Origin of the sequence: Corynebacterium sp. (assembly GCF_030532965.1) — a bacterium.
In the GTDB taxonomy this organism is placed as follows: Bacteria; Actinomycetota; Actinomycetes; order Mycobacteriales; family Mycobacteriaceae; genus Corynebacterium.
Genome location: NZ_JAUNKC010000018.1, coordinates 1 through 57,671 on the forward strand (window position 1 = coordinate 1; position 57,671 = coordinate 57,671).

Sequence of the window (57,671 nt, forward strand, 5' to 3'; positions counted from 1 at the left end):
CTCCTAAAAAGCCTGGTCCTGCTGTCTGTGATGATAAAGTCCGTCGTGATTTCACGCCGTGGCTGAACCTGTCGATGACACACAAATCGAGATGCTTTTAACGCACTGCTAGACATGGTTGATGAAATTTCAAGGTTTTAGGTTCAGTGATTGTAACCTTGTAATCAGATCTTCAAGAAGTTTTGCATTAACGGAACAACTGCAAGAACCGCTAGAACCGCGCCAATCACTGCTCCCAGGAGTCCGGAAATGCCTGCAACTGCGCCGGTGCTGGATTTGGATGTTGAGCTTGATGCTTGCTGTTGTTTGCATTCTTGTAATGCATTTCGGAATTTTCGATCGCCTCGTTTGTACTCTTCACTTTGATCAGAGTTGTCGGTTTTCTTATTGTATAAGTCGATTAGCTCGTCGACTTCTTTTGGTGATAAATATATAGGGTCGTAGATCCGAGTTTCCTTGGCGTCTTCAAGTGTTAGATTTATCCGGCAATCTTCGCCGACTTTTTCAACAGTCATTGCGGAAGCTGGGAATGAAAATAATGAAAAAACTGTAATTGCGCAGATCGCTGAAGCCAAAATTTTCTTCATGAGTGTGTGCATTCCTTTCATTGCAGACGTTTGAGAAGGGGTTATTCGGCACGCAGGGTCTAAGCGTGGCAAACTGCTTACAATTTTATTAAAAAATAATAAATTTTCAATTGGTGGAGCGGGGTTAAACCTGAATTTATTCAATGTAAAACCCACCTAGAACCAGTCGGACACTGATCCTAGGTGGGTTGATTGTGCCCTTAATTAGCGTGTAGTGCCGCGTTGAGCTCCACGGCTTCAGATTTCCAGGTGGTTGCTTCGACCGCACCAGAGATGGAATTGCGACGGTAGAGCACGTTGCTTGCACCGGAAAGTTCGAGGGCTTTGACCGAATCGCCGTCGGCAAGCGAAAGTGCCTCAGCCACCGCACCCCGCACCACAACCTTGGTGCCAGCGGTGACGTACAAACCAGCCTCAATCACACAGTCATCACCCAAGGAAATGCCGCAGCCAGCGTTAGCGCCTAATAAGCAGCGCTTGCCGATGGAAATCACCTGCTTGCCGCCGCCGGACAAAGTACCCATGATGGAAGCGCCGCCGCCGATATCGGAGCCATCGTCCACGACAACACCAGCGGTGATTCGGCCTTCCACCATCGACGTGCCAAGCGTGCCAGCATTGAAATTGCAGAAACCCTCATGCATCACAGTGGTGCCCTCTGCTAGGTGCGCGCCGAGCCGCACCCGGTCGGCATCCGCAATGCGAACGCCCGTCGGCATCACATAATCAACCATGCGGGGGAACTTATCGGTCGAGTACACCGCAACCGGGCCGCGTGCCATGAGCTTTGCACGAGTTAATTCGAAACCCGCTGGCAGGCATGGGCCGAAGTTCGTCCACACCACATTGGCCAGCAAACCGAAAATGCCGTCCAGATTAGCGCCGTGCGGGCGAATCAACCGGTGGGAGAGCAAATGCAGTCGCAGATACGCATCGTAGGCGTCCACAGGAGTCTCATCCAAGGAAGAAATCTGGGTGCGGATAGCAACCCGGCGAACATTACGGTCCGCATCTTCGCCCACCAAAGCAGCAAGCTCAGCGGGGGTTTCGGCGGCCGCCAGAACCTCGGTTCCGGTGGTTAGGGAGTCTGAGCTTAATTCGGGAGCGGGGAACCAAGCATCAAGAACTGTTCCGTCATTATGAATTGTGGCTACACCAGTAGCAAAACCTGAAGTCATGGATAAAAGTGTACTCATTTTCTTTCGGCTTTGCGCCCAGCACCACCTGACAAAACCGCCGTTACGCGGAGAAAACCAGTGGATTTTTCTCCATTCGTCCGTTATTCTCAAAAACCAGGCGAGGCCCTAAGCAGACGTTATTTACCCAACTTTGACATACACTACGGCTGCGCTTTTCCTCGCCGCTTAAACTTTCTAGGGGATTTAAGAAGTGTTGACATCACACCACATGATTCGCCGCGGATTCTTTGTGGGGGAGGATCAGCCCCAAAACGTTCCAATGGAACGCGTAAAAGAGGTGGCAGATGAGCTTTTCGAAGCAGGATTCGTGGTTGACCTGCATCAGCTGGGTTTTTTAACTCCCTTGCAGTTAGACGTGTTGGTTGAGCAAGTACGAATGGTGGATAGGAGCCTTCGGCCTTGGGACGAAACGCGGCCACCAGCACGTCAAGTGCGTCAAAAACTGGAATTACGCCAGATTGGTATTGAACTTGTCCAACACAGTTGGCAGCGGCCGTATAAAAACTCAGTCGCGGACTGCGAATTCGTCGTAGCAATCCTCGCTGCGTTATGCGGTGACCAGAAAAACCTGCACCCAGATGCGCCATCGTTGTCGGCAGCCATCGATAAAACAGATGCATTAAAGCTTTTCTCCGAGACTCGATTTTCCAATAACCACAATCGCCTTTACGCGATGCATGCGTTGCTTACAATTGGTGCCGATAAAACGCAGGTTATAGCTGCGGGATTGGAACAGTGTCGCAATTCCCGCGAAATGCTTAGCTGCATCCTGCTAGGTTATGCACAACCAGCACCGTTAGCAGCCTTTGCCGTCGACAGGGGCTTGTACCCATACATGTCGATGTTGAGTGTTCCTCGTCGACTACGGGGTGCGATTGTGCAGTCGGTGTCGCGGTGCACCCAAGAATGGGATGTGGGGTTGTTGCTGCGGTATCAGCGGTACTGGCGGCAGGTGTTCGCGAAAGTGCATCCCTACGATGTACAGGGGTGGGAGCAGGCGCGGTTTCAGCTGGATGTGGTGCATGGTAATTGCGAATGGACGTCGCCGGTTAGCCAGCTAGATCGGGCGGTCGCGCGCCGGGACATTTCCGGAGCACTGGCAGTTGCAGCAGGTCATCCGGGGCTATTAGTACGAAGATTACGACAATTCTTAGTAATTATCGACGATGATCCAGCCCAAACAGCCTATCTGTTGCAGCTGGTACGCGAAGTGGGAATTCATGCAGGGACACGGACACTAACGCAAGCATGGACTGCGCTTATGCTTGACGACATTTCCCTGGCCTTTCGTCGCCACCCGCGTCGAATGGTTCAGGTGGAACAGAAAGCTGAAACGGCTGAATCTACACCAAGAGTTCGTTCTGAAATTATCGACCAATTGGAAAAAATTCTAGATAGTAGAGGAAGCTGGCACGCTCAATCCCCATTGAGCGGAACGTGGGAACCACTACCAGATCCGGCACCTGGTGAGTCATTGTGGCTGCATTTATATTGGGAAGGCTGGGATATGCAGATGCTTGCTTACACCTTCACCGCCGATAAAAGTAGCATTCCTAATAGTTATGCGAAGAAAACACGCTTTTCTTCGATCCGTCCAGGCGTGTCACACGAAGCGATTGAGCTTTCACCCGACAATGATCGCACCATTCGATATATTCTCATCGAAGTTCACAATCTTTCCAATGTTCCGCTTGGCCAGATTACAAACTTTATAGCTGCGGAAGTTGCACCACATGGCCGGACACTAGATACGCAACCAGACAGCGGACGCCCGATGTCGAGTTCGACTAACACATGTGTAGCTTTTGTAATAGATATGGAAAAGGGAGCTTGTCTGTGGCTTGACGCAGAGATCGGGCATCGGACACACGAGTTTTCGATGCCAGCAGCTTCCAGTAAGCGACTCTTGGAAGCAATTTTACATATCAATCCGCTGCCCGAAACCTAAATGGCCATCACAACCAGCGGAACTGCCAAAAAGGAAGTCAATGTTTACAACACACCACATGATTCGCCGCGGATTCTTTGTGGGGGAGGATCAGCCCCAAAACGTTCCAACGGAACGGCTTGAGTGCGTTTCCACGCAACTTCACGATTGGGGATTTTGTGTGGAGTGTGAGCAGTTGACGTTCTTAACACCCGCGCAGTTAGACGTGTTGGTTGAACAGGCACACATGGTGAAAGAATCGCGGAGCGGGTATCAGGAATGGAGCCAGAACAAACCGTGTGAGGATCGGGTTTTTCAACAACTATCACGCCGCACTCTAGATTGGCAGCTGGTTCGGAGAATGTGGGAGAAACGGTTCCCGTCAAACCTGGTGGATCGGTGGTTTCTGCGTGACATCATTTCGACGTTGTGCACTGCGGCGGAATCACACACAACCGCCACCAAAGAATTCGCGCAAACCAATTTCCGTAACCACAACAACCGGCTTGCGGCGATCTGGGAATTAACATCCGTTGGAATTGACAAGGCTGATGTTCTTACGGTCGCCCTTGACCAGTGCCGAAATAGTGTGGAGATGCTCACCTGCATTCTTACCGCGTGTCACCCACGTGGAGTTATTGTTGACGCTCCTCGGCTGCGGACCTAGGACTTCCGCGTGCAGTTGGAAAGCATTCCACGGCGACTACGCGTGGTGATTGTTTTTGCTCTCTCTCGTTGCGTTGAAGACTGGGATGTCGGATTGTTGGTACGGTACCAGCGGTATTGGCGGCAGGTGTTGGTGAAGGTTCATCCCTATGACGTGCGCGGGTGGGAGCCGGCCCAGTTTCAACTCGATGTGATCCACGGGAATCGCGAGTGGGAGACACCGATTGCTCAGATAGATCGGGCTTTCGCGCGCCGGGATGCTGCTGGCGCGTTGACAGTTGCGGCAAAGCACCCAGGGCTACTGATGCGGAAACTACGGCAGCTTGTGCTCCTCATTGATGATGACCGGCAGTTGCGTGCCAAACTACGTGGAGCTGTGCAGGTCGCCGCGTGGCAGGCCAATCCGCGAACCGTGATGCAGGCGCGGGATGCGCTTTTGCTTGACGACGACCGGCTGACGTGGGTGTTAACGAAAGACTATGGGTGGGGTATGGAGTCCCAAGGGATTCCAACCCGAACACTGGTGCCGGATCATGTGAATATTGATGATTTGGTGAAGGTGCTGGACACTGTGGTCGTCGAAAAGCTTGGTTCGACCCGCCTAACTGCACCAGTAGGGATTGATGGGGTAGGGGCGGTGCTGCGGATTTTTGGGCTGTGGTGGGGCTGGGACTTTTTCATGGATGTGACGTTGCTTGATGACATGTTTCAGGAAATCACCGACCAAGTGCCGGCTAAAACGATCCAGGAGAATCTCCGGCCGGGTATAGGTATCCATTATGCAGACATTGATTCTGAGGCGGTGTCCGCACGGTACGCCGTGGTGCATTTCAGCGGGCATGTGTGCATGGGGGAGGTGTTTAACCGGGTTGGTGTGTACGCTACCGACCTTGCTACCACACCGGATTCGGAAACTGTGATGCGCATAGAAACTTCAGGGGTGATGCATAGTGCTGAAAACAACTGCTTTGCATGTGCGATTGATCTGAAAGAGCGTACCTTCATTTGGTTAGACATACCCATGGGGACGCAATGGCGCAGAAAATTCCAAGGTGAAAACAGATTAGGCATAGTGCTGAAATCGGTTTTGAATCTGGAAAGCTCGATAGAAAAAGAAAACCGTGTCAGATGGGTATCTGACACGGAAACTAGGACTACCGATTAGTCAAAGAGGTCTTTTAGCCCCGGAATCGCATTAAATATTCCGCTTAGCGCCTTGAACAGCTTAGACAACATTTCCAGAAGGCCACCCTTTTCGGAGCTGCTGGAGCTGTCGTCATTGGAACCTGGAATCTTAGGAGTGGAGGTCTTGGAGCTGCTCGTAGAAGTTGTAGGCTTCTGGCTGCTTGGCGACGACGTTGTCGATGGTTGCTGGCTAGGAGGTTGCTGCCCTGGTGGCTGTTGGCCAGGCTTGAGGCCAGCACACTGGTTCACAGCTGGAATGAGTGGATCACGGGCATCTTCGTGAATATCGACTCGGAAGTCGAACAGCTCGTGTGCGTAGCCGATGTAGTCGTTATTGTCGTCATCATCTTTCGACTCAACCAATTGCCGCTGCTGTGCAAGTGGTGCGGCGGCGGCATCGTAGGTGCCCTTCACGCTGGCAGGGGTTTGATCCTTCACAGCGTCCAGCAGGGTAGCGCCACCCGCGATGGATGGGATGGTGCGCAGTTCTTCCAGATTGGATAGACCGCTGAGTTTCTTGGCGAAGTTAGCGACCGTCAAAATCTCTTTAATCTGTTCGTCCGTGAAGTTTGGACGCTGAGCTTTGATTCCGGCAGTGAAAGCGGCATCAGCTGCTGCGTCTGCCAGCGGGGCCGCCCGCCATTTATCAAACTCGGCTGCTGGGTAGTTGTTTTCGCGCTGGAAGTCTTGCAGATCTTCATTTGCGTCTCTCACAATTTCTGCGACGAGTGCGCGGTCGCGGGCTTCGTCAGCTGCGCTCCAGGTGAAGACGCATTTTCCATCTTGGTTCAGTGTGGCATTGATTGCACGGTAGTCGTCGTACGCAAGGGCTGGGTTGGCGCCCAGGCCAATGCCAAGTGCCGCGGTGCATGCCACGGCTCCGAGAATTCGGGTTACGTTAGCCATGATGTCTCCTTTGACTTCTTTTGAAATGGACTACGTGAACAAAGCCCGATGATAACAAAACGTTATAAATTCGGAACCGTGATATGTATGCAAAACCTTTTGCTTGGGTTTTTATTATATAGTTTCGTTATTATTCTGCCCGGTAGTATGTGTGCTTGATATGCCCTCAATTAAAAAGTGAAATGAGACACAAAACCCGCCAGGGCGGTTATTGCGCGTCCTTGGCGGGCGAAAAGTTAGGTAACGGTGACCTTAAGCCTTCTTTTTGGAGAAGAAACTCAATCCCACGGTAACCGCAAAAACCACAGCTACGGCGGTGATTTGGGGGCGCGAACCGGCGTCGAAAAGCATCAGTGCAACCAAAATTCCCAACAGAATCAAGCAGAGAATCGCTGACCACGGGTGACCTGCCATGCGCACAGTCGTGATCTCATTATTGCGTACCAGCTGCGGATGAAGCTTGATCCAGCTGGCGGCGATCATCACCCACAGGACGATCAAGCAGCCGCCGACGGCGTTGAGTAGGAAGGTGAGCAGCCCCGGTGGGTTCCAGAACTGCAGCCCCACTGAAGCGAATGCGAAGAACATGGACAAAAGTACCGCATTCATGGGCACGCCCTGGTGGTTTGTTTTCGCGAAAATTTGTGGCGCGTCTTTGCGCAGCGCTAAAGAATGAACTAACCGGGAAGTGCCGTAAATTTGCGCGTTAAACGCCGACAACAGGGCCAGGACGATAACTGCCTCCATGAATCCCACGACACCTGGGATATTAGCCATCCCCAAAATAACGGCGAATGGCGACTCTGCGGCGGTCTTAGCGCCGCCGATGGCCTCGTAAGGAAGCAGCAAAATAATGATCAGAACAGAACCCAGGTAGAACAGGGAAATGCGCCAGATCACTGAGCGCACGGCGGTGGCGATGGCCGAGGCTGGATTCTCCGATTCCGCTGCGGCGATGGTTACAAGCTCAATTCCGCCGAATGCGAAAGCCACCGCGAGCAAACCGGCCGCAATGCCGGAAACTCCGTTGGGCATAAACCCGTGTGCAAGGAAGTTTTTGGTGCCCACGAACTCAGTTCCAGGCAAGAGGCCGAAAACCAAAAGCACGCCGATAATCAAGAAAGCTACAATCACGGCGACCTTGACGAAGGCAAACCAGAATTCAAATTCGCCGAAGCCGCGCACCTGGGCCAGGTTGACAATGGCAAAACCCACCACACAGACGAAGGCAGGAATCCAGGGGTCGACCCCGAACCACTGGCCCATAATCGCGGCGGCACCGGTCATCTCGGCACCCATAACCATGGTTAGTAAGAACCAATACAGCCAACCGATGGAAAAACCGGCCCAATGGCCAAAAGCCTGTTCCGCATAAACGGAGAAGGAGCCCGAATTGGGGCGTGCAGCGGCAAGCTCTCCGAGCATCTGCATCAAAAGCACTACGACTAAACCTGCGAAAATATAGCCGAGGATGACGGCCGGGCCAGCAGCTTGAATGCCGACACCGGTGCCGAGGAATAATCCGGCACCGATTGCGGAGCCGAGTCCCATCATGGTGAGGTGGCGGGTTTTAAGCCCTTTGCCCAGGCTCGTGCTGTGATCTGATTGTGTCATAAAGATGACTTTAGCCTGGCTAACACCAAAACTATGCATCGGGTGGAATAAAGTCGGTTATTATGTGGTGGGCGTCAGCACAGTTTTATCGAATTAAGGTGGGGAAATAGCGGTTTTACCCACCGGGTACCCCACTAAATAATTCTACGCGCAACCGGCTCCGTGGAATCGGCCTCCATGTGAATCGACCAGTGAGATTGACCAACAATTTGGTTTGCTGTGCCGATCGTGTCGGAATCGGCAAACCGGATTAACGTCGTCGGGTCTAGCACAATGTTATGGCCCACGTGGACGTTATCGCCCAAGCTCAAACCAATGATCGTTGAGGAAACACCAAAGGAACAATTGTCACCGATCGTCATAGGGTTGGGCTTAGCCGAAATGAGGGAGGCGGAAATACCCAGATCCACTCCGGTGCCGATAACCGTTCCGGAAGAAATGCGGCCCTCCACCCGGCAGGGCCCAAGAGTACCAGCGTTGTGGGAGACAAAACCTTCCCGCATGACCCGGGTGCCGGGTGCTAAATACGCGCCTAACCGCACCCGTTCGGCTTCTGTAATCTGAACCCCGCTGGGAACCACGTAATCGACCATTCGGGGAAGCGGGTCGATGCCGTAGACGTGGATTAAGCCCCGGGAGCGCAAAGCGGTGCGCATATGCTCAAAGTTATCCGGCAAACACGGCCCTTTATTCGTCCACACCACAATGGAGAGTTTTTTGATTGCGTGCTCCATATTTAATTGGCATGGCTGCACCATGCGGTGCGACAGCAAGTGCAGCCGCAAGTAAACGTCATGAGCATCGGTGGGTGGGGAATCAAGATCTTGGATCGTCGTGCGCACCGCCACTTGCTCGACCATCCGATCCTCATCCAGATTGATCATACTCAGCAATCGCGGCGGTAAATCCTGGGCACCGAGTCGCACCGTGCCGGATGGGGACGTGATGTTTTTGAATAGCTTTGGCGTTGGAAACCACGTGTCCAATACACTGCCGTTGCTGGCTATGTTGGCAATACCGATTGCCTGTGCACCGATGATGCTCATGGTTGTAACGATACTAAACCTGCGGGCAAAACCATTACTTCGCTGCCCACATTCTGCAATGACGTATCTGGTGTCTTCTGCGTCGCGGTCGTGATGGCTAAAGGTGTGAGTGAGCACAGCCAGGAAATGAATGCACCTGAAACAAAGGCCACGCCATTACCTTTGCCCATAACCACGCGAATGCGGGATTGAGCTGAAACCAGAAACTATCGCGATGGCGGTCGGATATACATTCCGGTTCGTGTTCGGGTGGGCAGGTATGGTGTAGGACATGGTGAATCTTAATGCTGACCCGATTGAGCTGACCGCTGATTTAGTGAATATTTATTCTGTTTCCCACGCCGAAAAAGACATCGCGGATACGTTGGAAACAGCCCTGAAAGAAATCCCCAATATTGAGGTACTGCGCCACCAGAATTCGTTGGTGGCGCGCACCAATCGGGGATTTTCACATCGGGTGATTCTGGCCGGCCATGTTGACACGGTGCCGACGGCGGACAATATCCCAGTCACGCGGGGGCTTGACAGTAACGGCAACGACACCTTATTCGGGTGCGGAACCGTCGACATGAAGTCCGGCTTGGCGGTCTATGCCCACGTGTTCGCGACGCTCGCCAACGATCCCCGGCTGCAATTCGATCTGACCCTCATCTGCTACGAAGGCGAAGAAGTAGCCAGTGAATACAACGGGCTCGGGCTGATCCACGAGGCACACCCGGATTGGTTAGCAGGCGACGTGGCGTTACTGGGGGAACCGTCCGGTGCGGTGATTGAGGCTGGGTGCCAGGGCTCGATCCGGTTGCGGGTCACTGCTCACGGTGTGCGAGCCCACTCGGCGCGAGCCTGGCTTGGGGATAACGCCATGCATAAGTTGGCACCGGTGATAACAAACATCGCACAGTACCAAGCCCAGGAGATATTGGTCGATGGGTGCCTGTACCACGAAGGCATAAACATCGTGCATTGCGAGTCCGGGGTGGCAACCAATACCATCCCCGATGAGGCCTGGTTATTTGTGAATTTCCGCTTCGCTCCACACCGCAACATCGACGAGGCGCTTACTCACCTGCTTGAAGTGTTGGACGTGCCGGATGGCGTTGATTATGTCATCGACGATGCAGTAGCTGCGGCGCGTCCCGGACTGGATCAGGAAGCCGTCGCTAAGCTTATCGACGCCACCGGTGGCACGTTTCGGGCGAAATACGGCTGGACCGACGTTGCCCGATTTAGCGAATTGGGCATCCCAGCGGTGAACTTCGGGCCGGGCGACCCGTCGTTCTGTCACAAGAAGGACGAACAATGCCCGACCTATATGATTACGGAAGTGGCAGAAACCCTCATGGCGTATCTCACCGCTTAAAAATAGCAACTTGATTGGATAAAATATGACTCCTCGAATTACACCTTCTGACGTAAAAAAGCGGTTCCTACGCGGACCGGTCTTAGTGCGGGAATCCGGCGAAAGCGGCGGATCAACCTACGACCAACGCCTCCTGGAACTGGGGGCGGATCACGATTGGATGCACGCCGACCCGTGGCGGGTGCTTCGCATCCAATCGGAATTCGTCTCAGGTTTCGACGCTCTTAGCGAATTACCACGCGCAGTCACCGTTTTCGGATCAGCACGCATCAAACCAGACCACCCCTACTACGAATTAGCTCAAGAAACTGGCAAGAAGCTCGTCGAGGCGGGTTACGCGGTTATCACCGGTGGTGGGCCAGGCCTGATGGAAGCCGGAAACAAAGGCGCATTTGAGGCCGATGGCTTCTCGGTGGGCTTAGGGATCGAACTTCCCCACGAGCAGGGGCTTAATGAATACGTCGACATCGGAATCAACTTCCGGTATTTCTTCGCCCGGAAAACGATGTTCCTGAAATACTCCCAAGCATTCGTCTGTTTACCAGGTGGTTTCGGCACCTTGGACGAACTCTTCGAAGTTCTCTGCATGGTGCAAACCGGCAAAGTGACCAATTTCCCCATCGTGCTCATCGGCGTTAGGTTCTGGGAACCCATGGTCCAGTGGCTCAAAGACCGGTTGGTCGATGAAGGCATGATCGGCGAGAACGACCTCGACCTCTTCTTAGTCACCGATTCGGTTGATGAAGCGGTCGACCATATCGTCGCCACGCACACCGTCATGCGGGAAAACGGCAATCACAAACTGTAAACAATGACCATTCGTAGCGCATTTATCGGCGACGACGGGTTGGCCGTCGTCATGGCGATTATCAACCGCACCCCTGATTCCTTCTACGACAAAGGAGCCACCCAGCTTTTCGACGACGCCCTCGCCCGCGCCGAAAAAGTCATCGCGGAAGGCGCGACAATCGTGGATATCGGCGGTGTTAAAGCAGGCCCAGGCGACTTTGTTAGCAGCGCAGAGGAAATCGACCGGGTGGTGCCGCTTATCGCCGCAGTACATCGCAAATACCCAGATATCGCCATCTCGGTGGATACCTGGCGTTCCGACGTCGCCGAACCGGCAATCAAAGCCGGTGCCAGTTTGGTCAACGACACCTGGGCCGGACACGACCCGGAACTCGCGCAGGTGGCGGGACACTACCAGGTCGGGTACGTCTGCTCCCACACCGGGGGAGTGATCCCTCGCACCAGGCCATACCGGGTGCATTTCGACGACGTGGTAGAAAGCGTTATCAAGGAAACCACCGAACAGGCCGAACGTGCCGTTAACTTCGGTGTCCCCGAAGACAAAATCTTCATCGATCCCACCCACGACTTTGGCAAAAACACCCACCACGGCTTGCTCCTGCTCCGGCGAATTTCGGAGATAGTGGCCACCGGCTGGCCGGTGCTCATGGCGTTAAGCAATAAAGACTTCATTGGCGAAACGCTCGACCGAACCGTCGACAAGCGAGTATCCGGCACGCTCGCAGCCACCGCTTGGTCCGCCCAGCACGGCGTCGCAGCGTTTCGCTCCCACCAAGTAGTCGAAACCGTCGACGTTATCCGCATGACCGCGGCGATCGCCGGAACCGTCCCACCGCTTGTCGCAACCAGGGGACTAGCATGAGCTCGTCGATCTCCGTCGTCATCCCGGCGCTGAACGAAGAAGCAACCATCGCGGAGGTCGTCACCGCCATCCGTGCCGATGCCCCCGAGAGCCTCATCGAAATCCTGGTTATCGACGCGGACTCACGCGATGACACCGCCCAGCGTGCCAAAGCTGCAGGCGCAACCGTGTATAACTGGCGTGAGATACTGCCCACCATCGACGTGCGCCCCGGCAAAGGCGAATCACTCTGGCGAGGGGTCGCTGCGGCACGCGGAGAGATCATCGTATTCATCGACGCGGACCTTAACCACGTGCCGCCCAGGATCGTCGAAAAGCTCACCGCGCCTTACACAAACCCCGACATCGCCCTGGTTAAAGCGGACTACTCCCGCAGCTTCGCCGGTGCCCCCACCGGCGGCGGCCGGGTCACCGAATTATGCGCCAAACCCCTGCTACGTGCACTCTTCCCGGAATTGAGCGTTATCAACCAACCACTCGGCGGCGAATACGCAATACGGCGCAGCGTCGCGTCCGACCTGCCGTTCGTCGGTGGCTACGGGGTGGAAATCGGACTGCTTATCGACGTCGCACACACCCACGGCACCCACTCGATCACCCAAGTTCCGCTCGGGGTGCGCAGCCACAGAAACCGCCCCCTAGAACAACTCAGCCCAATGGCCGACATAGTGGCGACAACCATCCTTACACGCGCCGGGTGTGATACCCAATCCTCAGTTTTTCAACGTCCTGCACTAAAGTCACTACCGACTGATAGTTAGGAGAAGATAAGAATGATTGTGGTTTCGTGGATCGTGCTTTTCGTCTTGGTGATCGTATGCGCCATCGTGTTTTTCTTTATCTTCGCCAACGTTTTTACCAGCGGAGAAAAACTGGAGCCAATGGAGTCAACCCCAGATGTCATAGCCAATAATCGGGCAGCCGTCGCCGCGGGCGATACGGAGGCGATCCGGTTTGATACCGTCAAACGCGGTTACCAGCCGGAGCAGGTTGATGCCTTGATCGTTGATTTGCTGGCCACCATCGACGAACTTCGGGCGAAAACTCCAGGTTATAGCCATCTTCGCCCGTCCCGTGCCGCCGAGCCGACCCGGGCGGAATTCCCTGATATTTAACCCGAGTACATACAGTGATTAAGCGCACCATTTCGCTGACCAAACAAAAGACTGACAAAACAGTTAAGATATGTAGTAATGCTGTGTTTTGCTTTCAGTGGGAAGGCAAGCAAAAACAAGTTGGGAATGGTGAAGAATAAATGGCTGCTATGAAGCCTCGCACCGGGAATGGTCCAATGGAAGCGGTCATCGAAAGTCGAAAAATCGTCATGCGGATTCCAACCGATGGCGGGGGACGACTGGTGATTGAACTTAATAAAGAGGAAGCCGCCGAGCTTGGCAGCTTGCTCACCGCGGTGGCTGAATCTTAACCCACTTGAACCTTGGGTTCGTCGATGTTTATAGGCGAATCCTTTTTTCATGTCGTAAAACTTCAAGGAGTAACCCGCAGTGCTTGCCGATATCATCGACCTTCTCGCCGACCCCATCGATGGCACCCCGTTAACCGGGGTCGATGGTTTCAGCCGGTTAGTATCCGAATCAGGACACTCATTTGATGTGGCAAAACAAGGCTATGTCACCCTCGCTGGCGGTGCCGGCCTGCGGTACAGCGGTGACGATCTCTCCATGATCCAAGCGCGGGAGACCTTCCTATCCTCCGGACATTTCGCGCCTTTCGTCGAGGCGGTGTCGACCACGGTTGCCCAGGTTTTCGATGAATCCGGCATGCCTGACGATGCCGAACCCGCAATCGTCGAGATCGGGGCCGGAACCGGCTATTACTTGTCCCATATTCTCGACTCCATCCATAATTCGCGCGGAATTGGCATTGACGTCTCGGTTCCAGCGGCCAAGATTTTAGCGAAGTGTCACCCCCGGGTTGGTGCAGTGGTTGCGGACGCCTGGGCGCGCCTGCCAATTAAAGACGAAAGCGTGGACGCCATCGCGGTGGTCTTCGCCCCGCGCAATGCCTCCGAATTTGCCCGGATTCTCAAACCCGAAGGCGAAGTCATCGTCATGACCCCGCAGGCTGGGCATCTGGCGGAGCTGCGGGAACCGCTAGGAATTATCGACGTGGAAAAGGGCAAAATCGACCGGATGCTTGAGCAAGCTTCAGGCCATTTGGTGCCGGTGACAGAACCGGAAACCATCGAGTTTGTCATGCAGCTAGACCAAGACTCCATCGCCACCCAGATTGGGATGAGCCCATCGGCCCGACACATCCACCCCGATATCCTCGCCGAGCGCATCGCCACCTTACCCGCCACCATGGCTGTGACCGCGCGTGCGATGATTACCAGATTGGGCAAGGGGTCATAGTTGACAGGATGAATAAAATCATCGTCGCTGGGGTTTCCGGCGCTGGTAAGAGCACTTTATGTAAAAAGATTGCTGCATTAACCGGGATTGACTACACAGAGCTCGATAGTTTGTATCACGGTCCGCATTGGACAGTGCGGGAGAGTTTCATGGCAGATGTGGCTGAAATGGTACGTCGCCCTAGCTTTGTCTGTGAGTGGCAGTATCCGCACGCACGAGAATTACTTGCCGCCAATGCCGACGTATTGATTTGGCTTGATTTCCCATATTGGCGGGTGGTATTCCCGCAATTGATGTATCGGACAATACTTCGAAGGCTTACCGGTGAACCATTATGGTCAGGAAACCATGAACCACCACTATGGCGAGTTTTTGTGGATTCCGATCATGTAATTCGGTGGTCCATTAAAACCCGACACGACTTGGGACACCTTATCAAAACAACAATAAATAAGTACCCGCAACTGAAAGTCGTTCGGCTTAAAAACCATTTTGAGACACAGCGCTGGTTGGATTCGGTTATCATGAAGCGATGAAAACGCCGATTGACCTTTACCAACTAGGACACAAGATTCTTCAGTCAGAAAGCGACAATAGCGTTGTCAGCCCGGTCGGGGCGGCGGTGGCACACGCTGCCATCGAAACTGAATGCAATCTGATTGATTACCTTTCTGTGTGGCGGCGGTGGTCAGGCACACCAACCACGCAGCCGGGGGAGACGCCGGTGGTGGCAATAGCAACCAGGATTCTCCACATACCTGAGATTAAGGCTCCCGATGGTGTATCTTCACCCGAGGTTGAGGTGACGGCAGGGGAAATTACCCAGGAAGAATTAGACCGGTGGGTGCAGAAAGCCTCCGCAGGATTGATTACGCGGTCAGCGATAAAACCCGGCCCGGATGTGGAGAAAGTCGTGCAGAACGCGGTGGTGTTTGCAGCCACGTGGCAGTACCCATTCCACGCGGCTGATACTTTCCCAGAAGAATTCACTACCGCTAACGGTAGCGTGGTTCGCGTGCCCATGATGCGGCGCGATTACGCGTTAATCCCGGCGCTGAAAACTCCACGGTGGCAGTCGGTTCGGCTAGATTACACCGACGCCGGGTTGGCCGCCTTTATCCTCATGCCGCAAACCTGTGAGACGGTGTCGGCAGAAGACCTTCTCCACGCGGTAATGGAAGTGAATGCCGCCGAGGAAATACGCGTAGATTTGCGTCTACCTCAGGTCGAGCTGGAAAGTACCACTGATTGCAGCGTGCTTTTCGACGACCCCACCGCCCGCGTCGATCAGGCAATGCAACAGGCCATGCTGCGGGTGGATGAAGAGGGGACTGTCGCTGGGGTAGTCACCGAAGTGGCGATTGCCGCCATGCTGCGCGACCCGGTGGAACGTTTCAGTTTCGACCGGCCGTTTTACGTGGTAATAGCCGAAACCAGCGGCCTTCATCCGCTGGTCATCGGTTACGTGGCTAATCCGGCTGCTTAGCGGATTACTCCTTCATCGATTGCATCAAGATAGTCATTCATGAGGGACATTGTTGGGGTAATCACATCGTAGTGCTCTACCTCAACACCCTTGGTGTGGTGAATGATGAAGTCCTCGCAGGTCCCGGTGAAATACACCCGGCTAGCCAATGCGACCTGACCGCCATCGGCGAACACCTCCACCGTGGAACCGTCGGTGACAATGGTGATCGCGTCAGTATCACCCTCGCCTAAGGGGGCTACCGCCACCGCGTCGCCTGAGTGATGGGAATTCATGGAGCGATCTAATTCCAGATGGTCGCCGAAATGCGTGATGGTCGCGGCAACCTGGCCGATGGAATCAATCAGCTCCACTGTGAGCGATTCGCCAGCTGGGGCTTCAAAAACGATGGTGAAAACCTTTGCGTGGTCGGATTCTTTGACGGCGTGAATCAACCCGGATGCGGGCGTTTGATACAACACCCCATCCTGTAGTGTCACCCGGCGAGGCAGCGACAAACAATTAGCCCATTCTTCCCGAAGATAACTTTCATGCTGGTGTCCGTCATCAAGCCGCCCCACCCCATTCATCAAACCAAAGAGATGGGCGTGGTTGTAGCATGTTGTGGGATCTGGGGTACGGCAATACTGGTTGGTATTCCGAGGTCGTGTGAAGTCATGTCCGTGATCGATTCGGCTAAAAGGCTCGACCACGGTGAAAGTAGTTCCGGAAAGAGTACCCACCAAGTAGCCAGAAACGTCGACTCCATTGTGCTCAATGGTGACGATGAGGACGTCGAAAAGCTCGTTTCGAACCTCATCGCGCAACCTGATAATCCGGGGCGCGACGATACAGGCATCGTCAATTCCGGTGTCACCTTCGAAAGTCAGTGGGCCTTCCAATTGCCACACCACGCCATCGCAGGAACGAAGAATCACCAGCGTTGGGTCTTCCGCGCTGCCAGTGACCGCCAGCATGAGCCAATCTTGATGTCCACATTCCCGGTCAGAATTATCCTGCCAATCTGGAACAACACAAGGGGAGCGGAACCTGCTTAAGCCCGCCTGGTCACCCACGACTTCGCCCAACCGCTGCACATTGGGGTCAATTTCCCACGGAATGTCACTGACCGTCTCAGTGGTGGCTACGATGTCACCAATCTTTGCGGCATGAATGCTGCGACCGGAGTCAGTGACTGCCGTGAAATACAACATGACATCGTCACCAATCGTGACGACTGAACCTGCTCGGAGATCAACCTCCCCAGCATCGGGGGCAAGCACGTCATCGCATTCTTCAAAGACAAAGGGTTCATCCTCAGCGAATTGGTGTGCCCAGCGCGCCCCTTCGGTGTCGCGCGGCCGGAATTGGTGGAAGATGTGCCAACTGTCGCCGTCGAAAAGCGCACCCGCAGGCGCATCCAAGATTCCAGTTCCGGGCGTTACGTGTAATTCAGGGCGGTGTGTCATCTGGGGGATCTCTCCTTGTACAGAAATGAGAACAGCACGTCAGCCCCGAGGGTAGTAGCAAACTGAAAATCATGCAGAAGGCCGGGGGCGACCACCGTAAAAAACCACACCTTCGGTGGTCGCCGACGTGGGAAAACTACATCAACGATCGGTAAATATCAACCGTTTGCTGTGCGATCGTTTCCCACGAAAAGTCCGCGACGGCACGATCCCGGCCAGCCACCCCGAATTTCTTTGCGCGTTCCCGATCCGCCACCATTGCATTGACCGCTGCAGCGAGATCGCGTTCGAAACTTGTTGCGTCCGTTTCGTCGTAGTGAACCAACGTTCCTGTCTCACCGTCAACGACAACCTCAGGGATCCCACCTACGTCGGAGGCAACAACTGCAGTACCGCAAGCCATAGCCTCCAGATTGACGATGCCCAACGGTTCATAGATCGACGGGCAAACGAAGCAATCCGCAGCGGTGAGGATCTCTTGGATCTTCTCCTTCGGCAACATTTCCTGCACCCACACGATGCCGTCACGTTCCGCCTGCAATTCAGCAACCAACGACGCCGTCTGCTCCGCGATCTCCGGGGTATCGGGCGCCCCCGCACACAGCACGAGCTGTACACCATCATCAAAATGCCGGGCGGCTTTAACCAGGTGATTCACGCCTTTCTGTCGCGTGATACGACCCACGAAAGCCACGATCGGCCGATCTGGATCTATCCCCAATTCCCGCAGAATTGAATCCTCAGCAGCATCAAACGTGGGGCGCGGTTGCCACAGCTTCGTATCAATACCATTGAGCACCACATGAACTTTGTCAGCATCCACCCGCGGATAGGCACGAAGCAAAGCTTCCTTCATGCCCTGAGAAACCGCGATCACCGCATCCGCGTACTCCATCGCGTTTCGTTCCGACCAAGAAGAAACCTCATATCCGCCACCTAATTGTTCCCGCTTCCACGGGCGATCCGGCTCCAAGGAATGCGCCGTGGCAACATGGGGGATGCCGTGTAACAATCCGGCTAAATGCCCACCTAAACCTGTGTACCAGGTATGGGTATGAACAACATCGGCGTTTTTTGCAGCCTCGGCCATTCGTAGCCCCGTCGACAGCGTCTGGATTGCAGGATTAGCAGAGGCTAGCGCATCATCCACGCCATGTACATAAACGTCTTTCTCGTCCCGGACAGCGCCCATGCAGTGGACGTCGACATCCACGATGTTTCGCATGTATCGGGTGAGTTCTGTGACGTGAACTCCCGCGCCACCGTAGATCTCTGGCGGGTACTCTTTGGTCATCATTGCAACTCTCATAACTTAAAACTTAGCCCGGTTGCGCAACAATTGTTGGTGTTATTAATCGCATTTCCGCAATCATCAAGCAAAGTTCGGAAAACCCATATAGATTGGGCAGAGTGAGGAGTCAAAACAACGTTCTAGCAATCGTTCTCGCTGGCGGCGAAGGAAAGCGCTTATTTCCACTCACAGAGGATCGCGCAAAGCCAGCGGTGCCTTTCGGCGGCACGTATCGTCTCATCGATTTCGTGCTTTCCAACCTGGTTAACGCCGGTTATTTGAAAATCTGTGTGCTTACCCAGTACAAATCGCATTCGTTAGACCGGCACATTTCCCAATCTTGGCAATTCACCGGACCGACCGCCCAATACATCGCTTCGGTTCCGGCTCAGCAACGCCTCGGAAAGCACTGGTATTTGGGTTCAGCGGACGCGATCCTGCAATCGCTTAACCTCATTTACGACGAAAAACCTGACTACGTGATCGTGTTTGGTGCCGATCACGTCTACCGGATGGACCCGGAGCAGATGGTCGCAGAGCATATCGCCTCCGGCAAAGCAGTATCGGTGGCAGGTATTCGTATTCCACGTTCGGAGGCCAAAGCATTTGGTTGCTTGCAGGCTGACGACGAGGGAAATATCACCGAATTCCTGGAAAAGCCAGAAAATCCTCCTGGAACCCCAGACGATCCGGACATGACCTACGCCTCCATGGGCAACTACGTTTTCACCACAAAAGACCTGGTGGAGGCACTCAAAGCTGATGAGGTTAATCCTGATTCCACCCATGATATGGGTGGCGATATCATCCCGTATTTCGTGGCCAAGGGCGACGCCCACGTCTACGATTTCTCCAACAACCATGTACCGGGCTCTACCGACCGGGATCGGGGATACTGGCGCGACGTGGGTACCATCGACGCATTCTACGAAGCCCACATGGATCTGATTTCGGTACACCCGATCTTCAACCTTTATAACCAGCAATGGCCAATTCGCTCCACTGACTTGGGTGAATTACCACCGGCGAAATTCGTTCAAGGTGGTATCGCGCAATCCTCAATGGTGGCTCAAGGGTCTATCATTTCCGCCGCTACGGTTCGCAATTCGGTGCTGTCTACCGACGTCATGGTGGAAGAAGGAGCAACCGTGGAAGGCTCGGTGCTGATGCCAGGCGTTCGAATTGGTAAAGGCGCAGTGGTGCGTCACGCCATTCTGGATAAAAACGTGGTGGTGTCTGATGGCACCTTGATCGGTGTTGACCATCAACGGGATGCTGAACGCTTTGCCATCAGCCCTGGCGGGGTGGTTGTGGTAGGCAAGAACACCGTCGTTTAAACCGCTAGACGTTTCCGTGGCTCCCACGTAACCGGCTGGGCTAGAAGTACATTCCTCTAGCCCAGCCGGTTTTGCATTAGCAATCCCACATTTCGGGTAGGGTTTCGGCGAAGGTGGCGATGTGGCGGTAGTGTTGTGCCCATAAAAATTTTGCTTCGCCGTGGTCGATGTAGCGGTCGCAGGTGAGGTCGACGATGTCTTCTGCTTCTTTTCGCATTTTTTCTGGGTTTCCGGCCCAGCTATTGGGCCAGTGGCAGATGTAGGGTTCGCCGTTTTTCATGCGGACGATAGACACGGTGCTGCCGTAGCTTCCGACGGGGGATAGGGTGACGAGGTGTTGCTCATTGGTGATTTCGATTGGGTGTGGAACATTAAAGACGAACCCGTTTGAGTTCAGGTAACAATTGATGATCCCTGAGGCGGTTAGACGAAGTGATCCGTCTATTCGCGCCTTTGGTCCGACTCTCAGGTCACCGCCCAGCCGTACGTTGTCAGTAACGTGACCACCAGCAACAAGAACGGTGCCGCCAATTTCCGCCGATCCGTCAACGAGGGCGAAATCTGTCAATCTGGCCTCCCCAGTCAAGGTAGCATCTGCTCCGAGCCACGAATCTCCGCTGATTCGCGGCGAACCATCAGCTAGGTGCGTGCTTGTTACCCAACCACCACTATCACCCATGCGGACACCGAATGCAGGAATATCTCGAACCGCCCGGATACGATAAACGGTTTCACCGCGATATATGCGGCTTTCTGTTGTTAGCTCACATGATGATTCCTTAGTCGGCACGGTGGTTTCCTCTTCGGGTACCTCCCAGCCAACTATTACAGACTGGAATTCGGCGATTACCTCGTCGATGACATCGTCAGTTTCGGTTCCAGATAGGTGCGATGCTAACTCGTCGATGGTGCTTGTCCACGATTCCATCTGAATCTGGTGACCAGCGGTGGTGCGAACGAGGAATATTTCCGCAACGGACGTATCGAAACTGGACACGTGATCATAGCGGAAAATATCAGCATCATCGCCCACGATGAGCCCATCATCGGAAACAACGCCGTCACCGTGTACTCGAGCAGTCCCCGTTACTGCAACGTTCCACCCCACCAGGGCCGATCCAAATACAGCGGCGGAACCTGATACCTTAGCCTGCTCACGAATCTCGGCGTTATCAGTTATCACAGCCATGCCACACACTTCGGCGCTTCCTACTACCACCGCATTTCCACTGATTGTCGCGTTTTCGTACACTTTGGCGTAGCTTTTGATCCGCGCCCTACCTGTTGCGGTCGCATTGCCGAAAAGCTCCGCTTCAAACGAAACCCAGGCCTCGTCGCTAAGGCGTGCCCTGCCGTCTGGTGCATAAGCAGATTCCAGCCAACCACCCAGATCGCCCGCTTTGACTCGCTGCCTGGGAAGATCACGGGTGGCGCGGATACGGAATAACCGAACGCCGTGGGAATTGATCTTTGATTCGTCGGTTAGCTCGTAATGCAGCATTAAATCTCCGTTAGAAAAACACGACATAAATGAGTTTTAAGTAGGCACATTAGTTGTTTGTGGCATTCCACATTTCGGGTAGGGTTTCGGCGAAGGTGGCGATGTAGCGGTAGTGTTGTGCCCATAAAATTTTGCTTCGCCGTGGTCGATGTAGCGGTCGCAGGTGAGGTCGACGATGTCTTCTGCTTCTTTTCGCATTTTTTCTGGGTTTCCGGCCCAGCTATTGGGCCAGTGGCAGATGTAGGGTTCGCCGTTTTTCATGCGGACGATAGACACGGTGCTACCGTAGCTTCCTACTGGTGACATTGTGACGAGGTGTTGCTCATTGGTGATTTCGATTGGGTGAGGAACATTAAAGACGAATCCGTTTGAGTTCAGGTAGCAATCGATGATCCCTGAGGCGGTTAGACGAAGTGACCCGTGTATGCGTGCTTTTGGTCCGATGGTCAGGTCACCAGCCAGCCACACGTTATCAGTAACGTGACCACCTGCAACATGAACGGCATTACGAATCTCGGCAGTCCCAGATACAGCGGCGGTACCGGTGACCAGGGACGTCCCGTTGATTACTGCCTTTCCATGAACTGTTGCGTGATCCTTGATACGAGCCTGGCCGATTGCGGAAGCACGGCCAAATAATTCTGCTTCATCAGACACCCAAGCGGCATCGCGCAGGCGAGGTTTGCGGCCACTAGGAGGCTCTAACCAACCACCCAGATCACCCGCTTTTACTCGCTGCCTGGGAAGATCACGGGTGGCGCGGATACGGAATAACCGAACGCCGTGGGAATTGATCTTTGATTCGTCGGTTAGCTCGTAATGCAGCATTAAATCTCCGCGAAATAGTCACAGTTGCTCAGCAGCATGCGCGTGTCTGTGTTGTTATTCCACGTATAGCCGATGTTAAAGGCACTAAACGTTGGCCGCAGAATCTCGTTAGCGAGCCTGATGCAGGCATCGCGATAGGCGGCTTGGCGCTCAGATTGGGTGAAGGTGGTTAATTCTGCTTCCGGGTACCAACTACCCATGCGAATGTCGAAGCCGATATAGGTTTGGTTGGTGTCGATAAGGCTTTCGGTGTCCTGGTTATGGAAATACACAAAACCCCGCCAGTGCGGCTCCGCGGACATAATATCCCAGGCTTCCGCCGTGGCGCAGGTGCCACAGCAGGTGAAATTCTGCAAAGCCAGTATGTCTTGTTCGCGCAGTTTATCGAAGGCCGCGCTAAGCCTCGATGGTTGAAGTTGGCCGGTGGCGCGCAGCCGCCCAATCTGAAGCCGACGCGCCTTAACCAGATAATTCGCGGCTTCGACGGCTTGATCGGCGGATGGCGCGTCCGTGAAATTACGAGTCCCGTAGGCGATGTCGTCGATAAGCGTGTCGATGCTTGTGCCCAAGGTAATCAGCCGCCAACAGTGATCGATTGCCCCCTGCGCTTGCTCCGGACTGCACCCTAAAATGGTGGCGACATCCGCCGCTGTGACGGATTCGGGAATTTCGGTATGCGCAGACATTTGAGGGGAATCCGTTCCTGCAGTTAGTTTTCTTTGGTAACGATGGTCAATCCCGCACCGAGCGGAAGCCGGGTGACGTGGACGTCGTCGAGGGAGCGAATATACTCGTCGGTTTCCCGGGCGGCGATGGTTTCCCGATCTTTGCGGCTAGTGTCGGACAAGGTGCCGTCGAAAAGCGTGTCAGCGAGTATCACGGAGCCGCCTGGCGTGAGCAACGGTAACGCCGCATTCACGAAAGCACGCATGTCGATGGGGGAGACCTCGCCGAAGATCAACTGGTAGGATTCCGTGGCGAGCCGACTCATCACATCGAGCGGTCGGGAGGGCAAAAACCGGATGCGCGATGGGCTGTAACCTGCGCTGCGGAACGTTTCCTTGGAAAGCTTTTGGTGCTCCGGCTCAGGATCGATGCAGGTAAGAATGCCGGAATCGGCAAGCCCCGCCAACAAATACAAACCCACCACGTTTGCGGCGGGGGTCACCGCGATGGCGCCTTGAGCTTGGCAGCTGGCGGCGAGGGTGGTGAGTAATTGTCCAGTCATGACATCGGGCACCACAAGCCCAAATTCCGCGGCGGCTTCCCGGGCGGCGGTCAAATGGACGCTGGAACTCGACGTATTTTCGATATAGGCGCGTAATTCGGCAGTCACGAAGCCTAGTTTAACCCGCAAACCAAATCCTAAGGAATCCAGACGCGCACGAAACAACATTAGGGTGGGAATAGTAGTCGCAGCGCGGGTAGCGATGCCTAACTAGCGTGTACCGGCAGCGCAGCGTTGACAGTTAACTCACAGACTTTTGGGTGGTTTTCCCAAGTTCAGTAGGGCAGAATATGTGACATGACAAACGTGCATCCAGTTTCGCTTAACTCTGAATCCGCTGGAGGCTTCGACGCCGACCACGTGGAAGAAATCCAGCTGACTGGGACAGCCGCGTTTGATGCTGGGGTAGGGGAAATGCCAAGTTGGGGTGAACTGGTTGAACAGCACGCCGACAGCGTTTATCGGCTTGCGTTCCGTCTTTCTGGTAACCAACACGACGCGGAGGACCTCACCCAAGAAACCTTCATGCGGGTGTTCCGTTCGATTAAAAATTACCAACCAGGCACCTTTGAAGGGTGGCTGCATCGAATCACCACTAATCTGTTCTTAGATATGGTTCGGCACCGGTCCAAGATTTTTATGGAGGCGCTACCGGAAGACTATGAACGGGTGCCGGGCACTGATATGACCCCGGAACAGGCGTACTCGGTTGCCAATCTGGACCCGGCGTTGCAGGAGGCACTCGATGCGCTCGCCCCGGATTTCCGTGTTGCAGTCGTGCTTTGCGACGTCGTGGGTATGAGCTACGACGAGATCGCAGATACCCTCGGCGTGAAAATGGGCACAGTACGATCCCGTATTCACCGTGGTAGGTCGCAACTCCGAGCTAGCCTAGAGGCGAAAGCCGAGGTAGATAGCGAAGCAAAGCTTTTGCTGCCTCTGAAAAACTAATTCGTTCCTACGGCTAAAAACACCGCACCCCGCCTCGTGTACGGCGGGGTTTTCTTGTTGGGGGAACTTATCACAGTTATCAGACGTTTAATTCTTAAGAAAACACCAATATCCGATAATAAATGCTGAATGCGAGGTGAATGTGCAGCAATGACTGATCGCACATCAAGCAACCCGACGGGCCGCGATCGCCGCGCACAGCCAACGGGTCGCAATATCTCCGCATTCATTCAGATTTCTGCCACTACCAATCGTATTTTTGCCAGCACCGACCATTTACACCCCGAAGCTGTGGCTGCCTTTGTCGACAATGAATTAAGCGACATCGCCACCCACCGAGCCCAGGTCCATTTGGTGCATTGCCCAGAATGCCGACAAGAAGTAGAACGGCAACGTCGGGCGGCGAAGTTGCTGCGCGAATCCTGCGCAGCGGAAATGAAAGTTGCGCCGGAATTTATGCAACGGCTCATGGGAATAGCACATTCCTGCCCAGATGGTCCGTGTGCTGAGGAGACATTTCGGCAGCCGGAGACCATTCTTGACAAGATCGACCTGATAGCCCGTGCGGTTCGACGGAGCCATCACGGGAAATAGCCTGGATCGTGGATTTACCGTCCGATTAGGTAAGGTGGATGTGTGTTTGATTCCATTGGCTGGTTTGAGATCCTCTTCATCCTCATTATTGGCTTAATAATCATTGGCCCGGAGAAAATGCCCGGGGTGATTGAGGATGTCCGCGCAGCAATTTTTGCCGCTCGGCGTGCGATCGATAACGCCAAGAAAGAACTCAACGGGGAGTTAGGGGATTTGGGCAGCGAATTCGACGACATTCGCAAACCCATCAGCCAGATTGCGTCCATGCGGGCAATGGGGCCGAAGGCGGCGCTTACCAAGGCGCTTTTCGACGGCGATGAGCGCTACCTCGATGACTTCGACCCGAAGAAAGCACTAAGCGAAGAAAACCTCACCGGTAAGAACCATTCCCGGCCACGCAGCCAATCAACCCCATCTGTTCAACCGGAGCCCCGGCCGCAACCACAGTCGCAGCCACAGCCGGAAACGAACCCCCGCCAGGGTGGTAGTTTTTCCTTCGACGATATTACTTAGGCATCAGCGCGGCTGACGCCTAAGTTCAGGCTTTTACCCAACAGCGAGTTCTTCCGAACCACTAGCTTATCCACGATCGACATGATCGCCTGCGCGGTGGGTGAATCTGGAGCACCGGCGACGATCGGGGTGCCGGAATCGCCACCTTCCCGTAGCTTCGGGTCCAGTGGAATAGAGCCTAAAAGGGGCACATTTGTGCCGGTGAGCGTACTGATCCGCTCCGCGACGGCGGCACCACCGCCGGAGCCGAATACATCCATAACACTGCCGTCCGGCAAAACCATGGCGGCCATGTTCTCGATAACACCGGCGACCTTCTGCCGGGTCTGCAAACTAATCGTGCCAGCGCGTTCGGCAACCTCGGCCGCGGCAGCCTGCGGGGTGGTAACGATGAGTAATTCGGCGGTCGGAACCAATTGCGCTACCGAGATGGCAATATCGCCGGTGCCGGGCGGCAAGTCAAGCAACAGGATGTCCAAGTCGCCCCAAAATACGTCGCCTAAAAATTGCTGGATCGCACGGTGCAGCATCGGACCACGCCACACAACAGGGGAATTATCCTCAACGAAATGCGCGATCGAAATGTGTTTAATGCCGTGTGCCTGCGGCGGCATGATCATATCGTCAACCGGGGTGGGGCGTTCCACACAACCGAGCATTCCCGGTACCGAATGGCCGTAAATATCCGCATCTAAGATGCCGACCTTCAGGCCGCGAGCTGCGAAACCAACCGCCAGATTCACCGTTACTGAGGATTTACCCACCCCGCCCTTGCCGGAGGAAACCGCGAAAACCCGGGTGGTGGAATCCGGTTGGGCGAACGGAATAACCGGTTCCGCTTGGCCACCACGCAACGATTCACGTAGCTTTCGACGCTGCTCGTCACTCATAACATCGGTGGTGACGGTGACCTCGCCGACCCCCGGGATTTCTTTAATCGCGGCGGTGGAATTATCCACCAGCGTGGTCTTTAACGGGCACGCCGCGATGGTGAGATAGATTTCTGCGGCGACATCGTTACCAGTAATGGTTATGGATTTCACCATTCCCAGTTCGGTTAATGGTTTGCCTATCTCGGGGTCTTCCACCCGTGATAGTGCCTGGCGGACTTGTGATTCAGTAATCGTTGTACTCATAACAGCAACTAACCTTACTACGGTCGATCAGTGCGACCAGAACGGCCTTGGATTGGATCGTTGAGATCCTCGTGTGCGGCTTCGCCGGCGTGGTGACGGGCGGCGGTGCGGGCGGCGGCTTCGTCGTCAAGTTTGGCCTCGATGCGTTCTAGCATGTTGTGCAAATCTTCCAACTCGTGACGTAGGTAATCCCGGGTAACCATGTCGCCTATAGCCAGCCGTAAGCCAGCCAGCTCGCGGGTGATGTACTCGGTATTCGATTTCGTCTCGAATGCACGTCGCCGGTCCTCGTTCAATGCGATGCGGTCCCGGTCCTCTTGCCGGTTTTGTGCCAGAAGAATCAACGGCGCGGCATAGGCGGCCTGGGTAGAAAATGCCAGGTTAAGCAAAATGAACGGATACGGGTCCCACTGCCACCAGAAGGCGCCTAGATTGAGGATGACCCAAATAACCACGAACACGGTTTGCCACATGAGGTAGCGGCCGGTGCCAAAGAATCGGGCGACTTTTTCGGCATAGGCCCCGACGGTGTCGTCGTCAAGCTTAAAAATGCTCTTTTTGCCGCTTAACCGGGGAGTATCTAAATCTGCCATGAAGCTTAACCCTCCTTCACTTCTGGGCGGATACCCGTATCGCGCCAGTCATCGGGAAGCAAGTGGTCGATCAAGTCGTCCACAGCTACCGCCCCAAGCAAATGCCCATTGCTATCAATCACCGGCCCGCATACCAAGTTATACATGGCGAAATACCGGGCGGCGGTTTCCTGGGAGTCGTCGGCATATAGCGGCGGTAGATCCGGGTCAAGGCAGCCCGACACCAGGGTCGACGGTGGTTCCCGAAGCAGCTTCTGCAAGTGCACACAACCAAGATACTTCCCCGTGGGGGTGGCGGTAGGCGGGCGCACCACAAACACCATTGACGCTAATGACGTCGGCAAATCCGGATTGCAGGCATGCGCTAGGGCCTCAGCAACCGTGGTCTGTGGAGTGAGAATCAGCGGCTCCGGGGTCATCAACGCACCCACCGTGTCGGGATTAAAACTCATCAACCGGCGCACTGGGGCGGATTCCTCCGGATCCATCAATTCCAGCAGCACGTCAGCCTTTTCGTCGTCCAATTCGGACAGCAAGTCGGCGGCATCGTCTGGGTCCATCTCTTCCAAGACGTCTGCCGCACGCTCGATGTCGAGCGTTTCTAACAGCTCCGCCTGACGATCCTCGCTCATCTCCTGCAAGATGTCAGCTAATCGCTCGTCGTCGAATTCGCTGGCCACCGTGTGCCGTTGATTTTCCGGCAAGTCGTACAGTGCGGAAGCCACGTCGGCAGGGCGCATGTCTTCAAACTCCGCAATCAGCTCAGCGGCGGCGTCGGAGATGCCCACACCGGCGGCGGTGATCCCGTGTACGTGTTTCCACGGCACAATGACGACTTCTGGGCGTCTGCCGAAACTCGGGCGGCTTCCAATTACCGCCACGGCGGATATGGCCCAATCCCTGGTTCTGGTTCGCTCCAATTCGATGTCGGCGACCTCCACCGGTTTGCCGTGGAATTTTTCTAATTCCGGATCATCGACGTGCACCTTCGAGCCGATAATATCGTGGATGATGGTCACTTCACCGGAGCGGGCTTTAAACGCCCGCAGGGAAACCGAACCCGAAACCAGCATGATTTCATGCGGATCGATAGAGGCGACCCGCAACATGGGAAGGAAGATACGACGTTTATTGGTCATTTCTACGACCAGCCCGAGCACCCGGGAGGTATGGCCCTGCGGCCGAACGTTGACAACCACATCTCGCACCCGGCCGATAACATCTGTTTCTGGGCCGCGCACAACCATACCTGCCAATCGGCCAGCATAGACACGTGTAACTTCACTCATGTCACCCTAGTGTAGTTCAGTACTCCAAGAAGCAATAAGAGCCGGTTTGCTGGGAACTTTTCCGCAGGTTGCGGCGTTTAAACTTTCGAAAAGCAAAAGTAAGGACCCCATAGTGTTTCCTCATTCTGAGCAACAAAACTCCCCAAACCCGGACGCCAATCCGTTTAACCCCAACCGGCGCGCCCGCCCCGAAGGCTGGCCCGTGGGTAGCTTCAGCAGCTATGAACGCGCCCAAGCGGCCGTGGATATGCTGTCGGACCGGCAGTTTAATGTAGCCGATCTGACTATCGTCGGTGTCGATCTCATGGAAGTGGAAAAGGTCATCGGGCGGCTCACCTGGCCGCGAGTAATCCTTAACGGGATCGCCTCCGGAGCCTGGCTGGGCCTGTTCTTCGGAATGCTCCTTGGCATCATGAATAACCAGTGGGCGATGTCGCTTCTCATCGGTATTTTCATGGGCATGGTGTTTTCCACCGTCACGGCCTCGGTGCAGTACGCGATGCAGCGCGGGCGGCGTGACTTCGCTTCCGCCACCCAGATTGTTGCTGGCCGCTACGACATCCTGTGCGCTCCGAATTCTGCCCGCCAGGCGCGGGATATGATTAGTGAGTTCGTGAATCGAGGCGGCGCACAATAACCGCTAAACTTATACACGCACATCACCTCAACCGATAACAACTGTGGAGCCCCATGACAGCGCCGAAAACTTACTCCTTGTCCGCTTTGGTTTTAAGCTGCGCGGTGCTGTTGGGCGGATGCGCGAATCTGGAACGGTTTGAACCCGACGCCGATCCGATACCGGATAGCGAAAAAGTAGTAGAGATCGCAGTGCGATCCAATTCGGTTGAGCAATTAGTGTTGGGGGAGCTGTATAAGCAAGGCTTAGAGCGCCTGGGGCGTCCCGCCACGTTGAATATGGGGCGGTTGGGTCTTGAGCACAGCTTCGACCGGGTTCCGAACGGTGCGGCGGACGTGGCGATCGTGTGCGCGGGGCGGATGCTCGGTCAGGTGCAGCCGGAAAAAGCCAAAGAATTGGAAATGGAATTCTCCACCGCCGAGAAAGACGTCAATTCCGGCGATCAGCGGGAAAAAGTCTATCAGGCGGTCATGGGGGCGTTGGGGGATAACGTTAATGCGACCGATCCGTCGAACGCGCTCGGGTGCAGCGATGAAGTTTCGGCAATCCCGCAGCACATCATTCCGATCTATCGGGTGCCAACCCTGAACCGTGAGGAGCGCGGCGCGCTGAATATTATCTCGGGCACGATCAGCACCGAGGACCTCGCGGATTTGGTGGAAGAGAGTAAAAAACTACGGAACACCAGCGAAGTGGTCACCAAATACCTCGACGATAACGGCATTTTCTTCCACTAGCGCTGCCGCTTGTCGACGCCACCAAGGCCGTGGCGCTTGGGGTGTGTTCTCACGGACAAGCAAGTGGTGGCTTATGGTGAAAAATAGTGCGCTAGCGATTTGTGATTCGCTAGCGCACTATTTTTATGCCCTGTTAGTCGGCAAATGCCTCGTTAAGCAGAGCCTCTTGCTCCACAGCGTGAACCTTGGAAAGGCCAGTTGCGGTGGAAGCCTGGGCGCGGCGCGAGACGCGCTTCATCGGCAGCATTCCTGGGATCAAGTCGCGCAGGTGCTCGTTGAAGAACGGCCACGGGCCCTGGTTGGCGGGCTCGTCCTGGCAGAAGCGGATTTCCTCGGCGTTCGGGTAGCAGTCGAATGCGTCCTTCAACCGGTTGAACGGAATCGGGTGCAGCATTTCGATACGTACGATCGCAACGTCGATGCGGTTGTCCTTTTCGGCGCGCTTTGCCAATTCGTAGTACAGCTTGCCGGACACCAGCATGATCTTCTTGACAGTGGAGCAGTCGCCCACCTTGTTGCCGTCGCGGTCAACGAACCGTGGGTCGTTGATGACAGACTGGAACTTCTTAACCTCGGTGAAGTCTTCAACGGAGGACGTCGCTGCCTTCATACGCAACATCGACTTCGGGGTGAAGACCACCAGTGGACGCTTGAGATCGCTCAGCGCGTGACGACGCAACAGGTGGAAATAGTTCGCAGGGGTGGTCGGCTGAGCCACCGTCATGGTGCCTTCCGCGCACAGCTGCAGGTACCGCTCAATGCGGGCGGAGGAGTGGTCTGGGCCTTGGCCCTCATAGCCGTGCGGCAGGAGCAGAATGACCGAGGACGTCTGGCCCCACTTGGTTTCACCAGAGGAGACGTATTCGTCAATGATGGTCTGCGCACCGTTGGCAAAATCGCCGAACTGTGCTTCCCATGCGACCACAGCATCGGGGTTACCCACCGAGTAGCCGTACTCAAAGCCCATGCCCGCAAATTCGGTCAATGCGGAGTTATAGACCAGGAATTTTCCGCCATTGCCCTTCTGCTCGGCCAGCTCGTTGAGTCCATTGAACTCAGCTCCGGTGTTCGGGTCGATGACAACCGCGTGGCGCTGGGTGAAGGTACCGCGACGGGAATCTTCACCGGCGAGGCGCACCAATTTACCGGTGTTGGCGAGGGAGGAGAAGGCGATCAATTCGCCCCAGCCCCAGTCGATGCCGCCTTCGGTTGCGGATTCCAACCGCTTCTGGGCAACCGGCTTGACACGTGGGTGGAATTCGAAGCCTTCCGGCTTTGCCGAATACGCTTCCGCGATCTCATGCAATTCGCCGCGCGAGATATTCGTTTCCAAGCCGTGTGGCAGGTTCTGGGAGGCGGTGATGCCTTCTTGCTGGGTGAAGGCCTTCTTCTCTGCTTCCTTAACTTCGATGAAGACGGATTCCATCTGGTCGTGGAAGTCTTGGGTAACCTTCTCGGCGTCTTCCTTGGAAAGCTCGCCACGTCCGAGCAAGTCGTCAATGTATTGGTCACGAACGGTCTTGCGGCCTTCGATCAATTCGTACATCTTTGGCTGCGTCATTGACGGATCGTCGGCTTCGTTGTGGCCGCGGCGTCGATACGCAATCAGGTCGATGAAGACGTCCTTGCCGAACCGGCGGCGGTATTCGGTGGCCAACTGACCAACCCACACGACGGCTTCTGGGTCGTCGCCGTTGACGTGGAACACTGGGCAACCAAATGCCTTAGCCAAGTCGGTGGCGTAGTGGCTGGAGCGAGACGAATCCGGCGTGGTGGTGAAACCAATCTGGTTGTTCACCACGATGTGGACGGTGCCGCCCACGGTGTAGCCACGCAATTGCGCGAGGTTGATGGTTTCCGGAACGATACCCAAACCAGCGAATGCTGCGTCGCCGTGCAGCAATAGCGGCATGACGGTGTAACCGCCCGGGCCCTTATCCAACAGGTCCTGCTTGGCGCGTGCGATACCTTCCATGACCGGGTTGACTGCCTCAAGATGCGATGGGTTGGCGGTCAAGGAAACCTTGATTTCGCCGTCACCGAACATTTGCAGGTGGGTGCCCTCGGCACCGAGGTGGTACTTCACGTCGCCGGAACCACCAGCGGTCTTGGCCTCGATATGGCCTTCGAATTCGGTGAAGATGGTTTCCAGTGGCTTGCCCACGATGTTGAACAGAACGTTCAACCGGCCCCGGTGCGGCATACCGATGACCACTTCATCCAGGCCCTGGCCTGCGGCAGTATCGATGGCGGAATCCATCAATGGGATAAGGGATTCCGCGCCCTCCAGGGAGAAGCGCTTCTGGCCGACGTACTTGGTTTGCAAGAAGTTCTCGAATGCTTCAGCTGCATTGAGCTGCTGCATGATGTATTTCTGCTCGGCGTGGGTTGGCTTCGGCATGCCCGCTTCCAGGCGATCCTGCAGCCAGGTGCGCTCGTCGCGGTCGAGGATGTGGGTGTATTCGCTACCGACCTTGTGGGTGTAGGCGTTCCGCAGCCGGGTGAGAACCTCACGCAAGGTCATGGTTTCCTTGCCACAGAAGCCACCCACGTTGAAGGTACGATCCAGATCCCACAGGGTAAGCCCGTGGGTTTCGATCTCAAGGTCGCGGTGATCCGGCACCGGCATGCCTGGTTGAACCCACCGCAGCGGATTCACGTCGGCGATCAGGTGACCACGGGAACGATACGCCTCGATCAGCTGCATGACCCGAGTGTTCTTATCCAAACCGGTGTTCGGCAGATCCTGGGACCACCGCATTGGGGTGTACGGGATCTCCATCGCTTCGAAGATGTCGTCCCAGAACGCATCGTCGACGAATAGCTGGCTCATGGTACGCAGGAATTCACCAGATTCCGCGCCCTGAATGATGCGGTGATCGTAGGTGGAAGTGATGGTCACCAGCTTGCCTACACCAAGCTCTGCCAGGCGGTCCTGGGAAGCACCTGCGAATTCAGCCGGATAATCCATGGAACCAACGCCGATAATGGTGCCCTGCCCCTTGGTCAGGCGTGGGACGGAGTGGCGGGTGCCAATACCACCCGGGTTGGTCAGTGATACGGTAACACCAGCGTAATCGTCCATGGTCAACTTGCCGTCGCGGCCCCGGTTGACGATGTCTTCATATTTTTCCAGGAACTGCGAGAAGCCTAAGGTCTCGCATTCCTTAATGGCGGCTACTACCAGCGCTCGGGTGCCGTCTTTTTGCGGCAAGTCGATTGCTAACCCAAGGTTAATATGCTCCGGGGTGATAACGGTGGGCTTGCCGTCGATCACATCGTAGCTATTATTCATGTCTGGGTGGGCCATGAGGGCCTTGACCAGGGCATAGCCAATAATGTGGGTGAAGGAGACCTTGCCACCGTGGGTGCGCTGCATATGTTCGTTGATGATCGCTCGGTTCTCGAACATCAACTTAACGGGCATATCCCGAACCGAGGTTGCGGTCGGTACCTCAAGCGATTCGTCCATGTTCTTGGCAATCGCCTTGAAAATGCCTTTAAGCGCCTTCTCACCAGCATCCGGCAGTGCGCCAGCGCGGCCGAGCGGGGATTTCTCCAGCTTCTTTGCTGCTGCTGCTTTCTTGGCTTCTTTAGCTGCCTCGTCGGTGAGGTGCTGATCTGCCTTGATAGCTACCGCCTCGACAGGGGTGGTGTCGACTGCTGGTGCAGGTGCTGCCGCATCGGTGGAGGGGCTAACAGATGACGCCGCTGGTTGTGGGGCGGTGGGGGCTGGTGCAGTGGGGGCACCGGAAGTTTCAAATAGTTCCCGCCACGAAGGATCAACAGATTCTGGATCGTTCTGGAACTGCTGGAACATTTCGTCTACCAGCCACTGATTTTGGCCGAAAGTACTAGCGCTGCTCACGGCAGGTGCTCGCCTCATTTCTTTGTGAGAGTATATGTCTGTTCACACTTTAGTTGCTGAATACAGGCTAGTGGTTTCACACTCTCAGTTGTAATCATTTTCCAAGGAAATCCGGCAATAATTGTGCGCGGATTCACAGATTGCCCCTGAACTGCACGTTTATTGGGTGCTGTTGCGCCACATAGTGGCATAAATACCCCCAAAAGTAAGTAGTGATTCGTGGGTGCCGTCCTCGACGATTTTCCCGTCGGCGAACACCAGAATCCGATCCGCCCGAGCAGCGGTCGCTAGCCGGTGGGCTACCACCACTGTGGTGCGGCCAGCGGCTACGCGCCGTGTGGCTGCCAGGATCGCAGATTCGGTCGCGGGATCGACGGTGGCTGTGGCTTCGTCGAAAAGCAAAATCTTCGGTGTTATCAGTTCCGCGCGAGCGAGGGCAACTAATTGCCGTTGGCCGGAGGATAACCCGCGTCCGCCTTCGCCGACTGGTGCGGTGAACCCACCCGGAATCGCGGCGATGGTTCCAAGCGCACCCACACGGCGCGCAGCCTCGGTTATCTCTGCTTGGCTGGCATGAGGATTACCGTATGCGATATTGCTCGCGATGGTTCCGCTAAAAAGGTGGGCTTCTTGCGGAACGTACCCAATCTGGCGGCGCCACAAGCCGAGCGGGATGTGGCGAATGTTGGTGTCCCCGGCGCGAATTGTCCCAGATACGGGGTCGTAGAACCGTTCCAGAAGCTTAACCAAGGTGGATTTTCCGGCACCGGTCGCGCCGACGATTGCTACGGTGCGTCCTGCCGCCAGGGTTACTGAAACGTCCGAAAGCACCGGTCGGTCGGATTGCCCGTAGCTGAAGGAGACGTTGGACACCGCGATATCCGATTCGGCGAGCTTTTCGACGTCTACAGCTTGCGGTAGATCAGTGTCGCTGGTTTCGGCAACATCTATGACGTCTTCTTTGGTGGCGAGCAGGTCGGTGATTCGGTTAAACCCAACCTGGGCTTGTTGGTAGGAATCGAAGACTTGGCTGAGGTTTTGGATCGGGGGATAAAGGCGTTCTAGGTACAGCAGGAAGGCGACGAGGACACCGATGGCTAGGGTTCCGTCGGAGACCATCGCGGCACCTATCCCCAACACCACAGCCTGCAGAATTTCTGATACTGCGCTGATGCCAGGGAAGTAGAGTGCGACCGCGGCTTGGGCGGCGATACGGGTGGTGGTGTATTTCTGGGACTTGTCGTTGAAGTGGTTAAGTACGGTGTTTTCGGAGCGCAGCATCTGGGCGGTCCGTAACCCGGCTATGGCTTGATGAAAGCTTGCGTTGACGATGCTGATTTCCTCGCGCGCCCGTGCGTACAGTCGGGTGGAGATTCTTCTGAATACCACGGTTGCTATGACAATGATCGGGACCCCCGTCAGCGCAACGGCCGCGAGGGGGATGCTGGTGAGGATAAGTAGCGCCGTGATGCCCGCCAGGGTGGTGATCGCTACCAATGCGGTGGTGAATCCGGTCTGGAGAAACCCATTGAGGGCGTCAATGTCGGTGGTCATTCGGGTGATGATGGCGCCCGACATGGTGGTTTCGTAAAACCGGAGCGAAAGCCGCTGGAGATGGGCGTAGCACCTGATGCGGAGCTCGTAGAGAAGCCGCTCGCCGGTAAGCGCGGTGACGATGGTGGTGGCGCAGGAAACCAGCCAGCTCAGCAAAACGATGGCGAGACCAGCCAGGGACACCTGCCACAGGACGGACGCATTTCCTGCGGTTACTCCGCTGTCTAAGGCGATCCGAACCAGGGAGGGGATGGCCAAACCTGCAGCAACACCGACGACATACAGTAGGATGGCCGCGGCAAGAAGCCAACGCACAGAATGGAATAACCGGCTGGCTGATACTGTTGTTAAGCGCTGTTGGAAACCGTCGAGTCCGCCGGGCGGGGGAGTATCGCGTACCAGTGGTAGCTCTGCCACGCGGTCGAGTAGTTCTGCGGTTGCTGGCACCTGCGCTGCGAAACGGAGGCCGGTTCCTCGCTGGAGAGATGGTGCGGAAGCCATCTGCATCGTTGGCTTCGCGGTCTCAGAACTCGGCTGATCGGTCGGCCATAGCTGCTGCGCCTCGGGGGTTAGGGCATCATGATCAAGGATCACCGGGTGGGGCGATGCGGCTTGGGTACCGATGTCGCCTGCCCCGGTCATAAGCGTTGTGAACCGAGAGTCGGTAATGATCTCCGGCTTTGGGCCGATGGCTGTGATGCGTCCGGCATCAACCACGGCAACAGTATCGGCGATGCCCACCGTTGACATGCGGTGGGCAACCGCGATGATCGTGGTGCCGGATAGATGGGTGCGCAGGTTGTCGAAGATTTTTGCCTCGGTGGCAGCATCGATAGCGGAAGTGGCGTCGTCGAGTATGAGGATGCGGGGCTGCTCGGCTATGGCGCGGGCGAGGGCGATGCGTTGGCGCTGACCGCCAGATAGTGTTAAACCGCGTTCCCCAATCTGAGTGTCGAAACCGTTATCAAGACCGCTGATGAAATCGTAGATTTCTGCGTGGCGAGCGGCGGCGATGATGTCGTCTTTGCTTAACTCCCGGCCAGCGTCGATATTGTCATAGATACTTGTGGAGAACAGGAAGGGGTCTTCAAACACACAGCCCATAGCCCCTCGCACCGCGTCCCGGGAAAGGTCCGCGTAATCGACCGCGGCGCCGGTGGCGTCGACAAGCGAAATGCTGCCGGAATCTGGTTGGTAGAAACCCGTGATGAGTTGCACCGCCATCGTTTTTCCGGCACCCGGCGGGCCCACCATAACGACAGTGTCGCCGGGCGGGGCGTAGAGGGAAAAATCGGCGAGCGCCTCGCCAAAACTGACGTGGTTCATGCGCAGCCCCAACGGCCCGGTTGGTGCTGGGGTTTGGGAAACTGGGTCGGAATTGGTCGGACGCAGATCGAGCACGTCAAAAACCCGCTGTGCCGAAGCCACTCCTAACTGTTGTTGCACGATCATCCCAGCCAGCATGGAAACCACGGAGGTCAATTGCGACATATAGACGCTAAACGCCACGAAGGTACCAATGGAGATAACCCCAGTCAGGGCAAGATAGCCACCGACGCCGATGCACAGAACCAAAGACACATTCGGCAATTGTTGCAGCAGGGGTTTAAAACGAGCCGTTAATCTGGCCGCCCGCATCATCTCGCCGTAGATGTTTCCCGCAACCGTGACAAACTTCCGAATTTCTCGCTGCTCTTGATGAAACGCCTTGACTACCCGAATTCCCGTGACAGTTTCTTCCACCTGGGTGGCCAGGTCGGCGATTTTCTGCTGCGCCGACCACGTGGCACTAAATAACGTGGCGCGCGAACGCACACTCAACCACATGAGAACCGGCAGCATGGCGGTAGCGGTGACAAATAAAACCGGTGATAGCCACAGCATAACCCCTAATATGGTTATCACAGTGAGCAGATGCCCGGTGACCAATGGGAACATGGCGGCCATGGTGTACACCAGATTGAGATCCGAGATAGACCGCGATACCAATTGGCCGGTGCGTAATTGATCCTGGGCGGGGCCGTCCAATTGATACATGGTGGACAGCAGGCCAACCCGCAGGCGATGCTGCATCTTATTGGCAAGGATTCCGGCCGTAAACCGTCTACCAAATTGACACGCGTAACGCCCAAGCGCCACTGCGATCAACAGCCACATGAACGAACGAATATCGCCCGAAATGTCGGATGTGGCAATATCCACCGCCGAAGCAGTTACCAGCGGGATGGCCGCATTAAAGATGGTGACTAACACCGTGGAAACAAGCGCTGCGGTCAAGGCAACCGGAAACCGCAACGCAACGGCAGCTAACCGAACGATCGTCGTGCGGCTAGCTGCCGGATGCGCGCCAGAAGAGGTCATGGTGCCCTTTCGCAGGTGGGAATGTGATTGGTTGCGTGGCACCTATGGTAGACCCGTAGCGGAACAATCTTTAGGCAGGCCCCATTGCGCTGTGTACGTGCTCGATAACCTTTTGCCCAATCTTACGGTTAGCAATGGAACCCAAAACCGCGCCGATTCCCAACGGCATGAGCTTACCTAGCCACGCCAAACGCACCGATTTGGAAATTTTCTTCAGCGCGTACTTGAACATGAAGTTATTCACCTCAGTCAGCTTCGCAGTGGAGGACCGGCCCACCATATTCATTAAGGAACCACCGGCAAACGTGGCGTCGGCAATAGCGGAGCCTTCCGAGCCTAAGACCGCAACCAAGACGATTGCTTTTCGACGCTCAGGGTCGGTGATATCCACCCCACGCAGATGCGCACTGGCCACCGCATAAAACGCAGCAGTATCAAGGAACAATAAGCTCTCCGCACTCACCGCGACAGCGCCGGTGATAAAACCAATAGCGGGAATAGCGGCGGCACTACCCGCACTCGCCCCCGAACCAGTTACCGCCAACATGAAGTGCTTATCCATGATTTTTTGAATCTCGGCGTTATCAGCATCAGGATTCTTAGCCTTCAAGCGGTCAACATACTTGACCACCAAACCAGATTTCATAGTGGCAGTTTTATCCAAAGCAGCAACAAGAGCCTTTGCAATCGGTCCCTTTTCTTCCAGGACCGAATGCGAATTGGAATTAAATACATCCGTGACAACGGAGTGGTCCGATTTCTTCTTCACAGCCATGAGATTTCTACGCTTTCGTAAATACCGGTGCAACAATAAATAACAAACCTAGGATAGACCGGAGTAATAAAACCGCGTGAGTTGGTTCGCTGAAAGCGTAAAATCACGACCGCTGAGCAAACTCCTCAGCGCGGATAACATCTTCTTCACTCGGAACCACCCCGGTGTAGAGCGCAAATTGCTCCGCAGCTTGCAACGCAACCACTTCACCACCATTGATGGTCGCAACCCCCAACCGCGTCGCCGCGTCGATAAGCGGAGTACGAACCGGATACGCTACAACATCGAAGACCAACTGCGCCCGGGAAATTTCCGCATCGCTAAACGCCTGCACCGATTCATCCGCACCCGTCATCCCCAACGGGGTGACATTGACCAACATCGAGGCGGACTCTGGAACCTCCGCGGAATACTCCCACCCGTAGCGATTAGCCAATTCCGATCCGGTTTCCGCGTTGCGAGCCACCACACAGCCAGACAAACCATAATCAGCCAACGCCGCAACAACCGCGTTCGCCATGCCGCCCGAGCCGCGCACAGCAACACAAAGATCCTTAGCCACCGAATAGGAATTCAAGAGTTTCGCCACAGCGACATAATCGGTGTTATAGCCAACCAAGTGCCCATCAGTGTTAACGATTGTGTTAACCGCGCCGATCCGTTCCGCGGAATCATCGAGCTCATCGATAAGCGCAATAACATCCTGCTTATAGGGCATCGACACCCCAGCACCTCGAATACCCAACCCGCGGATACCTGCAACCGCCTGCTCAATATCTACCGGCGCGACCGCCTTATATAAAAAATTCAAACCCAACGTTGCATACAACCAATTATGAAACCTCACCCCATGATTGGAGGGGCGGGCAGCTAGCGAAATGCATAAAACAGTATCTCGGTCGACGTGATTCACCATGTCACCTACTCTAAGTGATATGAGGAGCCAACGTCGGTTTAAAAAACCGCGAAAAACAGCCACAACCACCCCACCCAAAACCACGCCCACCCAAGCATCACCCACACCTGCGAAAACCCGCCGGCGCACCACATCGCGCATCGTTGGCCCCATCACGCCGCCACCCCAATTGGGAACCGGCACACCCGGTACAGACACCGACAACGCCGACCTCATCATCGAAACCACCGCCGGAAAAATCCGCGGCCTGCGGCTCTCAGCCCCCACCGCCATCCGAACCTGGCGCGGCGTCCCATACGGTGCCGACACCTCCGGTGAGAACCGTTTCCGGGTCCCCAAACCCGTCCCACCCTGGGCCGGAATCCGCGACTGCCGCGAATACGGCACCGTGGCCGCCCAGCCCTCATTCGGCCCCAGCGAAAAAATAAAAGGCAGCGAAGACTGCCTCACCCTTGACATCGTTCGCCCCGACCACGACGCCAAACTGCCAGTGGTCGTCTACCTACACGGCGGCTCATTCATCTACGGGTCCTCCCACCAACAGGTGCTACGCGGGCACTACCTAGTTGAAGCCATGAACGTCGTCTACGTATCTCTCAACTTCCGGCTCGGCGTGTTCGGCTACCTCGATTTTTCCCACTTCGGCGACGACTGTTCCCCCAACCCGGCAGTACGCGACCAATTGCTCGCCTTACGGTGGATACACAACAACATCGAGCATTTCGGCGGCGACCCCACCAATATCACCCTCATGGGCGAATCAGCAGGAGGCGCCAGCGTCATCACCCTCATGTGCATCAAAGCCACCCAAGGGTTGTTTCACCGGGCCATCGCACAATCGCCACCAATCGCCGCCGTCCACTCCAAAGCACAGGCAGCATTCTGGGCGCGGGAACTCGCCAACCGCGCCGGGGTGGATGTGCCCAATCTCGCCAAACTGCGTGCCTTAAGCCCGGAGGCTTTAATCAACGCGGGGCAGTCCATGATGTGGCGCAGCGGTGAATTACTCAATCTGAACCCCTGCTTCGGGGCAACCGTGGATAAAAAAGTCATTCACGACCATCCGCTTTCCACATTCCGGGCGGGGGAACAGCACAAAATACCGTTGATGATCGGAACCAACGTCGACGAAGCCTTCTTTGCCAAAACTTTCTACCTGCGCAGTAAAGCCCGGTCGAAATCGGCCCGCCGCATGCTTGAAGGTTACGACCGGGAAGGTGCGGAAATCATCATGCGACACTACAACGATGGTTATCTGCGCAAAGACTACGCACAATTGCTTGCCGACGGCATCTTCTGGGCCCCAAGCGTGATAGCGGCCTCCGCCCACAGCCTTTCCGCCCCCACCTGGATGTACCGGTTCGACTTTGCCCCGGCGGCATTGCGGTGGCTAGGACTGGGTGCAGCCCACACAGCTGAATTAAGCCCGATCTTTGGTGATTTGAATGGCTCAAAAGCAGCCACCCTCAACCGGCTTGGCGGTTGGCAAGAACTGCATGACTTGCGTGATCACATGCAAACCCACTGGGCTAATTTCATCCACACCGGTAACCCCAATGGCGCAGAAGCAGAAACGTGGCCGCACTACCAAGCGCCGAGCGATCACCGTCCTGGACGCGCAACAAAAGTATTCGATTCCACCCCGCATATTGTGTACGACCCCTACGCCGCCCGCCGAATCGCCTGGGAAAACTACAACATGTTGGAGTGGGGCAGCGATAGGCTAGATAACCTAGCCCGCCTTGCCCAATTAGATGAGGAATAGACACGTTACATGCATTCGGCTATCGACAACCGCCTAGAACACATGGTGGCGCATTTTCCCCGATACGCGCCATGTATTGACCAAGCTGGTAACAGCCCCGTTGAGCTGGCTTATCTTTCCACCGAGGAAGCGATTGCAGCCGCGATAGCGCAATCCAGCCGGTTATTTAAGCTCGACAATCCACGTCACGCGGCTCAAGTATGGTTGTTTTCGCTTATGGGGTCCGTCGCAGCACCCGCGATAGCGACCATGGTGTTGACCGATTCGTGCATTGATGTAGGGCTCGATTCCGGGATCCTTTTCAACCGTGACGATAACTCTGGCTATTGGTTTGGTTTCCGCCCCCAATCTGACGCGGCGGACTACCAACAATCTGGTGAGCATCTGGCTGCAACCTTAGCCCCGGTTATTGACACCATCTGTTCGGTTGCAGATATGCGACCAGCGCCGCTGTGGGCCGTGGTCGGAGACGGTGTGATTCAACCCGCGGTCGATGCGGGGAATGAAGAATTTGAGCAACTTCGTGCCCTCGACATCGCCCAGCAGCTGCACCAAGGATTGGTGAACGTGGCGCCCGTGAAGATCCCGGAACCGCGTTTTGAACAGATAGCTGACGGGGAAGTAATACCGATAGTTGCTGGTGAAGAGCCAGATTACCTGCTGGCGCATCGGTCTAGTTGCTGCATGATCTACCACAGCGCCGATGCTGATTATTGCACGTCGTGTCCGCATCAGCCGAAAGAACAGCGCATAGCTGGACTGGTCCAAGCCGCGCAATACTAAGAAGCCAGCCAAAATCCGTGGAGTCTATTACTGTGGAGGGTCAAGGACCCACACGATGAAAAGGGTGATTTTCTACCATGAGTTTCTTCGAGGACATCGCAGCAGCATTGGACGCCGAGGGAATTGAATCCCGAGTCCATGCGGACACCATGTTCATTCCCATCACCTCAGAGCTGGAAATTCAGTTCGTAGAGATTGACCCCCATTTACCAGCGGCAAATGTCTATATCGCGGCCGCCGCCAGTGACGACTACGTCCAGGACTTCGAAGCAGTGTTGGTGTCTGTGGTCTTTTCGGTGGATGACGCAGTAAATGCCGTCAATTCCCACGTTGCCACCGACCAGGTGGTCACCGTTTTACGTGACCTTTTGGAAGGAACCGATGAACGTATCGAGGACATTGACTTTTTCCAATCCCACCACAACGAACACGTCGTCTATGCCGATCTGACCGAATTTTCCGGGATTGAGGTAGCCATTGATGTCGTTGATGGGGTGCCGATCGCTAAGGTCGATTTTATTACCTTAGGCCCGCTGTTCGAGCAGATGATGGAGTCCGCATACAGCCAGGTTGAGGATATTGTGCGGGATAACAACCTTTCTGAGCAAGACGCCGACGAGATGTTTGATTCCATCGTCGGCCAGATAATCGAAAGCTGCCAAGAGGTTCTCGAACTGGGCTCGTTTAGTGATTTTGACAAGCTTTTCGACGTCCTCTCGTTAGCGGCGGATCAGGCCGACGCCTGGGAGAGCCAATTAGCACCACTCGAAGACGATGATGAGCCTGACATCTACGATATTTTTGGTGAAGACGATGGTGACGACGCTGACTTCTATTACTTAGAAGACGACGTGGTCGAGGACGATGACCAAGAAACCATCGATTACACCGACAATTAAACCGGATATCAGGCTGCTTGGCTCTCGCCACTAAACAGTGAGGCGGGTGACGGTATCGGCCGGAACCTGCCATCAACCAACCATACGAACGTCGTCGTGGGTTCGCCGGTGATCTCGTGGACGCAGTGCGCGCGGTGTTCACCAACAATGGCGCGTAGCCATGCTTCGGAAACAGCCGGATTAATCTGGATACCGTTTGGTGAGGAAAGACGGGCCGTGACCAGATATGCTGCAGGTTGGGTTTCGCCATGAATTCGGAGCTGCTGCTGCACGTGGGGCCCTACCCGATGTCTGGTAAAAGTTGCATTTAAGTGGCCATCGGGTGTGACAGCTGGCAACCGCACCGTTGGTGGTCGCCACAGGGGAGTAGGGCGGGCGAGTGAGCGTGGATGTGCCAAAACCGTGCGAATGCTGTCAATGGTATCGCCGCAGTGCGCCCGAATGTGCGCAGAAATCTCCACAGCGCTGATTGGTTGTTTCTGTTGGCTCCGGTTTTTCAAATGTGAAGTAATCATGGTTGCAGCCTAACCGATGTGGCCGACACGGGAAGCCGTTTTTAGAAAATTTGTTCTAAAATTTTTTAAAGATTGCGGTTTTCAACTGGCCGCGGTGCCGCCCGAGGCCTAGGCTAGGCAAGCGTGGTGGAAAAAATGAAGATCCCCGGCGAAATCTGGATCCTGGTAGTCGCGGCATTTTTTATCGCGTTGGGATACGGGTTCATCTCACCAATTTTGCCGCAATTTGTAGCCAGTTTCGGGGTTGGGGTTGCTGCCGCCAGTGCTGTGATCTCGATTTTTGGTTGCAGCCGACTGGTTTTCGCTCCGATGTCGGGAAAGTTGGTGGATCGGTTAGGTGCCCGGTGGGTCTATATCACCGGGTTGCTTGTGGTTGCGGTAACCACTGCCGCCGTTGCGTTGGCGCAAAGCTACTGGCATATCGTTGTGTTGCGCGGGCTTGCGGGTTTCGGCTCCACCATGTTTACCGTCTCGGCGATGGGGTTAATTGTCAAACTCGCCCCGGCCCAGATTAGAGGCAGGTGTTCTAGCGCTTATGCTTCCGGGTTTTTATTGGGTTCGGTACTAGGTCCAGCCTTCGGCTCGTTTTTATCCATTCTCGGTTTTCGGTGGCCTTTCGTTATTTACGGCGGATTCTTGGCGGTTGCCGCGGCTGTGGTGTGGTGGCGCATGCCATCAGCGGTGGGCGCGCCGTTGCGCGACGATGACCGGGCAGTCTTCGCTTTTGCGGAGGCCTGGGCGGATCGTGCCTACCGGACGATGCTGGTGAGCGCTTTTGCCAACGGTTGGGTAAATTTTGGGGTTCGCGTCGCAATAGTGCCGTTGTTTATCGCCGCGACCGTCGACAAGCCTGGGGTAGTGGCCGGGATCGTGCTTAGTGCCTACGCGCTGGGCAACGCTGTGACGTTGCAGTTTTCTGGCCGTCTGACCGATCGGGTGGGGCGGAAAAAGCCGATCATCGTGGGCTTGTTGATAAGTGCAACGTTCACGGCGGTATTTGGGTTAAGCGATAACTTGGTCATGATGCTGTCGTTTGCGGTGCTGGCGGGCATTGGCTCTGGGGTTTATAACCCGGCTATCCAGGCGTCGCTGGCTGACATCATTGGCGCAGAACGCAATGGAGGCAAGCCGCTTGCGGCCTATCAGATGGCGGGTGATCTAGGGGCGATAATGGGGCCACTGTTGATAGGGTTTGCGGTGCAGCTGTGGGGATTTGCGGTGGCGTTTGCCGTGACGTCGGTGGTGCTTTTTCTCTCCGCCGGATTGTGGCTTCAGGCTCGGGAGACTTGGGTGCGGCAGTAACTGCTTTTCGACGCCGACTGGGTGCCCCCGTCTAAGGAAAGCGAGGATTTGATCGTTGAAAAGCTTCTGTTATTCCCGCCACTCCTATTATCATTTGTGACTATCGCCACAGCGTGTTGTGGTGTGTGTTACTTGGTAGGAAGGAGCGATTGTGGTCATAGCGTTGATCGGTATCGTAATCTCGCTGTTTGTACTGATGGGTCTGGCATATCGCGGGCATTCGGTAGTGGTGGTAGCGCCAATCGCGGCATTAGTTGCCGCGGTTTTCTCCGGAGCGCCCCTTTTGGCGTCGTATACCCAGATTTTCATGCCAGCACTGGGGAAATTTATCGTAAGTTTCTTTCCGCTATTTCTCGCGGGAGCCATTTTTGGCAAACTCATGACGGCCTCGGGCTTAGCAACTGACCTTGCTAAAGGGATTTCCCGACTATTCGGACCGAAACGCGCCATGCTATCAACGGTGCTGGCGACAGCCCTGCTCACCTACGGTGGCGTTTCCGCCTGGGTTGTGGCTTTTACCATCGTCCCGATCGCGATCGAACTGTTTCGGGAAGCGCATATCCCCAAGCGATTAATGCCTGGTGCGTTGGGATTAGGCACCATCACCTTCGCACTCGCCGCACTTCCGGGTTCCCCGCAGGTGCATAACGTCATTCCCACCCGATATTTTGGCACCACGAGTTACGCGGCACCCATAATAGGCTTGATAGCTGCGGTTTTAATGTTTGGACTGGGGATGGCGTGGTTGGAATTTAGGATCCGCCAATTGCAAAAGGCGGGGGAGGATTTCCTGCCCGAGGGCACAGTTGATGAAACTCCAGCCGAAATCGTGTTCCATAAGGATGGGATCGACATGGAAGGGGTGTCGGAAACCGCTGTTCACCACCCGAAAACTGGTGGAAATGTTGCGATAAACGGGCTACTAGGACTGCTACCAATTGCAGTAGTCATTGTTATGAACTACCTGTTTGTGTACGTCATTGCTAACAAGATGGATTTCTCCTACCTAGCTGAGGAAAAATTCGGAGCTGTGAGCTTAGACGCAGTCATTGGCGTGTGGTCGGTGGTGGTTGGTCTGGTCACAGCAATAATTCTCATCTTCATCATGCGGCTTGGAATGATCAAAGAACTATTCGCCGACCTTTCAGAAGGCGCAAAAAACGCAGTGCTGCCCGCCTTCACCACCGCCAGCGAGGTTGGGTATGGTGCAGTGGTTGCATCCCTGGCGGCGTTCGCGGCAGTTCGGGAAGGAATCTTCGGCACCTTCGATAACGCGCTTGTGGTATCGACAGTTTCCGCAGCGGTCATTTCAGGCATAACCGGATCATCCTCAGGCGGGTTGTCCATCACCCTTGCTGCATTCGGTGAAGAACTCAAAGAAATGGCGATCAATCAGGGAATCGATCTTGAGGTAATGCACCGAATCACAGCGATGGCATCGGTTTCGTTTGATTCACTGCCGCATAATGGTGCAATCCTTACCATGCTTATTGTGTGTGGAATGACTCACCGGCAAAGCTACAAGGATGTTGCGATGGTAACCGTTGTTATTCCGCTGCTGGTTGTTGCCACGATGTTGATCGGAATCCTGGTCCTCTAATCTGGAAACTGCGCCTTGGTGCTACGTGTCGCACACCTACCCGTGAGCTGATTAGGATGTACGTCACTAAATTCGCTGTTCTACCTTGTAATAGCGTAACGTTGACGGGCAATGAGTATTACCGATGACGCTACCAGCGGCGCAGTTGAGCTGGATGAGAATATTGTGTCGGAATCTCAGGAAACTTCGCAGGACGTCCAAGGCGTAACCACCTCTGAACCGGTTACTAGCCACGATGACGCCAGGGTTGCGGACACTTCTGAGGGCACCGGCTCTGCTGAAACTGAAGCAGACATTGAAGAAAACAAAGAGAGTGACTCAGAGGGTGACTCCGTAGCTGACGGGTCGGAGGATGCTCCAGAAGGCCCCCGATTTAAAGATTTGGGTCTACCTAAACCCGTATTGAAGGCCATTAAAAAGGTCGGGTTTGAGACCCCGTCGCCGATCCAGGCGCAGACAATCCCAGTTTTGCTGGACGGCCACGACGTCTTGGGTTTGGCCCAGACCGGTACCGGTAAGACGGCGGCATTTGCGCTGCCGATCCTTTCGCTTATCGACGCCGACGTGCGCCACCCACAGGCGTTGGTACTGGCACCGACCCGCGAATTGGCGCTCCAGGTAGCGGACTCCTTCCAATCCTTCGCGGATCATTTGGGCAATATTTCCGTCCTGCCGATCTACGGTGGTCAGGCATACGGCATTCAGCTTTCTGGCCTGCGGCGGGGTGCACAAATTGTTGTTGGCACCCCAGGCCGAGTCATCGACCATTTGGAAAAGGGCTCGCTCGACATTTCCGAACTGCGCTTCCTCGTGCTTGACGAAGCCGACGAAATGCTCAACATGGGTTTCCAAGAAGACGTCGAACGGATTCTGGAAGACACCCCGGACGACAAGCAGGTTGCTCTGTTCTCCGCGACTATGCCTAATAGCATTCGTCGTATCTCGCGGGACTACATGAATGAGCCCCACGAGATTCAGGTGAAGTCCGAAACCCGGACCAATACCAATATCACGCAGCGGTTCCTCAATGTTGCCCACCGCAATAAACTCGATGCCTTGACCCGAATCTTGGAAGTCACCGAGTTTGAGGCGATGATCATGTTCGTGCGCACCAAGCACGAAACCGAAGAGCTTGCGGAAAAACTACGGGCGCGTGGATTCTCCGCAGCAGCTATCAATGGCGACATCGCGCAGCAACAGCGGGAACGCACGGTTGACCAGCTAAAAGATGGCCGCCTGGATATTCTGGTGGCTACCGACGTTGCGGCACGTGGTCTCGACGTGGAACGGATCTCCCACGTTCTTAACTACGACATCCCTTCCGACACTGAGTCGTACGTCCACCGTATCGGTCGTACCGGACGGGCTGGGCGCAGCGGCGAAGCCATCTTGTTCGTCACGCCACGGGAGCGACGGTTCCTGCGCAACATCGAACGCGCCACCAATGCGCCATTGGAAGAGATGGAGCTGCCGACCGTCGATGAAGTCAACGAGTCGCGTAAGGCCAAGTTCGCCGATTCCATCACCGAGTCCTTGGAAGACTCCCAGGTAGCGATCTTCCGCAACTTGATTAAGGCGTATTCTGAAGAACACGACGTTCCGTTGGAAGACATTGCGGCCGCTTTGGCAACCCAGGCGCGGGCCGGTGACGAGTTCTTAATGAAAGAGCCACCACCGGAGAAGCGTCGGGATCGACGCGAGCGTCGCGACCGGTTTGACGATCGGGACGATCGCCGGGGCCGGGGTCGCGGCGGTGACCGGGAACGGGGCCGCGAGCGGTTCGAACGTTGTAATAAGGACATGGCGGTGTATCGTCTCGCCGTGGGCAAGCGGCAGCACGTGCGTCCAGGCGCTATCGTGGGTGCACTTGCCAATGAAGGTGGCTTGTCCAACAAGGACTTCGGCCGGATTGTGATCGCAGTGGATCACACGCTGGTGGAGCTTCCTAAGGATCTCCCGCGTTCTGTTTTCGATAACTTGCGTGATACCCGAATTTCGGGCCAGTTGATCCACATGGAGAAAGACACCACTGGTGCTTCGATGGATCGTGGTGGCCGTGGTGGTAGGTCGTCGGGTGGATACCGGGATCGTGACCGGGACCGGGATCGAGATCGCGACAGGGGAGGTCGCGGCCGGAATCGAAACGGTGATCGTGGCGGCCGACGCTGGCGAGATTAATTTATCTTGAGAATTTAAAAAATTGCCCTCCGGGTTCATCTACAATGTGGATTGTGCCCAGGGGGCAATTTTGTATTTAAACAGGGATTTCCGGGATTAATTATCTGTGCAAAAACTGTGGCATAATGCAGCGGAAGCTTAAAATAAGCTTAGCGAATGTGCTTATAGTCTGGAGCATGGTCACATGAAACGCCGAATGTCCCGCCGGGCTGCTGCCTTAATTACCGCAGCCGCCCAGCTTTGTACCGTTGTTCAACCTGCATCGGCGTTGGCAGGTGGCCAATTAGTGCCAGTCGACGACATCCAAGGGCAACAAGTAACCCGAATCGTCACTGGTAATAGATTTTGTACAGGTGTTGCCGTCGCAAAGCATTGGGTCCTAACGGCAGCGCACTGCCTTGCCGCGGAACCAGGACAAAGCTATTCCATTACAACCGGGAACACATTCACCGGACACACCTATTTAGGGGATAGCCACTACGTAGCTCCGCACAGCGACGTCGCTCTGATTAGGGTGCCTGAAGGCCTCAATCTGGAAAGCTATGCGGAAGTGGCTGAAGTGATGCCAACCGAAGATAGTAGGGGAGAAGTCTACGGCTGGGGAACTGGAACCGGGGAGATTCTGCACACCGCTCAAACGACAATTAAAAACACATATCGGATCGATGCCTATAACGGTGGGTACTTCTTCGTAGTGGAAAACGACAGTCCGGCTGTGACGCTTCCCGGAGACTCAGGTGGCCCGGTATTTTACGAAGGGAAAGTCATCGGGGTGAATGCATCCTATACCGGACACGAACGCGCGCATCACTGTCGAACAGACACCTTGCGGGACTGGGTAATTGGACACATTACGTCTTATGCCCCTGAACCTGAACAAATTGTGGAAACGAATGCCCCGCAGTGGCTGCCGCTGCTCGCCTTGATCCCGATTATTGCCTCAATCGTGGCGGCAATCATCGCGCTGTTTGCCAAGTTACCGTAATCGATAACCGGAACCACGCACAGTCTCTACCTTGTCTTGACCAATCTTTTTACGCAGGCTTCGAATATAGACGTCCACGACATTCGATCCGGGGTCAAAATCCATTCCCCACACTTGGCTAAGTAACTGGGCGCGGGAAAGAATCTGGCCGGGATGCCGCATCAACGTTTCTAGTAACCCCAGTTCACGTCGTGACAAATCGCGCCATTTGTCGGCGACAAGCACACGGTGTGCCCGCAAATCGAGCACCATGCCAGAATGCTCCAATTGGGTGGTAGATTGCGCGGTTTCGGTGGAAGTATCGGACAGCCGTAGCCGAACCCGGGCAAGAAGTTCCGCAAATTGGAAAGGCTTCGGCATGTAATCATTCGCTCCGCCCTCAAGAGTACGAATGCGGTCTTCTAACCCCGTGCGTGCAGTTAAAACGATGATGGGTAGTGTTGCGCCTAGCGCCCGTAACTGCTCCAAGATGTCGGTGCCATCCATGTCCGGCAGCCCCAAGTCGAGAATCATCAGTTGATACGCACCAGATCGCGCCATGCCAAAAGCAACCGGGCCGGAATCGACGACATCGCAACAATAACCTGCGGATTCCAATCCGCGCGCTATAAACTCAGCAATCCCGGTGTCATCCTCTGCGATCAAAATACGGCTCACGGTAATTTCTCCTTTCCAGGGATGCTACGTCACTGCAGGAAAGCTGAAGCCGAACGTAGCACCCAAACCCGGTTCAGATTTTACCCATGCGTGACCACCATGTGCCTCAGCAATGACTTTAACAATAGACAGCCCCAAGCCAGCGCCCTTTTTCGGAACCTGGTCAGATTGGGTTTTTTGGCCGCGAGTAAATCGGCTAAATAGATTTTGCTGAACCTTTGGGTCAACTCCGGGACCGAAATCCCGGACGCTGAGACTAATCTGGTTGTCGTCCCGACTGGACTCAATGATGATAGGAGAATCATCCGGAGCATATTTCACAGCGTTGCGGGTCAGCTCCAACACCGCCTCCGTGATCCGCTGCGCATCAAGAATAACAACACCCTCTGCAATCTTTGTGACGTGTGCGCGCCCATCAGAAACGATGTCAGCCTTATCTTCGATGTCGATCATCAATTCCGACAAATCACACGGCGTAAGATGCAAGAACTTCGGCCCATCTGCATCCGCGATTGCCAACGTGAGAAGATCGTTCACCATTCGGGTCATCCGGTCAAGCTCTCCGGTACACAACTTGATGCTGCGGGCGCGTTGCTGAGGTGTTGCAGTCTCCAACAATTCGAGATTTCCCCGGATCACCGTGATGGGGGTGCGCAACTCGTGCCCAGCATCATCAATGAATTGGCGTTGGATCTGATAGGCAGAATCAATCCGATCCAGCATGTGATTGAACGTTCGGGCCAAATCTGCGATCTCGTCATCACCGGTTATAGGGACCCGTGATGTTAGGGACGAATCACTAATCTGGCTGGCGACGTCACGCAGGCTCCTGATTGGGATAATAATCTGATTGGAAATCAACCAGGCAATAATGACAGCCAGGGCCATGACAACCGCACCCATCACGGAGAGGTTCTTCGTTTGATTACTTAGGTGGCTGTACGCGACTTTCGTATCGATCGCAGTTGCAAAGTAATCTGGTTTCTCCGAATTCGGCGAGGTTAATTCCACCCGCCCCCAATGAATGCCGTTGAATATTCCAGAGTTCGCGCGGGAAGTAAAAATCTCATGTAACAGGGCAGCCTTGTCGGCTGGTTTGTACGGAGTGGAGATTTGCTGCCGAACTACTTGATCCCCAATCTGGCCGATGAGTAGTTGCTGATCCATGGGAATTTCTTGACCAAGGTAGGCCTCGACTAGTTCCCGGGAATTGTTGAAACTCCGTGGCGACTCCGACACGAAGGTCGAAAACTCCGCGATTTCCTGCTCCACCGTAGAATTCGCGTGTGTGTGAATTTCGCCGCGTCGCACTGCATCTGTCAAATACAATACCGATGCCAAGGCAGTGAACACGACCAACAAGATCCAAGCGACGATACGAACGCGAATGGACGAAAAAGTTGTAGCGGTAATCATAAGCGGACCTACGATTAGCGACGCTAATCATCAAATTCGAAACCGTCGAACACGTCATCCAAATCCTCATAATCAAGCGGTGCTTGTGGAATCACAATCTCCGGTTGCACGGGGATGGGGATAGGCTGTTGGAAATCGATCACTGGTGCTGGCGGAATCACCGGAGCCACTGGTTGCGCCGGCGGCACATTTGGTACGGCTGCCTGCGGTTCCGCGACCGGCTCAGGTGTGATGTCGACAACCGGATTGACATCAGAAGGGGCTGCATCGGGTAATTCAATTGCGGCGGTGGCAGGACCAATCTGGGGTGGCGATTGGGTGTTTGAAAGGGCCTGCCCGGCGAGAGCAACAAAAAACATCAATGCCAAAATACCGGCTAGCGGGGCAAACCGTTTTGCTGTATTAAACATAGTCGATACTCCAGATTAGGTTAGGTTAAAACTATCACGAATTAGGCTGCTTGGGGATCCAACCATTTACGGCGCACCTTATCTTCACTCCGGGAGGCTAGAACGCTACCTAATTGCAGCATTCGAATCGCCCGCTCGGTGGCGTCGATAAGCAATTCCCTGCCGTCACGCACTGCGTCTTCAAGCGCCATGGGCACAGTCATGATCGACTGAATCGCGGCAATACCAACGTCGTGGACCCTTGGCGCACCTTTGCCAAGCGAACCTGCAATCCCAAGAACCGGCACACCGGTACGTTGCGCACGACGGGCGATTTCTGCAGGCACCTTTCCGTGCGGGGTTTGAAAATCAATAGCGCCTTCCGCAGTGATCACGAGGTCGGCGGCTGCAATTAACGACGATAGATCCTCATTGGCAGCGCTTGGCAATTCGCCCAGCAAAACGTCGAAACGATTGCGTGCCGACGCACCCACCGCCATAAGGCCAGCGCCGAGCCCGCCGGATGCGCCGGAGCCAGGGCCACGCAAGTCGCGCTCCGGCTTAAAGGTTTCTTCAAGCAAATCTGCCCAATGATCCAGCGCTGCGCTCAAGTGCCGCACCTGTTCTTTCGTGGCACCTTTCTGCGGTCCGAAAACCTCGGCGACGCCCTTGGGGCCTGTAAGAACATTATGGATATTGCAGGCGAGCGTGATCGATGCGGTGGCTAGCCCTGGGTGAAGCCCGCTGGGGTCGATGCTGTGGGCGTCGATAAGCGCGTCGCCGCCCAATCTGATCGCATGGCCGTCAGCATCGACAACGCGTGCACCCAAGGCCATTAACGCCCCCGCGCCACCATCAGACGTACCGGAATCACCACAGCCAACCACGATGGTGGAAATACCTGCATCCAAAATCGCGGCCAGAATCTCACCTACGCCGAAGGTAGTGGTAGAACCCGGCGACCGTAAGTCATGGGGTACCAAGGACAAACCAGCGGCCTGCGCCATTTCCATGACGGCGACCTTGGCATCGACGAATTCTAACCACTTGGCTTTGACTTTCTTACCGACCGGGCCGGTGACCTCAATCTGGTGCAACTTCGTACCCGGATGGGTGGCGAGAATATCCAGCGTTCCCTCACCACCATCGGGAACCGGGAATGCATCCACTCGCACCCCAGGCAGCACCCTACGGATACCGGATGCTATTGCATCTGCAACCTCAACCGCAGACAGCGACTCCTTAAAACCGGACGGAGCAACAAGAATTCGTTCTGGAAGATACATAGTCATGATGAATATCCTTTTCTATTGAAAGAGGTTAAGGCCCAATGCAGGCCAAATAACAGTGGAAAAAATGGCTAACAAAATCATGTGGATAGGTGCCAATGTGGCAGAGATACGCATTAACTGCGCATTAGTGAAACTAGGGCGGGATTGATCCTCGCAGTAGAAAATTGTGAGCGGCTTCGCCGACGACGGTAACGTATGGCAAAACCCCGCGGCTGCGGTCGATAAAAACGCTGCGGCTACCGGGTTCACCCCGCAAGCAGGTGCTAACGCCACAACAATCGGAATCAAAACTGCGCTACGGGCGGATCTGGATTGAATAAACAAATGCGCCGCAGTAGATAATGCGATGACGATAACAATAAACATCCAGGCTGCGTTGCTGTCGTTAACCAACGAAAACACGCCAGATGCCATTGCCTCGGCGGCGCCAGACTCGGAAAGCGCTTCCGACAACGCCACAGTTGCGGTCATGAACAACAGCAACGACCACGGAATCTTTTTGATCGCCTGATTAAGATCAACCGCACCGAAATGTGGCGACGAGATTAACAACGCACACACAACAGCGACCAATGCTGGTGGGATTGAGTGGATCGATTCTGTAAACCACAGGGCGACGGCAATGAGCAAAACCGCAAGTGAACGCTTTTCGCCCAGATTGGAGGAAGTGTCGGGAAAATCCTGAGCCTCAATCTGGAGCTGTTGCTGGCGCTGCTGCTTCGTGGAAGTGAGCAACAAGATGACCTCGGCGCTGACATGGCTCGACACCACGGCAAAGGGCAAGCCATAGAGCATCCATTTGCTAAACCCGATTGAGCCGAGGTCTTGTTCGGAAAGAATCTGGTCAGTAATAAGGTGCGCACCAGCACCAATAAAACTGGCCACCGCGGAAAGTAAAACTACGCTTGGCATCGCGATGGAAAGCGTTACAAGCAACCAGCGGTGGCCTGCTTCCAAAATAGGAACCAATGCAAGGAAAACTGGCAGCACCAGCGCCGCACGACCTGATGTGGCAGGCACCATAAAAGCGGTGCACACTAGCGCAAGGGTAATCAGGTGAACCAGGACGCGAGGGCTTTTGATGCCGACGCTTAGCCACGAAGTGACCCTGAGCGCCAACCCGCTGGAGGTTACGGCCGTTGCAATAATGAACGCGCCAATAAGTAGCCACGTGGTGTCGTGCCCAAGCGGCTCGAAGAAATCCTCCGCCGATAAGATACCGAGGACCGCGAGCAAGCTTGCTGCTGCAAGCGCAACATATGTGTCTGGGATAGTGCTGAAAACCCAAAGGAAGATTGCTCCGATGAATACCGCGAGTGTCAATCTGGCTTCGATGCTTAGGCTGGTTGGAAAATACAAAACCGCAGCGATTGCAATCACCGCAACGAGCTTTTCGACGTGGTCACGTAGTCGTCGGCTTGGCGTTGCGAGAGTAGTCACGGTAGCACCACCTCCTTTCTATGGGTTGAGTAATCCTTGAGTTTCTATTGTTAACGACCCACGTGAAGTACTAATGAGCTACTGATGAAAAAGCGTTCATGTACGAGAAGTTATCCACAGGTGCAAGAAAATAGCTGAAAAATCATCGGCATTTTCCCAGTTCGCGCCAGAATTCCACAAGTAAATGTGCTATTTCGTTGGTGTGGATTCGCCATGTCGGAAGAAGGTGCTACAAGTAGAAATATGGAGGAGATTTTATATTCATTCAAGCAACTGCAATGCCACGGCGTTGACTTGATGGTAGCGATTCATAGATCCAAAACACCGCACGAGCAACTCGCTCATGACCTGAGGATGACTGTCAAAGAAATTGAACGGTTGAACTGGCTAGCGGTGCAATTCAGTCACATTTATCACCGCAAACTAGCGCGAAGCCTTGGACTATCGATCAAACAACTCGAGCTGATAGCCACCGGTGTAAACCGTTGCTCCAACCCGTTAGCAAACAAACTGAAACTACGGGAAGAATTCATCCGGGCAGCAGGGACACTCAGCACTCAGGAGCTGAAAACGACGATTACCTCCCGATTGAAGCAGATCAATCGCGGATACAGCAAACGTCGCAAATCCACCGTCGGCTGTTCCAACCAGCCCGATCACGACGGAATGGGGCATCTCCACGCCAAACTGCCTTTTCCACTCGTCAGGCACATTCACATCAGATTGCATGCCAAAGCCAAGCACATAAGGCGTAATCAGCCCTCACTTGCCTACGACGAAGCCCTCGCCATGGCTTTCGAACAGTGTTTTAGTGGCTCGACCGAGGAAGGAATGCTCTATCAACCCGCGTTCCTCTATGCGCTCAATAATGGCGAGAAACTACACGAAGACGGATCCGTGACCACAACCAACGGCTGCCAGGAAAACCTCGTGGATATCCTCAACAACAAGCTTGCCCCCTATGGATATGTGATTGTCTACGCCCTCGATACCCATGGAGTGGCGCAGCCGACTGCCACGTACCGTATACAGCGCCAACCGGGCGTCGAAAAGCACAGTCGCCATGCGACCTGGCTGCAACGATTTCACGCCACCATCGAAAACCCCGTCTGCACCCACCCCGATTGTGCCCGACCAGCAGAAAATTGCGACATGCACCATATCACTGCCTGGGCGCATGGCGGCGAAACTGTTTTAGATAACCTCGCTCCACTATGCCGACCCCACAACGCCCGAAACGACGACACCCCCAATCGACACAAAAACGGCAGAATCACCCGCGATGCGGACACCGGACGCAAAGGTTACCAATTTCGCCCTGAAGAACCCATCCGCTACAACCAACACCCCGCAAATCAGAAGTCAGCACGCGAATGGGCCATTGCCGCATTTAGCCAATAAAACGCGGCAACATCATCAAGATAAACGTAACCACCCACAGTAAGGAGAAAATTCCGCCGAACATCGACAGCTTGGCTTTAGCCTTTGCCCAATCCCCAATCTGGACATCGCCGTCTTGCTCATCAGCAGGCAGCAGATTTAACGCTGCCATCATTTCCCGTTGCTTCGGAGAAATCACAAACAGCAGCAACGCCCACGCAACAACAGACAAAACAATTGACGCGTGGAACCTGCCATCAGACCAAAAATCACCGGTAAACATCACGGCGAAGCCAAGCAACGGAACCAGCAATGACAGCATGCCGTACGTTTGCGTCACTCGGTACAAAACCTTCGCTGCACCACGGGCGGACTCGTCGCCGCTATGCGCCTTGAGTGCCTGAACCTGAAACATGGAAACAGCAACAGTCACCGGGCCTAGAAAGAGGACGGCCGCTAACACATGCAGCAAAACAATTACAGAACCCACGGGTAAAACCCAACCTTCCAATCTGGAAATAACATAACGGCAATACCCTATCGGAAAAGGCACTGCCTTCGCATAATCGTCACATCCGCGGTGCTTAAGAAAAGGTTGTATTTCGCCGCAACCTCGGTTAACCGATTGACGTACCAGCATCGATTGCTTCGCGCTGGGGGCAACCAATCTGACGGCAAAAGATCTGATTTACTCCGGTTCTCTTTGGCGGACACAGCGACCAGATTGAGCGGATCGTTGGCGAACGCAATACGGGTTTCTTCCGGCCACGCAAATGCCCCCATATCCCATGCGGCAGCCAGCGGGAAAATATGATCCACTTCGATTGGATCGCCAGGGGCGACTTCTGGATCACTACTAATCTGGTTGTTGGAATAGGGGCAAATTCCGACGACAACTGACCGACAGCCAGCCGGTTTCCCGACAGCAGTCAGCTGACTACGTAAAACATCCTGGCGCGTTGAGCACGCAGTCACCGGATTATGCGCCCAACCGTCGCCGAACAGTTTTCTGTCGTAGCCGATAACAGTGGATCGTTGTCTAATCTGGGGGACATCGGCCAGATTGGGGGAGAGTCGACCTGCAGGCGGCAACTCCAAAAATGCAAGGATGAGCGTAGCTGCGATAAGAATGCCGAGTGCTACACGAAATGAAAAAACTTGTCGCATATCCAATTAGACTCATGCGACAAGCCTTTTGGTTCCATGATTTTTAAGAAATCAGTTGGCGCTCTCGTTCCACGGCCTGATTGAAGGTATCTGTCACTGTTTCGCTTGGCGGCTTTGTACACAGGGAAACAACAACGATCGCTATCGTGGCCGCGATTACTCCTGGAACCATTTCATATAACGATTCGCCTAAGCTGGAGGAACCCCACGCGAAAACGACAACTGCACCGGTGATCATACCTGCAAGAGCCCCGGGGGTATTGAGCCGACGCCAGTACAGCATGAAAAGTACGAGCGGTCCAAATGCTGCGCCAAAGCCAGCC

53 protein-coding genes (1 of these 53 running past the window's edge) are annotated in these 57,671 nt (G+C 55.0%); 26 read left to right on the forward strand and 27 right to left on the reverse strand.

Annotation, left to right across the window (positions count from 1 at the left end):
* Positions 1-164 precede the first annotated feature (164 nt).
* Together Q4D85_RS08935 and dapD are read right to left on the reverse strand one after the other, a co-directional pair.
* Entirely contained in the window at positions 165-587 is a 423-nt protein-coding gene (locus tag Q4D85_RS08935; RefSeq protein WP_303199807.1) for a hypothetical protein, read from the reverse strand.
* 200 nt (positions 588-787) lie between these two features.
* A complete protein-coding gene (dapD, locus tag Q4D85_RS08940; RefSeq protein WP_303199808.1) occupies positions 788-1,765 on the reverse strand; it encodes a 2,3,4,5-tetrahydropyridine-2,6-dicarboxylate N-succinyltransferase in 978 nt (325 codons plus the stop codon).
* Between the two features lie 280 nt (positions 1,766-2,045).
* On the opposite strand from dapD, the gene Q4D85_RS08945 reads away from it, so the two are divergent.
* From Q4D85_RS08945 to Q4D85_RS08955, 3 genes are read left to right on the forward strand one after another with little or no spacing between them, the layout of a single operon-like run.
* Positions 2,046-3,734, forward strand: a complete 1,689-nt coding sequence (locus tag Q4D85_RS08945) for a hypothetical protein (protein ID WP_303199809.1) — start codon at positions 2,046-2,048, stop codon at positions 3,732-3,734.
* 40 nt (positions 3,735-3,774) lie between these two features.
* A complete protein-coding gene (locus tag Q4D85_RS08950) occupies positions 3,775-4,380 on the forward strand; it encodes a hypothetical protein (protein ID WP_303199810.1) in 606 nt (201 codons plus the stop codon).
* Between the two features lie 9 nt (positions 4,381-4,389).
* Positions 4,390-5,544: a hypothetical protein gene (locus Q4D85_RS08955; RefSeq protein WP_303199811.1), complete on the forward strand. Its 1,155-nt coding sequence runs from the start codon at positions 4,390-4,392 to the stop codon at positions 5,542-5,544.
* On the opposite strand, the gene Q4D85_RS08960 is transcribed toward Q4D85_RS08955, so the two are convergent.
* The 3 genes from Q4D85_RS08960 to Q4D85_RS08970 form a co-directional block, all read right to left on the reverse strand.
* Positions 5,541-6,470 (reverse strand): hypothetical protein, encoded by a 930-nt coding sequence (locus Q4D85_RS08960; protein WP_303199814.1) that lies wholly within the window; start codon positions 6,468-6,470, stop codon positions 5,541-5,543. The genes Q4D85_RS08955 and Q4D85_RS08960 overlap by 4 nt on opposite strands.
* Before the next feature lie 252 nt (positions 6,471-6,722).
* Positions 6,723-8,084 carry an amino acid permease gene (locus tag Q4D85_RS08965; protein ID WP_303199816.1) on the reverse strand — a complete coding sequence of 454 codons (1,362 nt, stop codon included), beginning with the start codon at positions 8,082-8,084 and terminating at the stop codon, positions 6,723-6,725.
* A gap of 134 nt (positions 8,085-8,218) precedes the next feature.
* Complete coding sequence (locus tag Q4D85_RS08970; protein WP_303199901.1) at positions 8,219-9,130, reverse strand: DapH/DapD/GlmU-related protein; 912 nt, start codon at positions 9,128-9,130, stop codon at positions 8,219-8,221.
* 271 nt (positions 9,131-9,401) lie between these two features.
* Between Q4D85_RS08970 and dapE the strand changes: the two genes are divergently transcribed.
* The 9 genes from dapE (at position 9,402) to Q4D85_RS09015 (ending at position 16,023) form a co-directional block, all read left to right on the forward strand.
* Positions 9,402-10,490 carry a succinyl-diaminopimelate desuccinylase gene (gene dapE, locus Q4D85_RS08975; protein ID WP_303199819.1) on the forward strand — a complete coding sequence of 363 codons (1,089 nt, stop codon included), beginning with the start codon at positions 9,402-9,404 and terminating at the stop codon, positions 10,488-10,490.
* A 25-nt stretch (positions 10,491-10,515) separates the two neighbouring features.
* Complete coding sequence (locus Q4D85_RS08980; protein WP_303199820.1) at positions 10,516-11,298, forward strand: TIGR00730 family Rossman fold protein; 783 nt, start codon at positions 10,516-10,518, stop codon at positions 11,296-11,298.
* A gap of 3 nt (positions 11,299-11,301) precedes the next feature.
* The gene (gene folP, locus Q4D85_RS08985; protein ID WP_303199821.1) at positions 11,302-12,162 is read left to right on the forward strand and encodes a dihydropteroate synthase; all 861 of its coding nucleotides are present in this window, start codon (positions 11,302-11,304) and stop codon (positions 12,160-12,162) included.
* Complete coding sequence (locus Q4D85_RS08990) at positions 12,159-12,923, forward strand: glucosyl-3-phosphoglycerate synthase (protein ID WP_303199823.1); 765 nt, start codon at positions 12,159-12,161, stop codon at positions 12,921-12,923. The genes folP and Q4D85_RS08990 overlap by 4 nt, the downstream gene beginning before the upstream one ends.
* Positions 12,924-12,935: 12 nt before the next feature.
* Complete coding sequence (locus Q4D85_RS08995) at positions 12,936-13,277, forward strand: DivIVA domain-containing protein (protein WP_303199824.1); 342 nt, start codon at positions 12,936-12,938, stop codon at positions 13,275-13,277.
* A gap of 140 nt (positions 13,278-13,417) precedes the next feature.
* Positions 13,418-13,588, forward strand: coding sequence for a DUF3117 domain-containing protein (locus Q4D85_RS09000; protein WP_083987430.1), 171 nt, complete (start codon positions 13,418-13,420; stop codon positions 13,586-13,588).
* 79 nt (positions 13,589-13,667) lie between these two features.
* The gene (locus tag Q4D85_RS09005) at positions 13,668-14,537 is read left to right on the forward strand and encodes a methyltransferase domain-containing protein (RefSeq protein ID WP_303199825.1); all 870 of its coding nucleotides are present in this window, start codon (positions 13,668-13,670) and stop codon (positions 14,535-14,537) included.
* An 8-nt stretch (positions 14,538-14,545) separates the two neighbouring features.
* The gene (locus tag Q4D85_RS09010; protein ID WP_303199826.1) at positions 14,546-15,073 is read left to right on the forward strand and encodes an AAA family ATPase; all 528 of its coding nucleotides are present in this window, start codon (positions 14,546-14,548) and stop codon (positions 15,071-15,073) included.
* Positions 15,070-16,023 (forward strand): serpin family protein, encoded by a 954-nt coding sequence (locus Q4D85_RS09015; RefSeq protein WP_303199829.1) that lies wholly within the window; start codon positions 15,070-15,072, stop codon positions 16,021-16,023. Before Q4D85_RS09010 ends, Q4D85_RS09015 begins: the two co-directional genes overlap by 4 nt.
* On the opposite strand, the gene Q4D85_RS09020 is transcribed toward Q4D85_RS09015, so the two are convergent.
* The gene (locus Q4D85_RS09020) at positions 16,020-17,471 is read right to left on the reverse strand and encodes a GH32 C-terminal domain-containing protein (protein WP_303199831.1); all 1,452 of its coding nucleotides are present in this window, start codon (positions 17,469-17,471) and stop codon (positions 16,020-16,022) included. The two genes, Q4D85_RS09015 and Q4D85_RS09020, sit on opposite strands and share 4 nt — an antisense overlap.
* A 136-nt stretch (positions 17,472-17,607) precedes the next feature.
* Positions 17,608-18,780, reverse strand: a complete 1,173-nt coding sequence (gene glgA / locus Q4D85_RS09025) for a glycogen synthase (protein WP_303199833.1) — start codon at positions 18,778-18,780, stop codon at positions 17,608-17,610.
* Between the two features lie 92 nt (positions 18,781-18,872).
* On the opposite strand from glgA, the gene glgC reads away from it, so the two are divergent.
* Positions 18,873-20,099, forward strand: coding sequence for a glucose-1-phosphate adenylyltransferase (glgC, locus tag Q4D85_RS09030; protein ID WP_303199835.1), 1,227 nt, complete (start codon positions 18,873-18,875; stop codon positions 20,097-20,099).
* 76 nt (positions 20,100-20,175) lie between these two features.
* On the opposite strand, the gene Q4D85_RS09035 is transcribed toward glgC, so the two are convergent.
* From Q4D85_RS09035 to Q4D85_RS09050, 4 genes are read right to left on the reverse strand one after another with little or no spacing between them, the layout of a single operon-like run.
* Entirely contained in the window at positions 20,176-21,600 is a 1,425-nt protein-coding gene (locus Q4D85_RS09035) for a hypothetical protein (protein ID WP_303199837.1), read from the reverse strand.
* 36 nt (positions 21,601-21,636) lie between these two features.
* Positions 21,637-22,428, reverse strand: a complete 792-nt coding sequence (locus tag Q4D85_RS09040; RefSeq protein WP_303199838.1) for a hypothetical protein — start codon at positions 22,426-22,428, stop codon at positions 21,637-21,639.
* Positions 22,428-23,114, reverse strand: coding sequence for a hypothetical protein (locus tag Q4D85_RS09045; protein WP_303199840.1), 687 nt, complete (start codon positions 23,112-23,114; stop codon positions 22,428-22,430). Before Q4D85_RS09045 ends, Q4D85_RS09040 begins: the two co-directional genes overlap by 1 nt.
* A 23-nt stretch (positions 23,115-23,137) precedes the next feature.
* Positions 23,138-23,764, reverse strand: coding sequence for an O-methyltransferase (locus Q4D85_RS09050; protein WP_303199841.1), 627 nt, complete (start codon positions 23,762-23,764; stop codon positions 23,138-23,140).
* A gap of 189 nt (positions 23,765-23,953) precedes the next feature.
* Here Q4D85_RS09050 and sigE point away from each other — a divergent pair, with 189 nt between their 5' ends.
* From sigE to tatB, 3 genes are all read left to right on the forward strand, one after another.
* Entirely contained in the window at positions 23,954-24,607 is a 654-nt protein-coding gene (gene sigE, locus Q4D85_RS09055) for an RNA polymerase sigma factor SigE (RefSeq protein WP_303199842.1), read from the forward strand.
* A gap of 150 nt (positions 24,608-24,757) precedes the next feature.
* Complete coding sequence (locus Q4D85_RS09060) at positions 24,758-25,201, forward strand: anti-sigma factor (RefSeq protein ID WP_303199843.1); 444 nt, start codon at positions 24,758-24,760, stop codon at positions 25,199-25,201.
* A gap of 42 nt (positions 25,202-25,243) precedes the next feature.
* Positions 25,244-25,714 carry a Sec-independent protein translocase protein TatB gene (gene tatB / locus Q4D85_RS09065; protein ID WP_303199846.1) on the forward strand — a complete coding sequence of 157 codons (471 nt, stop codon included), beginning with the start codon at positions 25,244-25,246 and terminating at the stop codon, positions 25,712-25,714.
* Here the strand turns inward: tatB and Q4D85_RS09070 are convergent.
* The 3 genes from Q4D85_RS09070 to Q4D85_RS09080 are packed head-to-tail and all read right to left on the reverse strand — an operon-like array spanning position 25,711 to position 28,732.
* Complete coding sequence (locus Q4D85_RS09070; protein WP_303199847.1) at positions 25,711-26,850, reverse strand: Mrp/NBP35 family ATP-binding protein; 1,140 nt, start codon at positions 26,848-26,850, stop codon at positions 25,711-25,713. The two genes, tatB and Q4D85_RS09070, sit on opposite strands and share 4 nt — an antisense overlap.
* Positions 26,851-26,867: 17 nt before the next feature.
* Positions 26,868-27,443 carry a DUF1003 domain-containing protein gene (locus Q4D85_RS09075; protein ID WP_303199849.1) on the reverse strand — a complete coding sequence of 192 codons (576 nt, stop codon included), beginning with the start codon at positions 27,441-27,443 and terminating at the stop codon, positions 26,868-26,870.
* 5 nt (positions 27,444-27,448) lie between these two features.
* Positions 27,449-28,732: a CBS domain-containing protein gene (locus Q4D85_RS09080; RefSeq protein ID WP_303199851.1), complete on the reverse strand. Its 1,284-nt coding sequence runs from the start codon at positions 28,730-28,732 to the stop codon at positions 27,449-27,451.
* Between the two features lie 202 nt (positions 28,733-28,934).
* Between Q4D85_RS09080 and Q4D85_RS09085 the strand changes: the two genes are divergently transcribed.
* Positions 28,935-29,369: a general stress protein gene (locus Q4D85_RS09085; protein WP_303199902.1), complete on the forward strand. Its 435-nt coding sequence runs from the start codon at positions 28,935-28,937 to the stop codon at positions 29,367-29,369.
* Positions 29,370-29,422: 53 nt separating this feature from the next.
* The gene (locus Q4D85_RS09090; RefSeq protein WP_303199853.1) at positions 29,423-30,106 is read left to right on the forward strand and encodes a hypothetical protein; all 684 of its coding nucleotides are present in this window, start codon (positions 29,423-29,425) and stop codon (positions 30,104-30,106) included.
* Positions 30,107-30,239: 133 nt separating this feature from the next.
* Here Q4D85_RS09090 and Q4D85_RS09095 read toward each other — a convergent pair whose 3' ends face one another.
* The 4 genes from Q4D85_RS09095 to Q4D85_RS09110 form a co-directional block, all read right to left on the reverse strand.
* Positions 30,240-33,974, reverse strand: coding sequence for a multifunctional oxoglutarate decarboxylase/oxoglutarate dehydrogenase thiamine pyrophosphate-binding subunit/dihydrolipoyllysine-residue succinyltransferase subunit (locus Q4D85_RS09095; protein ID WP_303199854.1), 3,735 nt, complete (start codon positions 33,972-33,974; stop codon positions 30,240-30,242).
* Positions 33,975-34,133: 159 nt separating this feature from the next.
* Complete coding sequence (locus Q4D85_RS09100; RefSeq protein WP_303199856.1) at positions 34,134-37,889, reverse strand: ABC transporter ATP-binding protein; 3,756 nt, start codon at positions 37,887-37,889, stop codon at positions 34,134-34,136.
* Between the two features lie 70 nt (positions 37,890-37,959).
* A complete protein-coding gene (locus tag Q4D85_RS09105) occupies positions 37,960-38,658 on the reverse strand; it encodes a hypothetical protein (protein ID WP_303199857.1) in 699 nt (232 codons plus the stop codon).
* A gap of 109 nt (positions 38,659-38,767) precedes the next feature.
* Entirely contained in the window at positions 38,768-39,580 is an 813-nt protein-coding gene (locus Q4D85_RS09110; protein WP_303199859.1) for a shikimate 5-dehydrogenase, read from the reverse strand.
* A gap of 19 nt (positions 39,581-39,599) precedes the next feature.
* Between Q4D85_RS09110 and Q4D85_RS09115 the strand changes: the two genes are divergently transcribed.
* The 3 genes from Q4D85_RS09115 to Q4D85_RS09125 all read left to right on the forward strand — a co-directional run bounded on the left by Q4D85_RS09115 (position 39,600) and on the right by Q4D85_RS09125 (position 43,027).
* Complete coding sequence (locus Q4D85_RS09115; RefSeq protein ID WP_303199860.1) at positions 39,600-41,345, forward strand: carboxylesterase/lipase family protein; 1,746 nt, start codon at positions 39,600-39,602, stop codon at positions 41,343-41,345.
* A gap of 9 nt (positions 41,346-41,354) precedes the next feature.
* On the forward strand, positions 41,355-42,128 hold the full coding sequence (locus tag Q4D85_RS09120; protein WP_303199862.1) for a (2Fe-2S)-binding protein: 774 nt from the start codon (positions 41,355-41,357) through the stop codon (positions 42,126-42,128).
* Between the two features lie 77 nt (positions 42,129-42,205).
* Positions 42,206-43,027, forward strand: coding sequence for a hypothetical protein (locus Q4D85_RS09125; RefSeq protein WP_303199863.1), 822 nt, complete (start codon positions 42,206-42,208; stop codon positions 43,025-43,027).
* Positions 43,028-43,035: 8 nt separating this feature from the next.
* On the opposite strand, the gene Q4D85_RS09130 is transcribed toward Q4D85_RS09125, so the two are convergent.
* Complete coding sequence (locus Q4D85_RS09130) at positions 43,036-43,542, reverse strand: hypothetical protein (protein WP_303199866.1); 507 nt, start codon at positions 43,540-43,542, stop codon at positions 43,036-43,038.
* Positions 43,543-43,665: 123 nt separating this feature from the next.
* On the opposite strand from Q4D85_RS09130, the gene Q4D85_RS09135 reads away from it, so the two are divergent.
* The 4 genes from Q4D85_RS09135 to Q4D85_RS09150 all read left to right on the forward strand — a co-directional run bounded on the left by Q4D85_RS09135 (position 43,666) and on the right by Q4D85_RS09150 (position 49,607).
* A complete protein-coding gene (locus tag Q4D85_RS09135) occupies positions 43,666-44,844 on the forward strand; it encodes an MFS transporter (RefSeq protein ID WP_303199868.1) in 1,179 nt (392 codons plus the stop codon).
* Positions 44,845-44,995: 151 nt separating this feature from the next.
* A complete protein-coding gene (locus Q4D85_RS09140) occupies positions 44,996-46,444 on the forward strand; it encodes a GntP family permease (protein WP_303199870.1) in 1,449 nt (482 codons plus the stop codon).
* Positions 46,445-46,555: 111 nt separating this feature from the next.
* A complete protein-coding gene (locus tag Q4D85_RS09145; RefSeq protein ID WP_303199872.1) occupies positions 46,556-48,622 on the forward strand; it encodes a DEAD/DEAH box helicase in 2,067 nt (688 codons plus the stop codon).
* Between the two features lie 184 nt (positions 48,623-48,806).
* On the forward strand, positions 48,807-49,607 hold the full coding sequence (locus Q4D85_RS09150) for a serine protease (RefSeq protein ID WP_303199873.1): 801 nt from the start codon (positions 48,807-48,809) through the stop codon (positions 49,605-49,607).
* Here Q4D85_RS09150 and Q4D85_RS09155 read toward each other — a convergent pair.
* The 5 genes from Q4D85_RS09155 to Q4D85_RS09175 are packed head-to-tail and all read right to left on the reverse strand — an operon-like array spanning position 49,599 to position 54,801.
* Positions 49,599-50,264, reverse strand: a complete 666-nt coding sequence (locus Q4D85_RS09155) for a response regulator transcription factor (RefSeq protein WP_303199875.1) — start codon at positions 50,262-50,264, stop codon at positions 49,599-49,601. The genes Q4D85_RS09150 and Q4D85_RS09155 overlap by 9 nt on opposite strands.
* Before the next feature lie 24 nt (positions 50,265-50,288).
* Positions 50,289-51,680, reverse strand: a complete 1,392-nt coding sequence (locus tag Q4D85_RS09160) for a HAMP domain-containing sensor histidine kinase (protein WP_303199876.1) — start codon at positions 51,678-51,680, stop codon at positions 50,289-50,291.
* 23 nt (positions 51,681-51,703) lie between these two features.
* Positions 51,704-52,090, reverse strand: a complete 387-nt coding sequence (locus Q4D85_RS09165; protein ID WP_303199878.1) for a hypothetical protein — start codon at positions 52,088-52,090, stop codon at positions 51,704-51,706.
* Positions 52,091-52,131: 41 nt separating this feature from the next.
* The gene (locus tag Q4D85_RS09170) at positions 52,132-53,361 is read right to left on the reverse strand and encodes a glycerate kinase (protein WP_303199880.1); all 1,230 of its coding nucleotides are present in this window, start codon (positions 53,359-53,361) and stop codon (positions 52,132-52,134) included.
* A 15-nt stretch (positions 53,362-53,376) separates the two neighbouring features.
* Positions 53,377-54,801, reverse strand: a complete 1,425-nt coding sequence (locus Q4D85_RS09175) for an SLC13 family permease (RefSeq protein WP_303199882.1) — start codon at positions 54,799-54,801, stop codon at positions 53,377-53,379.
* 354 nt (positions 54,802-55,155) lie between these two features.
* On the opposite strand from Q4D85_RS09175, the gene Q4D85_RS09180 reads away from it, so the two are divergent.
* Positions 55,156-56,202, forward strand: coding sequence for an HNH endonuclease signature motif containing protein (locus Q4D85_RS09180; RefSeq protein ID WP_303199884.1), 1,047 nt, complete (start codon positions 55,156-55,158; stop codon positions 56,200-56,202).
* Here the strand turns inward: Q4D85_RS09180 and Q4D85_RS09185 are convergent.
* The 3 genes in view from Q4D85_RS09185 to putP are tightly spaced (at most 47 nt apart) and all read right to left on the reverse strand, a layout consistent with a single transcriptional unit that may run on beyond the window.
* Positions 56,192-56,671 (reverse strand): DUF2269 domain-containing protein, encoded by a 480-nt coding sequence (locus tag Q4D85_RS09185; protein ID WP_303199885.1) that lies wholly within the window; start codon positions 56,669-56,671, stop codon positions 56,192-56,194. The genes Q4D85_RS09180 and Q4D85_RS09185 overlap by 11 nt on opposite strands.
* A 47-nt stretch (positions 56,672-56,718) precedes the next feature.
* Positions 56,719-57,348 (reverse strand): HNH endonuclease family protein, encoded by a 630-nt coding sequence (locus tag Q4D85_RS09190; RefSeq protein WP_303199887.1) that lies wholly within the window; start codon positions 57,346-57,348, stop codon positions 56,719-56,721.
* A 43-nt stretch (positions 57,349-57,391) separates the two neighbouring features.
* A protein-coding gene (gene putP, locus Q4D85_RS09195) for a sodium/proline symporter PutP (protein WP_303199888.1) crosses the window boundary here: on the reverse strand, positions 57,392-57,671 show its final stretch. It continues 1,244 nt past the right edge of the window; 280 of the gene's 1,524 nt are visible here — the last part of the coding sequence; its start codon lies off the right edge, out of view; it ends in the stop codon at positions 57,392-57,394.

Coding starts and splice junctions, on each gene's coding strand:
- Q4D85_RS09020 (WP_303199831.1), bottom strand. CDS start 17,471: ATGACACACCGCCCTGAATTACACGTAACGCCCGGAACTGGAATCTTG.
- Q4D85_RS08935 (WP_303199807.1), bottom strand. CDS start 587: ATGAAGAAAATTTTGGCTTCAGCGATCTGCGCAATTACAGTTTTTTCA.
- Q4D85_RS09165 (WP_303199878.1), bottom strand. CDS start 52,090: ATGTTTAATACAGCAAAACGGTTTGCCCCGCTAGCCGGTATTTTGGCA.
- Q4D85_RS08970 (WP_303199901.1), bottom strand. CDS start 9,130: ATGAGCATCATCGGTGCACAGGCAATCGGTATTGCCAACATAGCCAGC.
- Q4D85_RS09015 (WP_303199829.1), top strand. CDS start 15,070: ATGAAAACGCCGATTGACCTTTACCAACTAGGACACAAGATTCTTCAG.
- Q4D85_RS09040 (WP_303199838.1), bottom strand. CDS start 22,428: ATGCTGCATTACGAGCTAACCGACGAATCAAAGATCAATTCCCACGGC.
- sigE (WP_303199842.1), top strand. CDS start 23,954: ATGACAAACGTGCATCCAGTTTCGCTTAACTCTGAATCCGCTGGAGGC.
- dapD (WP_303199808.1), bottom strand. CDS start 1,765: ATGACTTCAGGTTTTGCTACTGGTGTAGCCACAATTCATAATGACGGA.
- Q4D85_RS09150 (WP_303199873.1), top strand. CDS start 48,807: ATGAAACGCCGAATGTCCCGCCGGGCTGCTGCCTTAATTACCGCAGCC.
- Q4D85_RS09125 (WP_303199863.1), top strand. CDS start 42,206: ATGAGTTTCTTCGAGGACATCGCAGCAGCATTGGACGCCGAGGGAATT.
- Q4D85_RS09075 (WP_303199849.1), bottom strand. CDS start 27,443: ATGGCAGATTTAGATACTCCCCGGTTAAGCGGCAAAAAGAGCATTTTT.
- Q4D85_RS09035 (WP_303199837.1), bottom strand. CDS start 21,600: ATGCTGCATTACGAGCTAACCGACGAATCAAAGATCAATTCCCACGGC.
- Q4D85_RS09180 (WP_303199884.1), top strand. CDS start 55,156: ATGACTGTCAAAGAAATTGAACGGTTGAACTGGCTAGCGGTGCAATTC.
- Q4D85_RS08965 (WP_303199816.1), bottom strand. CDS start 8,084: ATGACACAATCAGATCACAGCACGAGCCTGGGCAAAGGGCTTAAAACC.
- Q4D85_RS08950 (WP_303199810.1), top strand. CDS start 3,775: ATGTTTACAACACACCACATGATTCGCCGCGGATTCTTTGTGGGGGAG.
- Q4D85_RS09130 (WP_303199866.1), bottom strand. CDS start 43,542: ATGATTACTTCACATTTGAAAAACCGGAGCCAACAGAAACAACCAATC.
- Q4D85_RS09160 (WP_303199876.1), bottom strand. CDS start 51,680: ATGATTACCGCTACAACTTTTTCGTCCATTCGCGTTCGTATCGTCGCT.
- Q4D85_RS09010 (WP_303199826.1), top strand. CDS start 14,546: ATGAATAAAATCATCGTCGCTGGGGTTTCCGGCGCTGGTAAGAGCACT.
- Q4D85_RS08990 (WP_303199823.1), top strand. CDS start 12,159: ATGAGCTCGTCGATCTCCGTCGTCATCCCGGCGCTGAACGAAGAAGCA.
- Q4D85_RS09045 (WP_303199840.1), bottom strand. CDS start 23,114: ATGTCTGCGCATACCGAAATTCCCGAATCCGTCACAGCGGCGGATGTC.
- Q4D85_RS09070 (WP_303199847.1), bottom strand. CDS start 26,850: ATGAGTACAACGATTACTGAATCACAAGTCCGCCAGGCACTATCACGG.
- Q4D85_RS09110 (WP_303199859.1), bottom strand. CDS start 39,580: ATGGTGAATCACGTCGACCGAGATACTGTTTTATGCATTTCGCTAGCT.
- Q4D85_RS09060 (WP_303199843.1), top strand. CDS start 24,758: ATGACTGATCGCACATCAAGCAACCCGACGGGCCGCGATCGCCGCGCA.
- Q4D85_RS08980 (WP_303199820.1), top strand. CDS start 10,516: ATGACTCCTCGAATTACACCTTCTGACGTAAAAAAGCGGTTCCTACGC.
- Q4D85_RS09000 (WP_083987430.1), top strand. CDS start 13,418: ATGGCTGCTATGAAGCCTCGCACCGGGAATGGTCCAATGGAAGCGGTC.
- Q4D85_RS09190 (WP_303199887.1), bottom strand. CDS start 57,348: ATGCGACAAGTTTTTTCATTTCGTGTAGCACTCGGCATTCTTATCGCA.
- Q4D85_RS08945 (WP_303199809.1), top strand. CDS start 2,046: ATGGAACGCGTAAAAGAGGTGGCAGATGAGCTTTTCGAAGCAGGATTC.
- Q4D85_RS08960 (WP_303199814.1), bottom strand. CDS start 6,470: ATGGCTAACGTAACCCGAATTCTCGGAGCCGTGGCATGCACCGCGGCA.
- folP (WP_303199821.1), top strand. CDS start 11,302: ATGACCATTCGTAGCGCATTTATCGGCGACGACGGGTTGGCCGTCGTC.
- Q4D85_RS09090 (WP_303199853.1), top strand. CDS start 29,423: ATGACAGCGCCGAAAACTTACTCCTTGTCCGCTTTGGTTTTAAGCTGC.
- dapE (WP_303199819.1), top strand. CDS start 9,402: ATGGTGAATCTTAATGCTGACCCGATTGAGCTGACCGCTGATTTAGTG.
- Q4D85_RS09115 (WP_303199860.1), top strand. CDS start 39,600: ATGAGGAGCCAACGTCGGTTTAAAAAACCGCGAAAAACAGCCACAACC.
- Q4D85_RS09170 (WP_303199880.1), bottom strand. CDS start 53,361: ATGACTATGTATCTTCCAGAACGAATTCTTGTTGCTCCGTCCGGTTTT.
- Q4D85_RS08995 (WP_303199824.1), top strand. CDS start 12,936: ATGATTGTGGTTTCGTGGATCGTGCTTTTCGTCTTGGTGATCGTATGC.
- Q4D85_RS09080 (WP_303199851.1), bottom strand. CDS start 28,732: ATGAGTGAAGTTACACGTGTCTATGCTGGCCGATTGGCAGGTATGGTT.
- glgA (WP_303199833.1), bottom strand. CDS start 18,780: ATGAGAGTTGCAATGATGACCAAAGAGTACCCGCCAGAGATCTACGGT.
- Q4D85_RS09100 (WP_303199856.1), bottom strand. CDS start 37,889: ATGACCTCTTCTGGCGCGCATCCGGCAGCTAGCCGCACGACGATCGTT.
- Q4D85_RS09120 (WP_303199862.1), top strand. CDS start 41,355: ATGCATTCGGCTATCGACAACCGCCTAGAACACATGGTGGCGCATTTT.
- Q4D85_RS09145 (WP_303199872.1), top strand. CDS start 46,556: ATGAGTATTACCGATGACGCTACCAGCGGCGCAGTTGAGCTGGATGAG.